Source organism: Neobacillus paridis (genome assembly GCF_016765675.1).
Lineage (GTDB): Bacteria > Bacillota > Bacilli > Bacillales > Cytobacillaceae > Neobacillus > Neobacillus paridis.
The window spans coordinates 57,672-115,342 of record NZ_JAESWB010000045.1 but is presented as its reverse complement, the minus strand read 5'-3'; the positions used below and the strand labels follow the sequence as shown (position 1 = coordinate 115,342).

50 protein-coding genes (2 of these 50 cut by a window edge) are annotated in these 57,671 nt (G+C 40.7%); 33 read left to right on the top strand and 17 right to left on the bottom strand.

What is annotated here, in order from left to right; translation table 11 throughout:
- From JK635_RS04920 to JK635_RS04885, 8 genes are all read left to right on the top strand, one after another.
- Nucleotides 1-451: the 3' portion of an efflux RND transporter periplasmic adaptor subunit gene (locus JK635_RS04920; protein WP_202652869.1), read on the top strand. 542 nt of this gene lie to the left of the window's left edge; the window shows 451 of its 993 coding nt (coding positions 543-993); its start codon lies off the left edge, out of view; it ends in the stop codon at nucleotides 449-451.
- On the top strand, nucleotides 451-1,161 hold the full coding sequence (locus JK635_RS04915) for an ABC transporter ATP-binding protein (protein WP_235887892.1): 711 nt from the start codon (nucleotides 451-453) through the stop codon (nucleotides 1,159-1,161). The genes JK635_RS04920 and JK635_RS04915 overlap by 1 nt, the downstream gene beginning before the upstream one ends.
- Nucleotides 1,139-2,305 carry an ABC transporter permease gene (locus tag JK635_RS04910; protein WP_235887891.1) on the top strand — a complete coding sequence of 389 codons (1,167 nt, stop codon included), beginning with the start codon at nucleotides 1,139-1,141 and terminating at the stop codon, nucleotides 2,303-2,305. Before JK635_RS04915 ends, JK635_RS04910 begins: the two co-directional genes overlap by 23 nt.
- Nucleotides 2,306-2,491: 186 nt before the next feature.
- Nucleotides 2,492-3,163, top strand: a complete 672-nt coding sequence (locus JK635_RS04905) for a response regulator transcription factor (protein WP_202652868.1) — start codon at nucleotides 2,492-2,494, stop codon at nucleotides 3,161-3,163.
- Nucleotides 3,164-3,172: 9 nt separating this feature from the next.
- Complete coding sequence (locus JK635_RS04900; protein WP_202652867.1) at nucleotides 3,173-4,429, top strand: sensor histidine kinase; 1,257 nt, start codon at nucleotides 3,173-3,175, stop codon at nucleotides 4,427-4,429.
- A gap of 368 nt (nucleotides 4,430-4,797) precedes the next feature.
- A complete protein-coding gene (locus tag JK635_RS04895; RefSeq protein WP_202652866.1) occupies nucleotides 4,798-5,628 on the top strand; it encodes an MIP/aquaporin family protein in 831 nt (276 codons plus the stop codon).
- Nucleotides 5,629-5,651: 23 nt separating this feature from the next.
- Nucleotides 5,652-7,142, top strand: coding sequence for a glycerol kinase GlpK (gene glpK, locus JK635_RS04890; RefSeq protein ID WP_202652865.1), 1,491 nt, complete (start codon nucleotides 5,652-5,654; stop codon nucleotides 7,140-7,142).
- Between the two features lie 340 nt (nucleotides 7,143-7,482).
- Nucleotides 7,483-8,934, top strand: a complete 1,452-nt coding sequence (locus JK635_RS04885) for a PstS family phosphate ABC transporter substrate-binding protein (RefSeq protein ID WP_235887890.1) — start codon at nucleotides 7,483-7,485, stop codon at nucleotides 8,932-8,934.
- 96 nt (nucleotides 8,935-9,030) lie between these two features.
- Here the strand turns inward: JK635_RS04885 and JK635_RS04880 are convergent, their stop codons facing one another.
- Nucleotides 9,031-10,704 (bottom strand): ribonuclease J, encoded by a 1,674-nt coding sequence (locus tag JK635_RS04880; protein WP_202652864.1) that lies wholly within the window; start codon nucleotides 10,702-10,704, stop codon nucleotides 9,031-9,033.
- Between the two features lie 211 nt (nucleotides 10,705-10,915).
- On the opposite strand from JK635_RS04880, the gene JK635_RS04875 reads away from it, so the two are divergent.
- Together JK635_RS04875 and JK635_RS04870 are read left to right on the top strand one after the other, a co-directional pair.
- On the top strand, nucleotides 10,916-11,353 hold the full coding sequence (locus JK635_RS04875) for an Hsp20/alpha crystallin family protein (protein WP_202652863.1): 438 nt from the start codon (nucleotides 10,916-10,918) through the stop codon (nucleotides 11,351-11,353).
- Between the two features lie 165 nt (nucleotides 11,354-11,518).
- Nucleotides 11,519-11,980, top strand: a complete 462-nt coding sequence (locus JK635_RS04870) for an S-ribosylhomocysteine lyase (protein WP_202652862.1) — start codon at nucleotides 11,519-11,521, stop codon at nucleotides 11,978-11,980.
- A 103-nt stretch (nucleotides 11,981-12,083) separates the two neighbouring features.
- Here the strand turns inward: JK635_RS04870 and JK635_RS04865 are convergent, their stop codons facing one another.
- On the bottom strand, nucleotides 12,084-12,215 hold the full coding sequence (locus JK635_RS04865) for an anti-repressor SinI family protein (protein ID WP_202652861.1): 132 nt from the start codon (nucleotides 12,213-12,215) through the stop codon (nucleotides 12,084-12,086).
- A gap of 163 nt (nucleotides 12,216-12,378) precedes the next feature.
- A complete protein-coding gene (locus JK635_RS04860) occupies nucleotides 12,379-13,059 on the bottom strand; it encodes a response regulator transcription factor (RefSeq protein ID WP_202652860.1) in 681 nt (226 codons plus the stop codon).
- 160 nt (nucleotides 13,060-13,219) lie between these two features.
- On the opposite strand from JK635_RS04860, the gene JK635_RS04855 reads away from it, so the two are divergent.
- The 5 genes from JK635_RS04855 to JK635_RS04835 all read left to right on the top strand — a co-directional run bounded on the left by JK635_RS04855 (nucleotide 13,220) and on the right by JK635_RS04835 (nucleotide 20,798).
- A complete protein-coding gene (locus tag JK635_RS04855; RefSeq protein WP_202652859.1) occupies nucleotides 13,220-15,298 on the top strand; it encodes a sensor histidine kinase in 2,079 nt (692 codons plus the stop codon).
- A 109-nt stretch (nucleotides 15,299-15,407) separates the two neighbouring features.
- A complete protein-coding gene (gene fabF, locus JK635_RS04850; RefSeq protein ID WP_202652858.1) occupies nucleotides 15,408-16,643 on the top strand; it encodes a beta-ketoacyl-ACP synthase II in 1,236 nt (411 codons plus the stop codon).
- A gap of 190 nt (nucleotides 16,644-16,833) precedes the next feature.
- Nucleotides 16,834-18,450 carry an anaerobic glycerol-3-phosphate dehydrogenase subunit GlpA gene (gene glpA, locus JK635_RS04845; RefSeq protein WP_202652857.1) on the top strand — a complete coding sequence of 539 codons (1,617 nt, stop codon included), beginning with the start codon at nucleotides 16,834-16,836 and terminating at the stop codon, nucleotides 18,448-18,450.
- Nucleotides 18,443-19,597 carry an FAD-binding protein gene (locus JK635_RS04840; RefSeq protein WP_202652856.1) on the top strand — a complete coding sequence of 385 codons (1,155 nt, stop codon included), beginning with the start codon at nucleotides 18,443-18,445 and terminating at the stop codon, nucleotides 19,595-19,597. The genes glpA and JK635_RS04840 overlap by 8 nt, the downstream gene beginning before the upstream one ends.
- Nucleotides 19,590-20,798 carry an anaerobic glycerol-3-phosphate dehydrogenase subunit C gene (locus JK635_RS04835; protein ID WP_202652855.1) on the top strand — a complete coding sequence of 403 codons (1,209 nt, stop codon included), beginning with the start codon at nucleotides 19,590-19,592 and terminating at the stop codon, nucleotides 20,796-20,798. The genes JK635_RS04840 and JK635_RS04835 overlap by 8 nt, the downstream gene beginning before the upstream one ends.
- A 78-nt stretch (nucleotides 20,799-20,876) precedes the next feature.
- On the opposite strand, the gene JK635_RS04830 is transcribed toward JK635_RS04835, so the two are convergent.
- Nucleotides 20,877-21,965, bottom strand: a complete 1,089-nt coding sequence (locus JK635_RS04830) for a branched-chain amino acid aminotransferase (protein ID WP_202652854.1) — start codon at nucleotides 21,963-21,965, stop codon at nucleotides 20,877-20,879.
- A 268-nt stretch (nucleotides 21,966-22,233) separates the two neighbouring features.
- On the opposite strand from JK635_RS04830, the gene JK635_RS04825 reads away from it, so the two are divergent.
- Together JK635_RS04825 and JK635_RS04820 are read left to right on the top strand one after the other, a co-directional pair.
- Nucleotides 22,234-22,953 carry an ABC transporter ATP-binding protein gene (locus JK635_RS04825; RefSeq protein WP_202652853.1) on the top strand — a complete coding sequence of 240 codons (720 nt, stop codon included), beginning with the start codon at nucleotides 22,234-22,236 and terminating at the stop codon, nucleotides 22,951-22,953.
- Nucleotides 22,940-24,061 carry an ABC transporter permease gene (locus JK635_RS04820; protein WP_202652852.1) on the top strand — a complete coding sequence of 374 codons (1,122 nt, stop codon included), beginning with the start codon at nucleotides 22,940-22,942 and terminating at the stop codon, nucleotides 24,059-24,061. The genes JK635_RS04825 and JK635_RS04820 overlap by 14 nt, the downstream gene beginning before the upstream one ends.
- Before the next feature lie 228 nt (nucleotides 24,062-24,289).
- On the opposite strand, the gene JK635_RS04815 is transcribed toward JK635_RS04820, so the two are convergent.
- Nucleotides 24,290-25,219: an SDR family oxidoreductase gene (locus tag JK635_RS04815; RefSeq protein ID WP_202652851.1), complete on the bottom strand. Its 930-nt coding sequence runs from the start codon at nucleotides 25,217-25,219 to the stop codon at nucleotides 24,290-24,292.
- 143 nt (nucleotides 25,220-25,362) lie between these two features.
- Here JK635_RS04815 and JK635_RS04810 point away from each other — a divergent pair, with 143 nt between their 5' ends.
- Entirely contained in the window at nucleotides 25,363-25,539 is a 177-nt protein-coding gene (locus JK635_RS04810) for a hypothetical protein (RefSeq protein WP_202652850.1), read from the top strand.
- A 290-nt stretch (nucleotides 25,540-25,829) separates the two neighbouring features.
- The gene (locus JK635_RS04805; protein ID WP_202652849.1) at nucleotides 25,830-28,037 is read left to right on the top strand and encodes an alpha-galactosidase; all 2,208 of its coding nucleotides are present in this window, start codon (nucleotides 25,830-25,832) and stop codon (nucleotides 28,035-28,037) included.
- A gap of 191 nt (nucleotides 28,038-28,228) precedes the next feature.
- Here JK635_RS04805 and JK635_RS04800 read toward each other — a convergent pair whose 3' ends face one another.
- From JK635_RS04800 to JK635_RS04785, 4 genes are all read right to left on the bottom strand, one after another.
- Nucleotides 28,229-28,879: an amino acid ABC transporter permease gene (locus JK635_RS04800; RefSeq protein ID WP_202652848.1), complete on the bottom strand. Its 651-nt coding sequence runs from the start codon at nucleotides 28,877-28,879 to the stop codon at nucleotides 28,229-28,231.
- Nucleotides 28,880-28,890: 11 nt separating this feature from the next.
- A complete protein-coding gene (locus tag JK635_RS04795; protein WP_202652847.1) occupies nucleotides 28,891-29,544 on the bottom strand; it encodes an amino acid ABC transporter permease in 654 nt (217 codons plus the stop codon).
- A gap of 289 nt (nucleotides 29,545-29,833) precedes the next feature.
- Complete coding sequence (locus tag JK635_RS04790) at nucleotides 29,834-30,649, bottom strand: ABC transporter substrate-binding protein (protein ID WP_202652846.1); 816 nt, start codon at nucleotides 30,647-30,649, stop codon at nucleotides 29,834-29,836.
- Between the two features lie 18 nt (nucleotides 30,650-30,667).
- A complete protein-coding gene (locus JK635_RS04785; RefSeq protein ID WP_202652845.1) occupies nucleotides 30,668-31,396 on the bottom strand; it encodes an amino acid ABC transporter ATP-binding protein in 729 nt (242 codons plus the stop codon).
- Nucleotides 31,397-31,890: 494 nt separating this feature from the next.
- On the opposite strand from JK635_RS04785, the gene JK635_RS04780 reads away from it, so the two are divergent.
- Both JK635_RS04780 and JK635_RS24625 read left to right on the top strand, forming a co-directional pair.
- The gene (locus JK635_RS04780; RefSeq protein WP_202652844.1) at nucleotides 31,891-32,676 is read left to right on the top strand and encodes a nucleotidyltransferase domain-containing protein; all 786 of its coding nucleotides are present in this window, start codon (nucleotides 31,891-31,893) and stop codon (nucleotides 32,674-32,676) included.
- Nucleotides 32,677-32,829: 153 nt separating this feature from the next.
- Entirely contained in the window at nucleotides 32,830-33,366 is a 537-nt protein-coding gene (locus tag JK635_RS24625; protein WP_202652843.1) for a CueP family metal-binding protein, read from the top strand.
- A gap of 60 nt (nucleotides 33,367-33,426) precedes the next feature.
- On the opposite strand, the gene JK635_RS04770 is transcribed toward JK635_RS24625, so the two are convergent.
- The gene (locus JK635_RS04770) at nucleotides 33,427-34,872 is read right to left on the bottom strand and encodes a L,D-transpeptidase family protein (RefSeq protein WP_438803820.1); all 1,446 of its coding nucleotides are present in this window, start codon (nucleotides 34,870-34,872) and stop codon (nucleotides 33,427-33,429) included.
- A gap of 525 nt (nucleotides 34,873-35,397) precedes the next feature.
- Nucleotides 35,398-36,399 (bottom strand): DMT family transporter, encoded by a 1,002-nt coding sequence (locus JK635_RS04765; protein WP_235887887.1) that lies wholly within the window; start codon nucleotides 36,397-36,399, stop codon nucleotides 35,398-35,400.
- Between the two features lie 280 nt (nucleotides 36,400-36,679).
- On the opposite strand from JK635_RS04765, the gene hprK reads away from it, so the two are divergent.
- A complete protein-coding gene (gene hprK, locus JK635_RS04760) occupies nucleotides 36,680-37,615 on the top strand; it encodes an HPr(Ser) kinase/phosphatase (RefSeq protein WP_202652971.1) in 936 nt (311 codons plus the stop codon).
- A gap of 147 nt (nucleotides 37,616-37,762) precedes the next feature.
- Here hprK and JK635_RS04755 read toward each other — a convergent pair whose 3' ends face one another.
- Nucleotides 37,763-38,518: a class I SAM-dependent methyltransferase gene (locus tag JK635_RS04755; RefSeq protein WP_202652841.1), complete on the bottom strand. Its 756-nt coding sequence runs from the start codon at nucleotides 38,516-38,518 to the stop codon at nucleotides 37,763-37,765.
- Nucleotides 38,519-38,669: 151 nt separating this feature from the next.
- On the opposite strand from JK635_RS04755, the gene JK635_RS04750 reads away from it, so the two are divergent.
- The 3 genes from JK635_RS04750 to JK635_RS04740 all read left to right on the top strand — a co-directional run bounded on the left by JK635_RS04750 (nucleotide 38,670) and on the right by JK635_RS04740 (nucleotide 43,158).
- A complete protein-coding gene (locus JK635_RS04750) occupies nucleotides 38,670-39,116 on the top strand; it encodes a YaiI/YqxD family protein (protein ID WP_202652840.1) in 447 nt (148 codons plus the stop codon).
- A 138-nt stretch (nucleotides 39,117-39,254) separates the two neighbouring features.
- A complete protein-coding gene (locus JK635_RS04745) occupies nucleotides 39,255-42,407 on the top strand; it encodes a DEAD/DEAH box helicase (protein ID WP_202652839.1) in 3,153 nt (1,050 codons plus the stop codon).
- Between the two features lie 199 nt (nucleotides 42,408-42,606).
- Entirely contained in the window at nucleotides 42,607-43,158 is a 552-nt protein-coding gene (locus JK635_RS04740) for a GNAT family N-acetyltransferase (protein WP_202652838.1), read from the top strand.
- 250 nt (nucleotides 43,159-43,408) lie between these two features.
- Here JK635_RS04740 and JK635_RS04735 read toward each other — a convergent pair whose 3' ends face one another.
- Nucleotides 43,409-43,639: a glutaredoxin family protein gene (locus JK635_RS04735; RefSeq protein WP_202652837.1), complete on the bottom strand. Its 231-nt coding sequence runs from the start codon at nucleotides 43,637-43,639 to the stop codon at nucleotides 43,409-43,411.
- A 181-nt stretch (nucleotides 43,640-43,820) separates the two neighbouring features.
- Nucleotides 43,821-44,387, bottom strand: a complete 567-nt coding sequence (locus JK635_RS04730; RefSeq protein WP_202652836.1) for a nucleotidyltransferase family protein — start codon at nucleotides 44,385-44,387, stop codon at nucleotides 43,821-43,823.
- 488 nt (nucleotides 44,388-44,875) lie between these two features.
- Between JK635_RS04730 and JK635_RS04725 the strand changes: the two genes are divergently transcribed.
- The 3 genes from JK635_RS04725 (at nucleotide 44,876) to JK635_RS04715 (ending at nucleotide 47,258) form a co-directional block, all read left to right on the top strand.
- A complete protein-coding gene (locus JK635_RS04725) occupies nucleotides 44,876-45,202 on the top strand; it encodes a hypothetical protein (protein WP_202652835.1) in 327 nt (108 codons plus the stop codon).
- Nucleotides 45,203-45,342: 140 nt separating this feature from the next.
- Nucleotides 45,343-46,149 carry a glycosyltransferase family 8 protein gene (locus tag JK635_RS04720; RefSeq protein ID WP_202652834.1) on the top strand — a complete coding sequence of 269 codons (807 nt, stop codon included), beginning with the start codon at nucleotides 45,343-45,345 and terminating at the stop codon, nucleotides 46,147-46,149.
- A gap of 278 nt (nucleotides 46,150-46,427) precedes the next feature.
- Complete coding sequence (locus JK635_RS04715; protein ID WP_202652833.1) at nucleotides 46,428-47,258, top strand: MBL fold metallo-hydrolase; 831 nt, start codon at nucleotides 46,428-46,430, stop codon at nucleotides 47,256-47,258.
- Between the two features lie 264 nt (nucleotides 47,259-47,522).
- On the opposite strand, the gene JK635_RS04710 is transcribed toward JK635_RS04715, so the two are convergent.
- Entirely contained in the window at nucleotides 47,523-48,911 is a 1,389-nt protein-coding gene (locus JK635_RS04710; protein WP_202652832.1) for a sigma-54 interaction domain-containing protein, read from the bottom strand.
- Between the two features lie 469 nt (nucleotides 48,912-49,380).
- On the opposite strand from JK635_RS04710, the gene JK635_RS04705 reads away from it, so the two are divergent.
- The 5 genes from JK635_RS04705 to JK635_RS04690 all read left to right on the top strand — a co-directional run bounded on the left by JK635_RS04705 (nucleotide 49,381) and on the right by JK635_RS04690 (nucleotide 56,281).
- The gene (locus tag JK635_RS04705) at nucleotides 49,381-50,817 is read left to right on the top strand and encodes an amino acid permease (RefSeq protein ID WP_235887902.1); all 1,437 of its coding nucleotides are present in this window, start codon (nucleotides 49,381-49,383) and stop codon (nucleotides 50,815-50,817) included.
- 385 nt (nucleotides 50,818-51,202) lie between these two features.
- Nucleotides 51,203-51,634: an RpnC/YadD family protein gene (locus JK635_RS24115; protein ID WP_235887885.1), complete on the top strand. Its 432-nt coding sequence runs from the start codon at nucleotides 51,203-51,205 to the stop codon at nucleotides 51,632-51,634.
- A 19-nt stretch (nucleotides 51,635-51,653) separates the two neighbouring features.
- Nucleotides 51,654-51,914, top strand: a complete 261-nt coding sequence (locus JK635_RS24110) for an Rpn/YhgA-type helix-turn-helix domain-containing protein (RefSeq protein ID WP_235887884.1) — start codon at nucleotides 51,654-51,656, stop codon at nucleotides 51,912-51,914.
- 266 nt (nucleotides 51,915-52,180) lie between these two features.
- Nucleotides 52,181-55,369 carry a DEAD/DEAH box helicase gene (locus JK635_RS04695; RefSeq protein ID WP_202652831.1) on the top strand — a complete coding sequence of 1,063 codons (3,189 nt, stop codon included), beginning with the start codon at nucleotides 52,181-52,183 and terminating at the stop codon, nucleotides 55,367-55,369.
- Between the two features lie 81 nt (nucleotides 55,370-55,450).
- Nucleotides 55,451-56,281, top strand: a complete 831-nt coding sequence (locus tag JK635_RS04690; protein ID WP_202652830.1) for a pentapeptide repeat-containing protein — start codon at nucleotides 55,451-55,453, stop codon at nucleotides 56,279-56,281.
- 351 nt (nucleotides 56,282-56,632) lie between these two features.
- On the opposite strand, the gene JK635_RS04685 is transcribed toward JK635_RS04690, so the two are convergent.
- Both JK635_RS04685 and JK635_RS04680 read right to left on the bottom strand, forming a co-directional pair.
- Nucleotides 56,633-57,223 (bottom strand): guanylate kinase, encoded by a 591-nt coding sequence (locus JK635_RS04685; RefSeq protein ID WP_202652829.1) that lies wholly within the window; start codon nucleotides 57,221-57,223, stop codon nucleotides 56,633-56,635.
- A 154-nt stretch (nucleotides 57,224-57,377) separates the two neighbouring features.
- Nucleotides 57,378-57,671, bottom strand: the final stretch of a protein-coding gene (locus JK635_RS04680; RefSeq protein ID WP_438803819.1) for a M15 family metallopeptidase. The gene runs 294 nt beyond the window's last position; 294 of the gene's 588 nt are visible here — the last part of the coding sequence; its start codon lies beyond the right edge, outside the window — the gene reads right to left on this strand; it ends in the stop codon at nucleotides 57,378-57,380.

Genomic DNA, 57,671 nt, shown 5'->3' with positions numbered 1-57,671 from the left:
CACATCAACATTTGATGTAACGATACATTTTAATAAACCGCAAAATTTAAAAGTGGGCATGAGCACGGAGGCAAGTATACTGACGGAAACGAAGAAAAACGCCCTTTATGTTCCGGTTGATGCTGTGTACACCAGTAATAATGAAAAGTATGTTCTTGTTGCTTCAGCAAATGCGGGAACTGATAACGGTTCATCTTCTGCTGCCGGCAATACACAGAAACAAACGGTCAAAACCGGTATCGCCAATGAAGATTATGTGGAAATTACTGATGGGGTGACAGAAGGAGAAACCGTTCAATTACCACAGCTGGCTTCAGACAGCTCATCGTCCAGTCAACAAAGAGGTGTGATGCAAGGCTTTGGCGGTATGGGTGGTATGACTGGCGGCATGCCTCCAAGCGGAATAAATAAAGGATCCAGCAGCAACAGCAATGGAAGGAGCGGCAATTAATGGGCACTCCTATAATACAAATCAAGAATATGATGAAAACGTACAAGCTTGGTGGTGAAACGGTGCATGCCTTAAATAATGTTTCGCTTGAGATCAAAAAAGGTGAATTCCTAGCGATCATTGGACCCTCAGGTTCAGGCAAATCAACATTGATGAACATGCTTGGTTGTCTGGACCGCCCCGATCAGGGCTCCTATTTTCTCGATGGAAAAGATATTGAGGAAATGGATGATAATCAATTAGCTTTGATCCGTAATCAAAAAATAGGTTTCATTTTTCAAAATTTTAATTTGTTAACTAAACTTTCGGCACTGGAAAATGTGGAACTGCCGCTTATCTATTCCGGGGTTTCAGCAGGGGAAAGACGTCTGCGGGCATTGGATAGTCTCATGAAGGTCGGATTGAAGGATCGGGCAGGGCATATGCCCAGCCAGCTTTCCGGCGGTCAGCAGCAAAGGGTCGCCATCGCCCGGGCGCTCGTCGGGCAGCCGTCGATTCTGCTGGCGGACGAACCGACAGGGGCCCTCGATAGTAAAACCAGTCGAGAGATCCTCGAACTGATGCAGGAATTAAATGAATTAGGTCATACGATTATTTTAATTACGCATGATTTAGCTATTGCCAAGCAGGCAAAACGAATGGTTAGTATCCAGGATGGCCGGCTGCAGGAGAATGGAGGTGATTTCCTTGAGAATCTTGCAATCCATTAAAATGGCACTCAAAAGTGTTAAATCGAATAAGCTGCGATCCATTCTCACGATGCTGGGGATTATCATCGGGGTGGCTTCGGTGATCGTGCTGGTGTCGATTGCCCAAGGTTCAACCAAAAATGTGACAAGCCGAATCAATCAATTGGGAACCAACCTATTAACGGTAAATACCTATAGCACCAACCTTGAGTTAACGGAAGATAAAATTAGTGAATTAGGGGACCTGAACGGTGTCAAAGCGATATCACCGGTCGTTTCCGGACGGGTAACGGCCAAAAAAGATAGGACCACATCACAGGTCAGTTTAACAGGGACAAACGCAGCTTATTCCGATGTTCGCGATGCAAAGGTCAAACAAGGCCGGTTTATCACGGATCTTGATGTAGAATATCGGCAAAAAGTCGTCGTGCTTGGCTCGGAAACAACCTCCACCTTGTTTGGGGCAAGTAACCCAGTGGGGGAACATATTCAGTTAGACGGTGTTTCTTATAAAGTTGTTGGCGTTTTGGCCTCAAAAGGAAGTTCGATGGGGCAAGGCGGCGATAATACCATAATCGTCCCCTTGAGTACGGGTGAGCGGTTAGTTGGAAGTACGACAATTAGTACTGTTTATCTAAAAGGGAAAAGTGAGGATCAAATGGACTTCGTCATGAATGAAGTCAAAATGAAGATGGCCAGTCTCTATCCCGGTAAAAGTGATGACTACGGGGTCACAAATCAACAGGACGTTATGGATACGATGAGTTCTGTATCGGAAACAATGACATTGATGCTTGGGGGCATTGCCAGTATCTCCTTACTTGTCGGCGGGATCGGCATCATGAATATAATGCTTGTGTCGGTGTCGGAACGGACCAAAGAAATTGGCATCCGTAAAGCAATTGGTGCAAAACGCCGGGATATTCTGCTGCAGTTTTTAATTGAAGCTGTTGTTCTAAGTGCGCTGGGCGGCATTATTGGAATACTTTCAGGGCTTGGCTTGGGAGAACTGGTCTCAACCTTAACGAGCATGAGTATTTCCTTCTCTACATCAGTCATTCTTTACTCATTCCTATTCTCACTGGTGGTCGGAGTGGTGTTTGGCGTATTTCCAGCCAACAAAGCATCCAAACTAAATCCAATTCAGGCACTTCGTTATCAATAAAATCGATGCCTGACATTCAATAAAGATATTTTGACAATTTATTAGCGAATTTAAACCTTATATTAGCGAATTATATGATTTATTAGCGAATCTTGAATATTTATTAGCGAATCAACACAAGTATCCTATACTGCAACTGCTCACTTCATATATAATAAAGCTAGTATTTTTTGAGGAGCGGTAAACATGCGTTTATTGGTTGTTGAAGATAATCTTCCTTTATTAGAATCAATTGTTCAACTTTTATCTGATGAATTTGAGGTGGACCAAGCGTCAAACGGTGAGGACGCCTTATTTTTAGCAAGGCAGAATATTCATGACGCCATCGTGTTAGACGTGATGATCCCAGAAATTGACGGTTTTGAAGTGTTACAGACGATTCGTAAGGAAGGGCTGCAAATACCGATTCTATTTTTGACCGCACGCGATTCACTCGAGGACCGTGTGAAAGGACTGGACAGCGGCGGCGATGATTACTTGGTCAAGCCATTTCAGGCCGCTGAATTAAAGGCGAGGATCCGGGCCCTATTAAGACGGAGCGGCAGCTTAACGACTAATCAAACGATTCAATATCGTGGCATTGAATTATTTGGCAAAGAAAAAGATATTCATGTGGATGGAGAATCGATTAAACTGACAGCAAAGCAATATGAATTGCTGGAATATTTAATCCAGAATAAGGGTGCTATTTTGACAAAAGAACAAATTTATGATCGTGTATGGGGCTTTGATTCTGATACAACAATTGCGATTGTTGAGGTATTTATGCATCACCTCAGAAAAAAACTTGAACCATTTGGCTATCATTCTGATATTAAAACGATTCGCGGTGTTGGCTATATGCTGGATGAAAAGTAGGGATAGTCCATGTTTCGAAAAACCCATATTAAGCTTACATTATTAAATTCACTCGTCCTGATTATCCTGATTGCTATTCTAGGAAGCATCATTTATTTTTATACTGAAAGTAGATTATACCAAGACGTAAACCGTTCATTAGTAGATTCCATTCAGCATTTTCAACAGCGTTCACCTGATGATATGGATGATCCAAGCATTGTGCCTCAGGGACCCAAGTTTATTCGTAGAGATCCGCGGATTATGACCTTAATATGGGATCAGAATCAACAGCTGATAACTGACCAAACACGTGATTCTCAATTGTTTCAAGATTATGAAAAGAAAATCCGTCCGAAAAAGCTGAATTCTTTAGAGGATGTATCCGTGGGGAACTTCTCCTATCGTTATATTGCTTTCGAAGTAGATACCGATATAGGGAAAGTAACCGTTCAATTTATCCGTAATGTGAACTCGGAAAAAGAATTATTAAATAGACTTTTTCTCATTATTATAATAGGCTGTGGGGTGGGCATCATTCTTGCAGTTGGGTCAGGATACTTTTTGGCGGGGAGAGCCTTGGTTCCGATCAAGAACGCCTGGCAAAAACAGCAGCAATTTGTGTCTGATGCTTCACATGAGCTGCGGACTCCCCTAGCCGTTATTCAGGCTAAGACAGAATTGCTTTTTCGCAGCCCGCAGGCTACCGTTCAGGATAAAATACATGATATCTCTACGATCTCAAATGAGTCCAGACGTCTTTCCAAGCTTGTGGCGAACCTGTTAACACTTGCCAGGTCCGACTCAAATCAGTTAGAGATGAACAAACAGGTATTTCGCCTAGACGGACTCTTGCAAAAGATCGTCCGGGATTACGAGGAAATTGCCTTATATCAAGAAAAATCGCTTACTTTGGACGCGCCTGAGCCTGTAACTTTTGTTGCTGATAAAGAAAGAATTCATCAGCTAATCGTCATTTTGCTGGATAATGCCTTGAAATACACGGGTGAAGGAGGAAAAATTCAGCTTTCCTGTCACCAAAGCCATTCGTCCATTTTTCTAAAGGTAGAAGATAATGGCATTGGAATTCCAGAGCAGGATATTCCCAAGATTTTTGACCGGTTTTTCCAAAGTGATAAAGCAAGAACGAAAGCGGAAGGAACCGGATTAGGGCTGTCGATCGCCAAATGGATTATTGAAAAACATCACGGCAAAACAAGGGTTCAAAGCAAGCTGGGTGAAGGAACAGCGATTGAAATGATCTTCCCAAGAGCGCAAAAAAATTAAAAAATTATTTCCAAGAGCTTCTCGTGGCGGCAATGTCAAAGATCTGCTGTCAAAATTTATTAGCAATCAAAACCTATTCCGGTAAGGGTTGCAGCAGGGTAAGCATTTGTCGCCCGATGTCTCTTGGGGCTTGTTTTTGACTTGAAAATCACCAACAATGTAATAATAGTAATATATATGTCAATATTGTGAACCTTATTGACAGCGGTTACATTAGAAAATATACTGGTACTAAGTTGATAAACAGTGAAGAGATGAGGAGATCACGCAATGCCCTGATTTTTTTGGGAAGCTTTGTGGTCTCCTCTTTCATTTCTGTATAGTCTACTTAATATTTTCATCTCAATGAAAAAAGAGGAGGAACATTTATGACAGCATTTTGGGGTGAATTAATCGGAACAGCCATTCTAATTACGTTAGGGGCAGGTGTTTGTGCTGGTGTCAATTTGAAAAAAACACTGTCTAACGGAAGCGGTTGGATTGTCATCACATTTGGCTGGGGATTTGCGGTAGCAATGGGCGCCTACGCAGTAGGACAATTTAGCGGCGCGCATTTAAATCCAGCATTGACGATTGCATTAGCATTCTCAGGGGACTTTCCTTGGAGTCAAGTACCTGCTTATATTATTGCCCAGGTTATCGGTGCTGTGATTGGAGCGGTACTCGTCTACTTCCAATACCTGCCACATTGGAAAGTGACAGATGATCCAGGTGCGAAATTAGGAACTTTTGCGACTGGTCCGGCAATTCCTCATACTTTTGCAAACCTGATTAGTGAAATGATTGGTACATTCATTCTTGTTTTAGGAATACTAGCAATTGGTGCAAATAAATTTACCGATGGCTTAAATCCATTAATCGTTGGCTTCCTCATTGTCAGCATCGGCTTGAGCCTAGGTGGAACAACAGGATATGCGATTAACCCAGCACGTGACTTTGGTCCGAGATTAGCCCATGCCTTCCTTCCAATTCCAGGAAAAGGAGATTCTAACTGGAGATATTCTTGGATTCCGATTGTTGGCCCAATTCTTGGCGGAAGCCTAGGAGGTTTATTTTACAAAGCAGCATTTCTTGGAAAAACAACGGCAAGCCTTTGGGTTGTTTTAGCGGTAACGATTGTTGTTCTTGCTGTTGCTAAAGTAAAGGGCACAAAACCTGAACCAGAGTTTACTTCAACTACTGAAAAAATTAGTGCATAAGCTATTGAAAAGGGGAAATTTCGATGGAAAAATACATTTTATCTCTTGACCAAGGTACAACAAGCTCACGGGCAATCCTGTTTAATAAAAAAGGTGAAATTGTTCATATCGCTCAAAAGGAATTTACACAATATTTTCCAAAACCAGGCTGGGTAGAACATGATGCAAGTGAAATTTGGGGTTCTATTTTATCCGTTATTGCTACCTGCTTGGCAGAAACGAACACTAAACCAGAGCAAGTAGCTGGTATCGGGATTACAAACCAACGGGAAACAGCAGTAGTTTGGGATAAAAATACAGGGGTTCCAATCTATAATGCGATTGTCTGGCAGTCCCGGCAAACCGCGGAAATCTGTGAAGATTTGAAAGCAAAAGGCTATGACCAATTATTTAGAGATAAAACGGGATTATTAATTGATGCTTACTTCTCCGGCACAAAAGTAAAATGGATTTTAGATAATGTAGAAGGTGCAAGAGAAAAGGCAGAACGCGGCGATCTTCTTTTCGGAACCATTGATACATGGCTCATTTGGAAACTTTCCGGCGGCCAAGCTCATGTCACTGACTACTCAAATGCATCGAGAACCTTAATGTTCAATATCCATGAACTTAAATGGGATCAGGAGCTGTTGGACATCCTAACCGTTCCAGCTTCAATGCTTCCGCAAGTCCGTCCATCATCAGAAGTTTATGGTAAAACAGTTGACTACCATTTCTTCGGCTGCAATGTTCCAATTGCCGGGGTCGCAGGCGACCAGCAGGCAGCACTCTTTGGCCAAGCATGCTATGAAGAAGGCATGGCGAAAAACACTTATGGAACCGGTTGCTTTATGTTAATGAATACCGGTGAAAAAGCCGTAAAATCGGAACACGGCTTGTTAACAACGATCGCATGGGGAATTAACGGAAAAGTAGAATATGCCTTAGAAGGAAGTATCTTTGTTGCCGGTTCTGCTATCCAATGGCTTCGTGACGGCTTACGGATGTTCAAAAATGCGGCTGAAAGCGAAGAATATGCTACATCGGTATCCTCCACGGATGGAGTATATATGGTTCCAGCGTTTGTTGGCCTGGGAACTCCGTATTGGGACAGCGATGTCCGCGGGGCAGTTTTCGGTTTAACTCGTGGAACAACGAAAGAACATTTTATCCGGGCAACATTAGAGTCCCTTGCATACCAAACAAAAGATGTGTTAACTTCGATGGAGGCTGATTCCGGCATTTCGCTAAAATCTTTACGCGTAGATGGCGGCGCAGTTGCCAATAACTTCTTAATGCAATTCCAAGGAGATCTCTTAAATGTACCGGTAGAGCGTCCAGTCATTAAAGAAACAACGGCATTAGGCGCAGCTTATTTAGCGGGACTTGCAGTTGGCTATTGGGATAGTCAAGAGGAAATTGCGGCTCAATGGAATATGGACCGCGCCTTTACACCAAATATGGCCGAAGAAGAAAGAGAAAATCTTTATACCGGCTGGAAAAAAGCTGTAAACGCTGCTAGAGTATTTAAATAATATTTTTGCAGCCTTAGAAAAAAGGAAGGGCCACTTTCAGATTAATTATCTGCGAAGTGGTCTTTTTTTTGCTAATTAGGAAAGTACTACGAGAAAAAGGGGAAACGCCCTTTTTGGTGACTTTAACCGGCACGAGACAAGAGCAGTTGTTTGAAATGCTTAATGGCTATTGGCGATTTCAGGTTTAACGGTAGCGAGTATGCGTTATGAGTACTTCCGCACAATTAGAAATCTCTTTTTGAGCAGCGCCAATTTTTTGAAAATTTATGTTGTAATACTATAATATATAGTGTAATATTACACTTGTATTATTAGTAATTTATCCCACTGGGGGTTGTGGATGTTGAAGAAAATGGTTCGATTATGGTCCTTATGGTTTGGCATTATCCCTTTGGTTCTTTCTATCCTTGCCTTTTTTATGATGAATGTTAGTTCTCTGATGATTGGTGCACTTGCTACACTTATCGTTGGCGGGCTGCTTGCCGGGTTTATCGCCTCGATCAAACAGGAGATATGGGAAAAATCAGGGCATAATGTTCTGTTTTTTCTTTATCCGCTGGCCTACACGGCAGTACTATGGGCTGTTTTTATGCTGATTAGCGGGGGATTTTATGGATCCGAAGTTTGGTGGTATTATGGCATTTCTCATATTGCGATGGCTCCGATCTATTTTATGGCCATGTTTATGGGGGAAGGAAGACTTTTTCTATGGGCACCGCTGGTCTATGAACTGGCCTTTGCAGCAGCAATAATGGCTTCCGTTGCTTTTGGTAAGTTACGTCCTGCGTTCCATAAGAAGCAGCTGCTTTCGATTTTGCTTGTGTTTGCCCTGGCGATTTCAACTGGGGCAGCTGTCGAGTGGCATCGCAGTAAAACGGTCCTCCCTTCCTATGGATTTAAATATGGAGGCGGATACTCCAGTACAGACTTAACACCCTACGAGGTGACGAATCCGGACAATAAACTGCCTCAGCTAAATGCAAAGTCTTCATTTATAATATCTAATCCAAATGAAATGCCCATTTTGGATGGAGCAGAGGCAGCCTATCCTGTATATTCCGGATTTGCTAACGCTACCTATGAAAATATCAAAAACGTGATGGCAGAAAAAGAAGTCGTCACTTTTACCAACACGATTTATGCCTATGAACGCTTATTGTCAGGTGAAATAGACATCTATTTCGGCGCTGAGCCGTCAAAAGAGCAGCAAGAGATGGCGAAAAAAGCAGGAAAAGAGCTGGTTATGACGCCAATCGGAAAGGAAGCATTTGTGTTTTTCGTCAATCATAAAAATCCCGTTGATGATTTATCAGTGGCTGAGATTAAAGGAATCTACTCCGGTAAAATTAAAAACTGGTCAAAGCTGGGAGGAAAACAAGCAAGGATAATCGCTTTCCAACGGCCAAAAAATTCAGGAAGCCAGACACTTTTAGAAAAGATTATGGGGGAAACACCGATTATCGAGCCATTAAAGGAAGATGTTCCTGAAGGAATGGGCGGTATCATTGAACAAGTGGCAGATTATCGAAATTATGACAATTCCATCGGCTTTTCATTTCGCTTTTTTGCCACCGGCATGAGCCCGAATCCGGATATTAAATTGCTTGCCATTAATGGCATCGAACCAACCCCCAAAAACATCGGGAGCGGGAAATATCCTTTTACGGCCAACCTCTACGCGATTACCTTAAAAGATAACAGAAAGCAGCAGGTTCAGCCGTTCCTCAAATGGATGCAGGGACCACAAGGCCAAGAAATTGTCGAAAAAATAGGCTATATACCAGTGAATTGAGCAGGTGTCAGGCACCACAACAGTATATCTAGCAGATTAATGGGAACAAACTTCTAGATATCGATGTTTTAGTGGTGTCTGACAACGATAAAAAATTTAGATTTCGATAATAACTGGCAGGATCATTGGTTTTCGTTTGGTTTGCTCAAACAGATAACGGCCGACAGCTTTTTTAATGTTTTGTTTAATGATGTTCCATTGACGAATGTTTTCTGCCTGCAGGTTATTTACTGTTTTTCTGACAATGTTATTGACTTCTTTTAAAAGATCTTCAGAATCCTTAACGTAGACAAAGCCGCGGGTAATCGTGTCAGGCCCCTGAATGATGTTACGCTCGCCCTTACTTAAAGTAATCACAATGACCATCATTCCGTCCTCAGACAATTGTTTACGATCCCGCAGGACGATTTCTCCAATGTCGCCAATTCCCATCCCATCAACGTAAGTGTCCCCTGAAGGTATTGCTCTCGTTTGTCGGGCAATACCATTTTCAATGTCGACAACATCTCCGTTTTTAATAATAAATATATTTCCTTTTTCCACTCCGACAGATTCAGCGAGCAAGCGGTGGTGGTGGAGCATCCGAAACTCGCCATGAATCGGAATAAAATAGGTAGGTTTTATTAGGGTGAGCATGAGTTTTAAGTCCTCTTGGTAGCCGTGCCCGGAAACATGCATCCCTGTAGAAGAGCCGGAGCCGTATATTACCCTGGCACCAAGTTGAAACAAATTATCAATAATTCGGGAAACATCGTGTTCATTCCCGGGGATCGGGGAGGCAGCCAAAATGACAGTATCTCCGGGGTAAATGGCTACATCCCGATAATTGCCGTTGGCCAGCCGCCCAAGGGCGGCCATGGGTTCCCCTTGACTACCGGTACAGAGGATGGCTACTTTTTCAGGAGCGAAATGTTCAACTTCGCCTGCTTCAATCAGCATTCCCTCTGGTACATCCAAAATCCCGAGTTCAATCGCAACGGAAACAACGTTCACCATACTTCGCCCCAACAGAGCCAGTTTTCGGTCTGTCTGTATACAAGCAGCCACAATTTGCTGGATTCGATTCACGTTTGAAGCGAAGGTTGAAACAAAGATTTTTCCCTGCGCGTGGATAAAGGCCTCTTCCAAATGAACGCCGACCATTTGCTCCGAAGGTGTTGAGCCCTTTCGCTCGGCATTGGTACTTTCTGAGATTAAGGCGATTACCCCATTTGTACCAATTTCCGCCATTTTATGAATATCCGAATATTGATTGTTCTCCGGGGTTAAATCAAATTTGAAGTCGCCGGTATGGACCACATTTCCTTCAGGCGTATGAAAAACAATGCCAAGGCAATCGGGGATGCTGTGGCTTACCCTGAAAAAGGAAACTCCAAACGCTCCAAATTCGAGCTTTGATTCGGAATCGATTGTGACCAGTTTGGTACCGCGATTGAGCTTATGCTCCTCCAATTTTAGTTGGATTAATCCCAGTGTAAATCGGGTTGCGTATATTGGTACATTTACTTTTTTCAAAAAATAAGGAATCCCGCCGATATGATCCTCGTGTCCGTGAGTAATGATCAGGGCGCGAATTTTTTCTTGATTCTCCTCCAAATAAGTAATATCAGGAATAATTAAATCAATTCCTAACAGACTCTCATCGGGGAACATCCCACCACAGTCAACAATGACGATATCGTCAGCATATTGAAGGACATACATATTTTTTCCTATTTCATTGATGCCGCCCAGGGCAAAAATGGAAAGGATATTTTTATTAACAGGCAATTTTGTTGAACCCCCTATCCCGAATTGGTTACTGGAAGTATTCCCCTTTTTCAAGTCAAATATTTTACTTCCTCTATCTTATTTTTCTGAATTAACAACATTAAAAATATAAAAACATGTCTAATGCTACAAATTACAATATTTGACAAATTACGTATAAGGTATAAAATATAAGTGTAAAAAAATTTAGAATGAAAAGGAGGAATCAGCCATGAATTACTTATCGCCGTTTAGGAAACGTGCAAGGGACTTAAGTGCTGAAATGTGGGATTCCTTCAGTGATTTCTTCAACGAGAATTTCTTCGAACCTGTGAGAAGTGATGCCCACTTATTACGCACAGATATCAGAGACGATGGGGATCATTATGTGATTGAGGCTGAGCTGCCAGGTTTCGACAAAAACCAGATCAAGGTGGAATACGACCGGAACTATCTAACCATTTCTGCGCACCGTGAAGCAGATATTAAGGAAGAAAAGGAAAACTATATTCGTCAAGAAAGACATATGGGTGAATTCGTCCGTCGGTTCTATGTAAAGGACATTGATGAAAATGCCATTGATGCCACCTTTAATAACGGAATTTTAACAATTCGTTGCACTAAAACGAACATCCCCAAAATTGAACAAAAACAGATTCCAATTCATTAATAATTTTGGCACCTGGCTCCAATGAGTCAGGTGCTTTTATATTTTGGGAGAGAAGCTTCTCTAAAAAATTTGAAATTTCTTCCTTAGAAAAAGTGGATATATCAGTGTAAAATAGAAACAGTGGTTTAGTGAAGATAATATATTAACAGTTAAGGAGTGACTTTAATGACAAAGAAAATGAATGTAGAAAGCTTCAACCTTGATCATACAAAGGTAAGAGCGCCTTACGTCCGCTTAGCAGGGATTAAAGAAGGAAAGAACGGGGATGTCATCCATAAATATGACGTTCGTTTCAAGCAGCCAAACAAAGAGCATATGGAAATGCCGGCGCTTCATTCACTTGAGCATCTGATGGCCGAAAATATCCGCAATCATTCTGATCATATTGTCGATGTAAGTCCAATGGGCTGCCAAACAGGTTTCTATGTAACGGTCATCAACCATGACAATTATGACGAAATCCTCGATATTCTTGAAAAAACATTGAAGGACGTTTTAGCTGCCGATGAAGTTCCCGCCTGCAACGAAGTCCAATGCGGCTGGGCAGCCAGCCACAGTTTGGAAGGCGCCCAAGAACTGGCAAAACAAATGCTGGCGAAACGCAGCGAATGGACAGAAGTATTCTAGAGAGGTGAATGGAACCATGTGAATTTTTCGCATGGTTCAACTATTTTTACAAAAGCAGCTTTTTAATGAAATAAAAAAAGGGATTATCTGCTATTCAGCAAGATCATCCCGTTTTTTGCTTATGGCTGCCTTCCGCTTCTGTTTGTAAAAAATCCTTGATTTCTTCGATTGTTAACCCTTGCTGTTTGGCTGTTGCTATTAGTTCGACCCACTCTTGATCTATAGCGGCGTTCAAAAATTCACTCCCTTTCTACAATCCCCGGAAACTATTAACAAGTATCTTTCAACCAGTAAATATATCCTATCTTTACCTTAACCTACGAAGGTTAAAAACTAGTTAAAAAACTTATAAATATACTAAAAAAAATCAGGACTTTTTTCCTGATCCTAAAAATGCTCTATTTTGTTGAAAATTTATACCCGAATCCTCTAACTGTTTGAATAAAACGTGGATTCTTAGGATCCATTTCGATTTTTTTCCTTAATGTACTTAAATGGACTTGGACCGTTTTTAGCTCAGCCTCTGAATCTATTCCCCAGATCAGATCATATAATTGTTCTGCACTGAATACTTGGTTTGGATGTTGAACAAGGTGGAAGAGGAGCATACGTTCCTTGGCAAATAATTCAATCATTTCTCCCTTTTTCTTTACTGTTTTATCGGAAAAATTGATGGTTAAATTGCCAACGGTTAATTCATTGGAACTGTTAACGCCTATTCTTCTAAGGTTAGCTTTTATTCGTGCGATTACTTCAGGAGGATCAAACGGTTTTGTAATGTAATCGTCGCAGCCAATTTCAAACCCTTGAATAATCGTATTTTTTGTTTTTTCCCCCGTAATAAAAATGAGGATTCCTTCTGATAGTGAACGATATCTGCGGGCAATCTCAAACCCGTTTTGGTCTGGAAGATTGAGGTCAAGTAAAACAATATTGGGGATGTTCTCTTCCATCAGCTGCAGGCCATCAGCGGCGGTCGCAGCCGAATAGACCAAAAATCCCTCCCGCTCAAGATAGAGTCGTAAAATTTCAATAATAGAATCGTCATCTTCGACTATTAAAATGGTAATGGGACCCATAGATTCATCTCCCTATGCAGTTTGGAGAAAATTCTGCTTACACTAAATATACCATAGTAGAAGCATCTAATGTAATACATACGCTGTACCATTACCTTATTGTGTAAAAAATGGTATGATAATAATGATTGCTGGATACTATATTAAAGGGATGTTGGCGATGAAGTGGAAATCTCGTAGTTTGATAACGATAATCGTCATCATTGGATTGTGCTCGATCACATCTGTGGTTGACGCAGCATCCAATGGGAAAGCCGTAGCAGGAGAATTTAAAATTTCTCATTTCACTAAGGATCAACTTATCAAATTGAATGGAGAATGGGAATTTTATTGGCAAAAGCTGTATACGCCAAGGGACTTCATACAAAAGGATATCGCTAAAAACCGGCAATTTGTTACGGTTCCTCAAGAATGGACGAGCTATAACTTCCAGGGAAACCATTTACCTTTAGCGGGATATGCAACCTATCGTTTACGAGTGCAGCTTCCCCAAAATGCACTAGGTACGGTGAAGGCGATTTATATGCCAAGCGAAGCATCTGCTTATCGTTTATGGATTAACGGCAAAGAAATGTCGAAAGTGGGCACCGTCGCAACCAATAGAAAGGAAATGATCCCGGATAATAACCCTAAAGTGATTATGTTCAAAGTCGACTCTAATCCAATTGAACTCATCGTTCAAATATCCAATTTTCATCAGCGCCGGGCAGGCTTGGAAGAGGGGATCCTAATCGGAGAACCGGAGCCTGTTATGGCTTACAAAGAAAAATCGATTATTTATCGCACCATCATCATTATAAGCATTGTTATCATCGGACTATACCATGCGGCTTTATTTTTATTTCGAAAAAAGGAATATTCCTTTCTCTTCTTTGCGATTGTCTGTATCGTTGTGGCTGTTAGGGCAACTATTCAAGAGGAAGGACTCGCCTCTTATTTGTTGTCCTTTTTAAGCTGGGAAATCGCCTGCAAACTGGAGTATCTTGGGGCAACGCTGGGCACCCTCTTCATTGCCTTATTTTCCTATACACAATTTCCACAAGAAATGAATCGGAAACTGAGGAATATCATCACGATTGTCTGGACGGTTAACAGTTTATTTATCATTGTGACCCCGGCAGTGATTTATACGAGGGCGATGCTTTTGATTCAAATCCTGATGATCATTACGTTTCTTTATATTATTTACGTTTATTATGTGGCTGTCCGGGCGAAGCGTGAAGGTTCCTATTTGAACACAGCAGCTATTATCGTGATGTTTGCTGCAATTCTGAATGACACCTTCTATTTTAATAGACTCATTGCTACCACCGAACTAGCTTCTGTCGCTCTGTTCTTTTTCTTGTTTACACAAGCGATTATTCTCTCGAAAAAATATGCAACCTCTTTTGCTAAGACAGAACGCTTGTCAGAAGATTTGAGTCGGATGAATGCATCATTGGAGCAGCAGGTACTGGAAAGAACGCAGGAGCTCAAACAGGCAAATGAAGAGCTGTTCATTACCAATCAAAAGTTATACGAAGTCCAGCAGTCAAAAAACAAATGGATTCGCAATATTTCCCATGAAATTGCGGCCCCTTTAACCAATATTCGTTCTTACACAAAAGGGATGCTTGATGGGGTTATTCCACCGGAACAAAAGTATATTCAACTGATTTATGATCAGAGTCTCTACTTTTCACGAATGTTGCATGACCTTAATGATATTTCAGAAATAGAAAACCACCAGATTAAATTTACCTTGGAACAAACGGATATTCGTGAGTATTTTCGTAGTTTATATGAAAAATATAAATGGGATATCGAGAAACAGGGGATAAAATTTATTATGATAGATAACCTTCCACCGCAAACGCAATACATATTTATCGATACCACCCGAATTGAACAGGTGATTGTCAACTTATTGAAGAATGCGCAGCGCTTTGTCAAAGAAGATGGGAAAATATCTCTGGAGCTCGCCCAGGAAAATACGAATGAGGTTACCATCAAAGTACGTGATAATGGGATTGGAATCAAGGGAGAAGAAGTTGGGCTGGTATTCAACCGGTTCTTTAAGAACAGTACTAAGGGAAAACCGCATAGCGGAGCGGGGCTGGGGCTGGCAATCGCAAAGGAAATTATTGAATATCACAAAGGGACAATAGCGGTTGAAAGTAAACCTGGTAAGGGCAGTTGCTTTTATTTTAACGTGCCGATCATGAAAACAGCCATAGAAACCCAATTTGAAGGTGCCTGACACCGGGCATTTCAATTGATTTATCCCCCTTTTTTTGATTAGTTTAAATGTAAACAGAAAGATTTTGAGCTGTACCCTGATTTAAAATAAGGAGCAGGAGAGAACTTATATGGGAAAAAGAGTAGTGATTACTGGTATTGGAGCGGTCACTCCTTTAGGAAATGATGCCTATACCACATGGAATAACATTAAAAACGGTGTATCCGGGATTGGACCGGCTACCAGTATCGACACGGAGAAAGTAGATATTAATATTGCAGCAGAGGTAAAGGAATTTGCACCTGAACAATTTATTGATAAAAAAGAGGCCAGAAGAATGGGACGTTACAGCCAATTTGCGGTAGCGGCAAGTAAAATGGCTGTAAAAGATTCCGGGATTGAAATTGGCAGGGACATCTCCCCTGAACGTGTCGGTGTTTGGATCGGCTCCGGGATCGGCGGTTTAGCAGAATTCGAGGAACAACACCGCAGGTTTATTGAAAAAGGCCAGAGAAGAGTTAATCCGTTTACGATTCCATTGTTTATTCCGGACATGGCGGCCGGTCAAGTTTCGATTGAACTTGGTGCAAAAGGGATCAATAATTGTTCAGTTACCGCCTGTGCCTCAGGTGCCAATTCCATCGGCGATGCCTTTCGCGTCATTCAGAAAGGCGATGCGGAACTAATGATTGCCGGGGGAACAGAAGCAACGATCACTGAAATGACCATCGCCGGATTTTCCAATATGACCGCGCTTTCGAAAAATCCCGATCCCCAAACGGCAAGTCGGCCATTTGATAAAAATCGTGATGGATTTGTTATCGGTGAGGGGGCCGGAATTATTATTTTGGAAGAAATGGAACACGCTTTAGCCAGAGGTGCAAACATCTATGCTGAGCTGATTGGCTATGGGGGCACTGGTGATGCTCATCATATTACAACCCCGGCACCGGACGGGGAAGGAGCAATACGGGCGATGAAAATGGCATTAGCGGATGCCGGAGTTGCTCCGGAACAAGTGGATTACATCAACGCCCATGGTACTTCCACTTATTATAATGATTTATACGAAACGTTGGCGATCAAGGAAGTTTTCAAAGAACATGCTTATAAGCTTTCGGTCAGTTCGACAAAATCGATGACCGGTCATTTGTTAGGAGCAACTGGTGCAATCGAAGCGATTTTTTCTATTTTAGCGATTAAAGAAGGGATCATGCCGCCAACGATTAATTATGAAACGCCTGATGAACAGCTTGATTTGGATTACGTCCCCAACGTGGCAAAGAAAAAAGATGTGCAAGTAGTATTATCGAACTCCTTTGGATTTGGCGGTCATAATGCAACATTAGTTTTTAAAAAGGTGTAAAGAAAATTTCACAAAATCGACATGCGAAGGACCTGCAAAAAGATATAAATTTGTTATGCTTAAGATAGAAAACATAATAGTTGGCTAGAGACTTGGAGAAAGCCATAAAAACCAATGGGAAGAGCTAAAGAGTGATTTCCCTAGGTTTTTATGGCTTTTTTTCAATAATAGGAAGGAAAGGTGACTAATCATGACAGAAATGATCGAAACGGACGTAGTGGTCATCGGCGGAGGAGTAACGGGGGCAGGAGTGCTCCGCGACCTGGCGCTTCGCGGCATCAAGGCAGTATTAATTGAGCAGCAGGACTTGGGCCATGGCACCTCCTCAAGAAATCACGGACTACTTCATTCGGGGGCACGTTATGCTGTTCGTGATGAAGAAGCAGCGATTGAAAGCTATCAAGAAAACTTAATTTTAAAAAAGACAATCCCGGGATCCATTGAAGAAACCGGTGGTTTATTTGCAAAAGTGCCTGAAGATGCAGATGAATACGTTCAAAAATGGCTGGCAGCTTGTAAAAAGGTGGGAATCCCTACTGAACAAGTCACCCTAGAACAGGCGCTAAAGCAGGAGCCCTATTTAAATAAAAAAGTACAAGCGGTTTATCGTGTCCCTGATGGAGCGGTGGATGTTTTTACCTTGGTGATCGATGTTGTCGCAGATGCGGTTGCCCATGGAGCTAAAGCGCTGAGATACCATGAAGTGATCGATGTACTTTTGGATCAAAACCGGGTAAAAGGTGTAAAGGTTCGCGACGTGTATAGCGGTGTGGAAAAAAACATCTATGCCAATATTGTTATAAATGCGGCAGGCCCATGGGGAACACAGATTGCCCAGATGGCAGGAATTCCGCTTCATCTCATTAATAATAAAGGCATGCTGGCCGTTTTTAGTCACCGGTTTAATCGGCAGGTCATTAATCGGCTAAGGATCCCGGGAGATGCTGACATTTTCGTCCCCGCCCATGATGTCACGATTTTTGGTACGACTGGTGTGAATGTCACCGATCCAAATGATACATCTCTTGACCGGCAGGAGCTTGAAAGGATGCTGGCAGAAGGACAAGCATTGATTCCTTCCATTCATGAGATGCGTATGATCCGTGCCTATTCCGGCAGCCGTCCGCTTTATCAAGAGTCAGCTGATCTCAATGATAAGAGTGGAAGAAATGTTTCCCGTGGAATTGCTTTATTGGATCACCAGAAACGGGATGGACTGGCAGGCCTTATTACCATTACCGGGGGAAAGCTAACGACTTTCCGGCTAATGGCCGAAATGACGGTTGACTTAGTTTGTGAAAAGCTTGGTGTTAACGTTAAATGTACAACTGCTGAGGAAATAGTTCCGCAGCGTAAAGTTGAAGGATATTTTAATCAGATAGATATGGCCCCGGCGGCAAGGAATAAACTAAAATCTTGGGCTGGAACAAAAGCAGTACAAATTGAATCCGCCTTACGGGAAGAAAATACGGTTATTTGCGAGTGCGAGCAGGTAACATGGGCAGAAGTGGAGGCAGCGATTCCCGAGGATGGGCGCTTTCACCTCGGCGATATTCGACGCAGAACCCGCTTAGGTATGGGACCTTGTCAAGGAACCTTCTGTCATCACCGGGCTGCGGCGCTAGCGGTGGAAAAAGGGAAAGCAACATCGGAAGAAGCGGATTGGGCCCTTAAGCAATCGATGATTGAGAGGGAAAAAGGAATGGGCGTAGTGGCAACGGGAGAAACAGCGAAGCAGCAACAAATGATGGCAGCCATTTACCTTGTCTCATTAGGATTAGAAAGGGAGGAACGACAAAATGTTTGATGTGGTTGTTATAGGTCAAGGCTTATCTGGATTATTATCGGCGATATCGGCTAAAGAACAAGGCTTTCGAACCGCTTTAGTATCCATTGGTTCCGGTAAAATCATCCAGTCAACCGGTGTCATGGACTTAATTCCTGGCTCACACGGAGGATTAAAAGAGTGGATGGAATTTCACCAGCTGACAGTTGGACAAAAACAAGGCGCCATCGATGCCGTGGAACAATTTAAAGAGTTAACTGAGAGACTTGGATACCCATATTCCGGTGATCCCGAAAAACCTGTCCAAATTGTAACCGGTGCCGGGCACGTAAAAACAACAACCCTCTATCCACAGACGATTAAACCGGTTCCGGAGCGAGGCCACGTTGTTGTAGTCGGCTTCCAAGGGATCAGCGATTTTCAGCCGGCTTACGTCGCTGGAAATCTTCACAAGCATCGGCCGGATCTTATCATTGATACGATGAAGATTTCATTAGGAAAACATTCACAGCGGACAATGACACAGTTAGACGCTGCCCGGCTGTTAGATCAAGAGGAAGTTCGTAACGAATGTTTAACACAAATAAAGCAGCAACTCACGGAAAAGAACATAAGGCGTCCTTCCTTATTTATTTTCCCAGCATCATTAGGGATAGAAAACTGGAGGAAAACAGTAGAGCAGTTTACCAGAGAGCTAGGCACAGCAGTGACGGAAGCACCGGGGATGCCGCCAAATGCAACAGCGATCCGTTTGAATGAACGGTTAAAGAAACAGGCGGTGCGCTTAGGAATTCGCTTTTACAGCGATACAACAGTGACAGGGTTTAAAGCGGATGGCCAAATGATCCAATCATTGATGATTAAAACGGTAAATCAGGTAACAGAATTACAGGGAAAACAATTTGTGCTGGCAACCGGTGGAATCTTAGGCGGCGGTTTGGAGGCAACACCTAGTGGGCTTAAGGAAACGGCCCTTGGACTAAAAACGGATGAGGAGGGCGCATTGCTGAATTGTCCGGTTAACCTCCATCCAGTTGGAGCAGCAAATGGATTGCAAAATACACAATATGGCATTACCGGAGGCATATTCTCCATCGTGTCTGCCTATCAAACGATTAATCAGGTTTGTCAACTTGCATCAGTAGAAGGAGGAACCCGCAGTGCTTGATTTTGACTTATTTGAACAAACCTATGAAAAATGTCTAAAATGTAATGCATGTGTGGTGAACTGCCCTGTTTCTAATACAACCCTGGATTTTGGCGGGCCTAAGCATCTGGGACCGGAATTAAAACGGCTGGTGAACCAGCAGCAAACGATTGATGATAAACGTATTGAATTATGTACCTTATGCGGAAATTGTGACATGTCCTGTCCGGAAAATGTCCATGTTTCCACATTGACTGCCTATGCCAAGGCGATTCATTCTGACCAATCAGGAACCAAATTCCGTGATTTTGTCTTAAGTAATGCGGAAACAGTAGGAAAGCTCGCCTCTTCATTTGGACCGATTACCAATTTGGCAATGGGAATGAAGCCGGTTAGAAAAGTGATGGAAATGGTCATGGACATACCCGCCGAACGGCAGTTTCCAAAATATCGCTTTAAGAACTTTAAGCGGATTTATCATAAGAAGACAGCCGGTACGAAGCGGAAAGTAGCTTATTTTGTTGGCTGTTATGCCACTTACAATGCGCCAGAGGTCGCGGAAAGCTTTATCAAAGTCATGAAATACAATGGTATTGAAGTAGCCGTTCCCGATCAAAAATGCTGCGGGGTGCCGATGTTCGCTAACGGGCAAATGACACAAGGATTGAAAAATGCCAATTATAATATTAATAGTCTTTTAGAATATACCCGCCAGGGCTACGATGTCGTCTTAACCTGTACCAGCTGTACAATGGCTCTTAAAAAAGAATATGTCTCGTTTTTAAAATCGGCAGGGGCTAAAGAATTGGCCAGTCATGTTTATGATGCCGATGAATACCTGCGGTTGTTAAAAGACAGCGGCGAGTTAAATATGGATTTATCACCAATGAAGGAAAAAGCCGGGTATTATGCTCCATGTCATATGAAAGCCCAGGGAATCGGTAATCCGGCTATGGACATTTTAGAATTAATACCTGGTTACGAGATTCAAGATGTAGGCGCCGGCTGTTGCGGGCAATGCGGTACATTTGGCTTTAAAAAGGAAAAATATGATGTGTCAATGAGAATTGGCAAGCCGATGGCCGAAGCGGTAAAAGAAGTAAATGCTGATTATACGGTTACAGAGTGCGGAATGTGTAAAAACCAGCTGGATCAGTTGACAGATAAAGTGGTCAAACATCCAATGCAGATCTTAGCGGAGGCCTATGACAGTTACCGCTGATTTTATTGTTCTTGCGGCAGGAAGAAACTCATTTAGAAGAAAACAGCAACGGAGACCTCCCCGCTGCTGTTTTCATCATTAAAGAACTGATTCCACTCGGTCTACTTTAACAGTCCAGTCAAATGGGTCTTCAACTTTGCCAAGCTGAATGCCCGTAATGGCATCGTAAATGCGCTGGGATAGTTGTCCAATTTGTTGCTCGTTAATAACGATGGATTTTCCATTCCAATTTAGCTCGCCAACCGGTGATATAACTGCAGCAGTTCCGGAGCCGAAGACTTCTTCCAATTCTCCGCGTTCATGGGCGGCGAAAATGTCTTCAATCGAAATCCTCGCTTCACGTACGGGAACTTCCCAATGTTTTAATAATTGAATAACCGAATCACGGGTAACACCAGGTAAGATGCTGCCGTTTAATTTAGGGGTCACGACTTCACCGTTGATTTTGAAGAAAATATTCATGCTGCCCACTTCTTCAACATACTTATTTTCCTTTGCATCGAGCCAGAGAATTTGCGCATACCCCTTTTCCTCTGCCTCTTCTTGGGCCTTCAAGCTGGCGGCATAATTGCCTGAGGTCTTGACATGACCGACTCCGCCAATAACGGCACGAACATAATGCTCTTCAACATGGATTTTAACCGGACTTAACTGGCTTCCATAATAGGCACCTGATGGAGACAGGATCACCAGCAATTTATATTGATGGGAAGGACGGACGCCAAGGTGAGGTTCTGTGGCGAGAATAAACGGCCGGATATAAAGCGACATTCCTTCGCCCTCAGGGATCCAATCTTTTTCAATTGAGACCAACTGTTTGATTGCATTTAATAGAAGCTGTTCATCAATTTGTGGAATACATAGCCGGGCGCATGATTCATTCAACCGGTTCATATTTTTTTCCGGGCGAAAAAGCTGAATGGTTCCATCAGCGGTTTTATAAGCCTTTAACCCTTCAAAAATGGCCTGTCCATAATGAAAAACCATCGCCGCCGGATCAAGTGTTATTGGCTCATATGGAACGATTCGTGGATCATGCCATCCGCTGTCAATATGATAATCCATGACAAACATATAGTCCGTATAATAGTTCCCGAAGCCAAGTGAAACAGGCTCAGGTTTAGCCTTTAATTCTTCTCTTTGAATAAATGCAATATCTTGTTTCATCGTTACACCCCAAATCCCCAATCATTTAGTTTATATAATTGAGAGTACGCCTAATACAGAAAAAATACAATAGTTTGGGTTTTAAAGTTTTCTAAATTCTTAAAAAACATCGTACTAGGACAATGAACCGCCTATGGGGGTTCTTATTTTTTGTCGGGCCTCCAATTTAATTCTGATTTCAACAAAAGCTGATGGATGAAACCAAATCCCCATATTTTCGTAGTAATATATATTAGCAGAACTGGACGTAGGGGGGATGAATTTTTTCATGGACAGATTAACGATTGACTTGCAAAAGGCAGGATATAGCATCGAGGATCCGGTTATTGAGAATATCTCTTTTTCCGTAAAAGCTGGTGAACTTGTTGGGTTGATCGGTGAGAACGGTGCGGGGAAAAGTACCACCATTAAGGCTATTTTGGGACAACTCCCGTGGATGGAAGGCTCTGTTTCGGTACATACGAAAGGCTCGGTTTATGGTTATGTCCCGGAAAGACCGGTTTTTTATGAAGAATTAACGGTTTGGGAGCATATCGAATATTGTGGAGTGATGCGGGAAATTCCCAACTGGGAAGGGCAGGCAAAGGAGCTAGTGAAGACTTTTCGCGTCGAGCATTATATTCACCAGCTGCCACATAGCTTGTCGAAAGGAACGCAGCAAAAAATAATGATTATTCTTGCGCTGCTCCCTTCGCCGGAATTATTAATCGTTGATGAGCCCTTCATTGGACTTGATCCCCGGGCAACGAAATTATTGCTAAGAATCATCGAACAGGAACGGGAAAAGGGAACGGGAATTCTGATGTGTACTCATGTACTGGATACGGCTGAGAAACTTTGCGATAAATTTATCCTACTTTCAAAGGGAACGATGTATACCTCAGGTTCACTACTTGACCTGCAAAAAAAATGTCAGCTGCCGGATGGCAGTTTGCTGGACTGTTTTGATTATCTTATCGATGAGGATCCGAATTATGGGTTGGATTGAATACATAAAAAGGTGGAGAAAGGCAGGAAAATTCCAGCGGAAAGTTATTGGGATGGTTATTGACTGGACAGTTTTCCTTTATCTTGTCATTCCCGTTATCATTGCCTTGGCTGTCATCGATTATCAGCTGTGGCAGTCGCCGCCCGCTTGGACATCATTTATACCGGTTCATTTGTTTGGACTTGTTTTCTTCTATATTGCTCAATTTTTTTCAATCAGAACATATGTAGAACAGGCAGACGAATTATTTGTTATTCAAAAAGGTGACTATTATCAATCTTTATTACAGTTGGGGAAATACTTTTCTGTATTGAAAGCCATGTTGGCAGCAAGTATCCTCATTTTTTACTTTTATCCGGTATTTAAAACAGGTTATCAACTTTCAATTTTTACTGTGCTGCTCATCCTATTCTATGTTGTCGTTTGGAGTCTCTTCCGAAAACTGGCGGCCAGATGGTTTTCCTTACGGGGGATCATCTGGAGAAGGAGGGTTTTTTCCGTTTTTGAATTTATGCTGTATGGGATTGGAATGTATGGTCTATTCCATCATCAGCTTGTTTTTCTCAGCATGATGCTGCCTATTTTTGGAGCTGTTGTATTTTTTCTCAAAAAAGAAAGACAGCCATTACGGTACTTTCATGCGGAGGCTGAGCGGGAAAGAAGTGAAAAGTGGAAATGGGCAGTCTTTTTAATGGTTCAGTCCGGTGAATACGAAGGAATCAAGAAAACAAGAAAATATCCGTTATTTAATAAACAATCACAGGGAATTTTTTCCAAAAGAACACCCGAACATGTACTGGCTGAAATGTATTGGAAATGGCATTTTCGCAAGGGAAGACATTTAAAGTTTTATCTATATTTTGTCCTGTTTTCTTTCTATGCTTTAGCGGTATTGCCGGAAAAAGTACAGTTTTTTGTGTTGGCATTCATTCTTTTTGCAGGCTTCAAAATACAAGATGGTATTTGGAAGTCCTTTATTACCCATCCATTTACAAGAAATATCGGGCCCATAAACGAAACAAGCCTAGTAAAAGGAAAACGACTGGCATTTTTGGTATTATGGCTGATACCTTGTGGAATGCTGATGATCTGGGCGTTGTTCGTTTAACTTTTTTGACGAGTGTCAGGCACTATCCCGACTGGTAGGTGCCTGGCATTTTTGTTATGATTCAAAAAAATATCCGGCTATATGCCGGATAAAAAATTATATATAAAGGGGGATGAAAGGCAATGAAAAGATCATGTCCGTTTCATGTATGATCTTACTCCCAATAAATGACCAAATTATGAATAAACCATTAACAGTGTTTAAAAAGTGGTGGCAGGTACCACTTGTTTAGGAAGACATGATTTGCCCGCCGTTTACATGGAGTGTTTGTCCGGTGACGAAGCGAGAGTCATCAGAGGCAAGGTAGACAAAGGTTGGAGCGACCTCAAAGGGCTGACCTTGTCGTTTCATCGGGTTGTCTGCAAGGGCCACCTGGTCGGCTGAAAAGCTTGCTGGAATCAGTGGTGTCCAAATCCGTCCAGGGGCAATGGCGTTGACTCTGATGCCTTTATCAATCAGATTGCGTGCCAAGGCCCGGGTGAATCCAACAATTGCTCCTTTTGTGGCAGTATAATCGATCAATTGGTCATTCCCATAATAGGTCACAACAGAAGCAGTATTAATAATGGAACTGCCTGGTTTTAAGTACGGCAGGGCGGCACGGGTCGTGTAAAAATGAGAGTAAATGTTTACCTTGAATGTTTCATCGAATTGCTCATCGGTAATATCAAGCAGACTATTTTGCATAAACTGGATTCCCACATGGTTACAAAGGACATCCAGCCGGCCGAAGGTTTGAATGGTGCTTTCCACAATGTTAAGGCATTGCTGCTTTTCTCTGAGGTCACCAGGCAATAATAAACAGCGCTGCCCGAGTTCCTCAATCCTTGCCTTTGTCCGGTTGGCATCCTCATGTTCATCTAAATAAGCAATTGCGACATCGGCTTCTTCTTTCGCAAAAGCAATCGCAGCGGCTGCTCCCATGCCGCTGTCACCACCGGTAATAAGCGCAACTTTCCCTTTTAATTTTCCGCTTCCTTTATAATTTGGATTTTCAATGATTGGCCGGGGAACCATTAATTTTTCAACACCGGGCTGACGAAGCTGGCGCTGTTCGGGAACAGATAGTGGAATATCTTCATAGCGGGTTATTTTTCCATAATGGGGATACATCGGATAATCTTGGTTTGGCGGCGTCTGGTGATGATCGTGTGTCATAGCAATCCTCCTCGAAATAAATCTTCGAGTTACTGTATGTTATCTGGGCTGATAGAGTGCCTGTCAAGTTCCATTGTGACGGGCTCAAGATGGAGGGATGCGGAATAGTGTAAAGAAAGAAGTCAACAAGGAGGTTTTAAGCTGTGCAGTATTATTATCAATTCAGCCGTGAAGCAAAGCTGTTGTTAGTGGATTTTTCGGAGGAAAAAGAAGAACTGCTATATAATTCAAATCCTCATCCTTTTATGATACCGCAAATCGGCAAGCGCCCGCCATTCTATACGAATCCAAGATATGAACAGTATTATCCGGTTATTTAGACTTATCGTATTATAGGGGAGGAACTTTTCGGCTTATTCGGTAAAGTAAAGTCTGTCTAGTTGCCCGAGTTGGAGAAATTTCGGTAGTTTGGGTCAAGTAGAGTCTGTCTAGTTACCCGAGTTGGAGAAATTTCAGCAGTTTGGGTAAAGTAAAGCCTATCTAGTTGGCCCGAACTAGCTGTATAGCCTGCTAAAACCATTTCTCCAATACCATCCAAATTCAAATAGTGCTGAAAATCCCCCTTTAAAAATAAAATAGAACAAAATGGTAAATACCAAGGGGGATGGTCATGCCGATCGAATGGAACGAAGAAGACAAAGTTTTCCACCTTTACAATCAAAAAATCAGTTATTTAATTCAAATTGTCCATGGCAAGTATCCTGCTCATTTGTATTGGGGCAAGCGGATTCAAACACTTCAGCCAACATTAATCCTTCCGTATAAGGGCAGACCTTTTTCACCAATGACAGAACCAACAGATTCAAAATTCTCACTTGATACTTTAGCGCAGGAATATCCGGCTTTTGGAAACGGAGATTTCCGCTCACCGGCATATCAGCTTCGGACAAAAGATGGTTCCACGATTACGGAATTTGTTTATGATTCGCATGAAATAACACAAGGAAAGCCCAGGTTGGAGGGGTTACCGTCTGCCTATGTCGAAAACAATCAGGAGGCAGATACCTTAGTTATCACCCTAGTAGATCCGATACTGGCGATTGGGCTGAATCTCATTTATACCATTTACCACGACCTCGATGTGATCACCAGGTCAGTTTCCTTTGAGCATCGAGGTTCCCAGAAAGTAGAAATACATAAATGCATGAGTATGTCCGTTGACTTTCATTCCTCCAAATGGGATTGGTTACAGCTTCATGGAACATGGGCGAGGGAATGCCATATTGAGCGGCAGCCATTAAACCATGGAACCCAAATGATTTCTTCAGCTAGGGGAGCAAGTAGCCACCAGCATAATCCGTTTATTGCGCTACTTTCAAAGGAAGCAACGGAGGAGCATGGCGATGTTTATGGAGTAAGTCTTGTGTACAGCGGGAATTTCCAAGCCTCGATTGAAGTAGATCCTTTTGAAACTGCAAGGCTGACAATTGGGATTAATCCGTTCGATTTTATTTGGCTGTTAATGCCAGGGGAAACATTTCAAACTCCAGAGGCATTAATGGTTTATTCACCGGATGGGCTCGGCGGGATGTCAAGAATGTTTCATAAATTACTGCGTACCAGAGTTTGCCGCGGCATTTACCGTGATCGAACACGTCCGATTCTTTTTAATAATTGGGAAGCAACAAGATTTAATTTTTCCGAGAAAAAATTAAAGCAACTGGCGGATGCAGCCGCTAACCTTGGAATTGAACTATTTGTCCTTGATGATGGCTGGTTCGGGCACCGTGACAATGATAAAACTTCACTCGGGGATTGGGACGTTAATCGGAAAAAACTGCCACATGGATTGAAGGGGATTGCGGAATATGTTCAAGCAAAGGGAATGCAATTTGGCCTGTGGGTCGAGCCGGAAATGGTTTCACCTGACAGCGAACTGTATCGTCTGCATCCAGATTGGTGTCTCCATGTACCGGGACGAAAGCGGACACTGTCGAGAAATCAGCTTGTTCTTGATTTAAGCCGGGAAGATGTTTGTGATTGGCTGATTGACACGTTTACAAACGTCTTCACAAAAGCCCCTATTTCTTACGTTAAATGGGACATGAACCGGAATATGACGGAGGTCGGATCGGCCGTACTACCGCCGGAAAGGCAGAAAGAAACCGCCCACCGCTATATGCTGGGGTTGTACCGAATTTTAGATACGTTAACTAAACGATTTCCCGAGATCTTATTCGAAAGTTGTTCAGGCGGCGGTGGACGTTTTGACCCTGGGATGTTGTATTATATGCCGCAAACCTGGACCAGCGATGACACCGATGCGGTAGAACGATTAAAAATTCAATATGGAACGAGCCTTGTTTATCCGGCGTTAACAATGGGGGCTCATGTGTCTGATGTACCGAACCAGCAAACAGGAAGGAACACGCCGTTACAAATGAGATTGTACGTTGCCATGGCGGCAAATTTAGGCTTTGAAATGAAGGTTGATCAGCTGACGAAAGAAGAAGGGATGGAAATAAAGAAGGGAATTCAATTTTACAAGCACATTCAGGATTCGGTCTGCTTTGGAGATCTATTCAGGCTGCTTAGTCCGTTTGAAGGAATGGACACAGCATTTATGTACGTAGCCCCAGACAAATCGAAAGCGGTCGTCTTTTATTATAAAGTTCTGGCAACGCCTAATCCGCCTTTTTATCGTTTAAAATTACGAGGGTTAGATCGGCAAGTGAAATATCAAATAAATAATGGCGGGCAGGCTTTTTATGGAGATGAGTTGATGAAAATAGGGATTACAATGCCGCTCGTAAAATCCGATTATTTCTCAATAATATTTTTGATTCAAAGGCTGGAAGAGGAAAGTCTTCGCTTTTGAAAGACTTCCGCAAAATAGAGCGTAGCAACCGCCAATTGAAGCATGCAAATCGCCAATGGGCTGCTAAAGATATAAACAAAAAAGACAATCCAAACGAATTGTCTTTTTTAGGTTCCCATTATGTTTTTAAAGAGTGTTCCCCGCGATTTTTTTATAACAAGAATGAAGAAGGGAACATCTAACCCCATGTTTTATGCCTGCTTACTTTCAAGGCGACGTGCAATTAATGATAAACAATAGTTTACGATAAAATACATGAGGGCGACGACGAAAAAGATTGGGAAAATGTAATTGACATTTTGGGCATAAATGATTTGCGCATTATGCATGAATTCTGGTAAAGCGATAATCACGCATAAAGAAGTATCCTTCAATAAGGAGATAAATTGGCTGACAATTGGCGGAATCATTCTCCTCAATGCCTGAGGCATGACAATATGCCATAATGTTTGGATATAGGTTAACCCGGATGAACGGGCTGCTTCAATTTGCCCTTTATCAATCGAATTCAAACCACCTCTGACAATTTCAGCCAGCATCGCCGATTCAAATACAGTTAATGCTAAAATCGCCGCCACTGTGACGCTTAGCTTTATTCCTACTTCCGGTAAGGCAAAAAAAGTGAAGAAAATGATTAGCAACAGCGGTGTATTCCTTATCGTTTCAATAATCACAGCCACGATTTTGGATACGACGGGAATTTTTGCATACCGTAAAGTACCTAATAGAATTCCTACAATAAAGCTGAGAACAATCGAAATAAACGCAATGTATAACGTCACCATAAAACCATCGGCGAGGAATTTTAAATGATCGGCTGAAAGTGCTCCTGCAATATCCATAATTCCCCTCCTTAATGACTTCTAGCCAGGCGTTTTTCCAGATAACCAACGCCAAGACTTAATGGTATTGTTAAAACAAGATAGAACAAAGCAACAAAAATGTAGACATCAAAGGTAACGAATGTATGCGAGGAAACGATATCTCCGAAATACATTAAATCTAAGCCCGCGATCATCCCTAAAATTGACGAATTTTTTACCAGATTAATAAACTGGTTGCCAATTGGCGGAATGACGATTTTGATCGCTTGCGGTAAAATAATTAATCTCATTGCCTGTAAATAGGTGAGACCTGATGACCTTGCTGCCTCCATTTGCCCTTTGGGAACAGATTGTATTCCGGCCCGGATCGCTTCGGCGATAAAGGAAGCCGTATAAATGGAAAGGGCAATCGTCCCTGCCACAAACCCTGGTAACGTTACACCGATCGCAGGAAGACCGACATAAAAGAAAAAGGCTATGATAAGAAGAGGAATATTTCTAATGAATTCAACATAGACGGTGCCAATCCAATTTAACGGTTTAATTGGTGCTATTCTCATCACGGCAACAATTACACCAATTACAAAGCTCCCTACCAAACCAATTAAACTAGCAAAGATCGTGTTCTTAAATCCTTCCAAATATGTATCCCAGTTATCGATCAGTATTGAAAAATCAATCATGATGATCTCCCCCCTTTTTTATCCATTGTCTAGCTCCAGCTCCCTAGCGGCTAGTGTCCTTCACGCTCCGCCCTACGATAAGTCAACATCGGTTCGCTTGCGCTCACCGTGTTTCCTTTATCTCAGTTGGAGCGCTTCACAAGGAAGGCTTCGACAGCATCAGCATCGCACGAAGGAAAAGCGATAGCTTTTTCGAGGAGGCCATACGCCGCTGAGCAGGGCCGCTTGCGCTTTTCTTATAAGAAGTATCAGGATGAGCAAATTTTGCTCATCCTGATCTTAGTGGATGTTAGTTGGTTTTGATCCATTTATTTTTAATTTCGTCATATTTTCCGCTTTCTTTCATTTTCTTTAAAGCATCATTAATTGCGTCAACTAATTCTTTATTTCCTTTTTTAACAGCAATGCCGTATGGCTCTTCGGTGAAGGTACCGCCGACTAACTGATATTTCGGATCTTGGTCAACCATTCCATAAAGGATCGCGTCATCCGTTGTTAATGCATCCCCTTGACCGGATTTCAAGGCAGTGAACGCTTCTGTATAGTTTTCATATTCTAAAACAGTTGCTTCAGGAGCTTTTTCACGAATATTAATGGCAGAAGTTGAGCCTTTAACTGCCAGAACTTTGGTACCTTTTTTCAAATCTTTCAGTCCTTTGATCGGGCTTCCTTTTTTGACAAGAAGTGATTGTCCTGCCATAAAGTAAACATCAGAGAAATCAACTTCTTTTTTACGTTCTTCCGAGATGGTCATGGTAGCGACAATGGCATCAATATCACCATTGTTTAACATGGGAATCCGAGTTTTTGAGGTAACCTCTTTAAACTCAACCTTTTTTTCATCACCAAGAATGGCTTTTGCCAGCTCTTTGGAAATATCAATATCGAAACCTTCTACTTCACCGGAAGTTGGATTCTTAAGTCCAAATAACCTTGTGTCGTATTTTACGCCGATTACAATTTTGCCCTTATCTTTAATTTGCTCGAGAGCGTTTTTGGATGAACCGCCGGTACTTGCTTTTTCACCTTTGCCGCAGGCTGCAAGCAGCATTGACATAGCTAAAAAAAGAATTAATGCTAATTTACTAGATTTACTTTTAAACATATAAATCCCCCTTGTTTTTTAATGATTTAATATACGGCTAAGGAATAGTCGCGCTCTTTCTTCTTTTGGATTCGCGAAAAACTCAGCCGGTGTTCCCTCTTCAAGAATTTGTCCATGATCCATAAAGATAACACGATCGGCAACTTCCTTGGCAAAGCCCATTTCATGGGTTACAACAACCATTGTCATTCCTTCTTTTGCCAGAGTTTTCATGACATCCAGCACTTCGCCGATCATCTCCGGATCCAAGGCCGATGTTGGCTCATCAAACAGCATAATTTCCGGCTTCATTGCAAGACCTCTTGCAATCGCCACCCTCTGCTGCTGTCCACCTGATAACTGTGATGGATAGGAGTTTGCCTTATCAGGTATACCAACCTTTTCGAGATAGTATTTTGCCACCTTTTCTGCTTCCTCTTTTGATTGTTTTAAAACCATCATCGGGGCAATCGTTATATTTTCCAAGACGGTTTTGTGCGGGTATAGGTGGAAATGCTGAAAAACCATCCCAATATTTCGCCTTAACTCATTAATGTTTGTTTTTTTGTCATTTACCTTCACGCCATTAACAATTAATTCCCCATCTGAAATCGTTTCCAGACGATTAATACAACGAAGCATAGTACTTTTCCCTGATCCAGAAGGACCAATGACAACGACAACTTCGCCTTTATTAATCTCTACATTAATATTTTTCAGGACGTGAAAGTCACCATAGTACTTGTTAACAGAATTAAACCGAATCATGCCAATCCTCCTCCCTGTTGATTTCTGTTCTTATGAAGGGCACCTGTAGAATTGTCGATTTTTGTCGACTCTTTACTCTTTTTAGAATATACAAATAATTAACAGGCATAGAAACATTCTACAATTTTTTTTTAATATAGTAAACCTTAATTGTGAAATTTTTGATTATTCATATTAAGTTTGAAGTTTAACAGGATATTATCCATAAAAAAAGCCAATTCACTTCATTGCCAATTGTCGGCTGAACAAATTATTGTTATTGTCCCATTACAGTTTTCTTCTTTCTTGCCCCTAAAAGTGAGGAAGAAGCAGCCGAGTAAGATAACCGCTCCAAATGTAAAAGGAATGCATAAATACCTGTAAGGATAACCATGACTAAAAATTGACATTGAGCTCAAGCCATGCTGAAAATAGGATAAATAGGTTCTGCAATTAATGAAGAAAACAAGCCTTTTTTGAAAAAGAAATATTTAATATAGAGTTGGTGATTTCACTTGAAGGAAACCATTTTAAAAGCCTTGAAAAAAATCGAGTCGGATTATAATGTGAAAATCCTATATGCCTGTGAAGCTGGTAGCAGAGCCTGGGGGGTCTCATCAAAAGATAGTGATTATGATGTCCGCTTTATATATGTCCATAAGAAAGACGATTATTTAACGATTGACCCAATAGGAATAGGGAAAAAGCGGGATGTCATTGAACTGCCAATCGATGACCTGCTGGATATTACCGGATGGGAATTAACGAAAGCCTTAAGGTTATTAAGGAAGTCCAATCCGCCATTATTGGAATGGCTTCATTCAGGAATAGTATATTACCAAGAATTTCCTACTATTGCACAAATGAAGAAGCTCACAAGAGAGATCTTTGCTCCGCAGGCATGTCTGCATCATTATCTCAACATGGCAAATAAAAATTTTCAAGGGATACTACAAGATGGTGAAGTGAACAGCAAAAGATATTTAAATGTTCTCAGACCCATACTGGTAGCAAACTGGATTGAAAAATTGAATGAATTTCCACCATTGGATTACCAACTATTATTGGAAAAATGCATTGCGGAAGGGGAGGTAAAAGGAGAAATCAAAGCCTTGCTAAAAAGAAAACGGCTCGGGGAAAAACAAGCTGAAAAACTGCAAATCGATGTAATCAACGAATTTTTTATCGAAGAAATTTCCCGACTTCGAGAATGGATCAAAACCCTAAATGTTTACTTACAAGATTTTTCTCCACAGCTTGATTTACTGTTTAGAAATACCCTTGACGAAGTGTGGGCTTAAAGTTGAGTCACTGAAATATTTTCTTTACGAATCGAAAGTAAATAATTGTAAATAATGTGAAAGAATTGTGAAGAATACAATGAGAATAGCGCCCGACAAGTAGAAAAAAGGTAAAATGGTTTGAAGAAAGGGAAAAGGAGTTGAGGCAACTGCATGAAATTAAAGCTCATGATGGCTGCTTTATTGACAGCATCCGTATTAACTGCCTGTAGCGGAACAGGTACAGATGAAGGAAAGTCCGTAAAGCAAAAGGAAACGACTAACATTAAGCAATTGGTAAGTGAATATAGCGGTGGTAACGAAAAGGTGGAAAACGCCTCGATCACGCCGCAGCAACTAGTTGTGACAGACAAAAAAGGAAACGAGACGGCTTATAACTTGCCTAAGGATGAATTCTTTGTTTCGATTGCTCCTTATGTTAAAAATACCCATCCTTGAACGACTCATAGCTTGACAGGTTGTCAAGGTGAACTAACCAATAAACAGTTTAAAGTATACATTAAAGATGCGGAAGGCCAAGTTATATTGGACAAGATGGTTAAGTCCCAAAAGAATGGATTTATCGATTTATGGCTGCCGCGGGATAAAAAGTATCAAATAAAGATTGAGCAGGACGGAAAAAAAGCGGGCGCAGAAATCTCTACGTTCAAAGATGCCCCTACTTGTATAACAACGATGAAGCTGATGTAAATCATAATAAAGGAGCAGGAAATCACTTGCGATTTCCTGCTCCTTTTAAGTTTTATATTTTTAATAAATAACAACCGGTTCGTAGGTGCTGAGATAGTTATACACTGTCCCCATAACGCTTGGTGGCGTGTTGACGCAGCCGCCGGAACCTGCCGTAAGATAAGCATTACTTGACCAATTCGTGCGCCAGCTGGCGTCGTGGAATCCTTGACCGCTGTTTGTGAACGGTGCCCAGTAATTTACTTTAATCGCATATTCAGATTTACCAACTGCACTGCCTCTTAGTGTGTACTGTGTTCGCTTATAAAGGATATACCATATCCCCTTTTCTGTATCTTCACCGGTGATGTGTTTTCCCGTTACCACATGGGTGGACAGAACCATTTTTCCATTTTTATAAAGCCAAATGCGCTGTTGCGAAATAGACACTTCTGCATAGGTGTCGCCAATCCCGTTATTGGTGGTGTTTTCATATCCGATGCCTTCATTACTCCAGCCATTGCCATAAATATTTGTTGCCGATACCGATTTATCTCCTTTTACAAAAGCCTTTTGAAGCAGAGCCGCTTCTTTATCAACATCTATGGCCCAGCCGTAGCCTTGAGCTTTTACGGTAACGATTCTACCTGAACTGGTCTTAAACGGAATATCTTTATTTAAAGTTGCCTGTTTTTCATTTATTTCCGTAATTTTGTTTTTGATTTCGCTTGGGTCGATAGTGATCTTCATATCTTTGGAGACAGTGGCGTTTTTGATTAGTTCACTGGCCTTTAATGAATAGACTTTTTTCTGTACTTTATAGTCAATCGTCTGCTTTAGGAGTTCTCGCAGTTTCTTTTCTTCGTTTTTGACAATCTGACTGTCTTCCTTAATCGGCTGCAGGAATACCGGTTTCAGACGAATATCGCTTTTAAATTCCTGTTTTTCGTAATCCTTCATTAGTTTGGCTATATCATACTGCTCTCCATTCTCGCTTTTGCTGATAACAATTTGCCCCTGCTCTAACTTAGCCTGGGCATTTACAGGCGCTTTTAAAGATTTATTCATGGTGACAAGCTTTTCTTCAACAAGCTTTTTCAGCGTGACGCTGCGATATTGATCAGCTTCTTTGGGAATAAGCAGATAATTTTTTTTCTTAAAGGAAGGAAAGAAAGACCATTGGCTTTTTAGTATTTTTTTTACTTCAGGCAAATCATCATCGGTAAACCCCATCTTTGTGTCTTCTGCATCTAAAATTTGCTGTTTTCCAACATAAACTCTGTTTGCCAAAATAGCGGTTTTCAACTTTTTAACTGCTTTTTCAGCAGTCAGCCCGCCCACTTTAGTATCATTTATGGTAATTTGCGAATTGAACCGGGTCGCTTGATAATAGCTCATTCCTCCAATTAAGAGTGCTAACACGATAATGGTGCTTGTTATCATAAATTTCCAATTCTTATACCATTTAATGGAGTTTTTCTTCATTCTACTCATTTCTTCCGTTAATTCATATTGCGCGTTATTCATAACGTTCCCCCCCATCTATGTAAAAAAACATGGTATCGGCATCCACTGGCTTTAAGCGAGTATCTTTTTTCTAACCCCTCGACTAGTTTACCCTATTATTCTACTATTATCACCATTATTTTACTAGTTTTATGATGTATATATTTACCATATTTTAAAAATATATGTAATGTGCTTTGAGTAATAATTTGGAAGAATTTGAGCTGCCAAAAAGAATATTAGGTGAGCAATGAGGAGGTTTGATTCGGGCCAAATGATATAATGTCTAAGCATTATAATATGATAATTACAGAAAAACTGCCAACTTTTTGCTAAGGCAGTTTAGAAAGAAAAAAAGCAGGTGAAAGAGGGATAATTAACGGTGTTGCCTGTTCCCTTTCACATTAAAGTATTAATGCAGCGGGAACAGGCACCATGATTTTAAGTTTTATTTACTTGTTGATCCGCATGTTGCCATTTTTTTAGCTAATAAGGAAGTATAAAATTTTTCCGAATTTTATACTTCCTTATGTCGCATAAATTCAACTACGCCTCTGTCTTCGTCTTTAAGGACTCGTCAGTCGGCGAGTTTCCATTTAACATCATAATTGGTTTTCTTCCTTTTTGATTGACTGCGGTAATTCCCGCAGATACTAGAAGGAGTGCTGCCATCGTATTGACTGATAAATGTTCGCCGGGCAGGAACATCGCCGAGAGGATCGTTCCGGAAACGGGAACAACAAATTTAAAAAGTGTCACTTCTCCGGCCTTGTTGTACTTTAGCAGAGAGGTCCACAGGGCAAAGGCAGCTGCCGATAAAAAGACTGCATAAAAAAGTAACAGCCAGCCCTTTGCTGTGAACGTCATGGCGCCTGGACTAAGGCTGGGTGTTCCAATTATCAGCATCAGTGCCGAGCCAATCAACATTTGCCAGCCGGTTAAGGCAAAGGGATGAATGTCAGCCGATAGGCGTTTGGATAGGAAGGTTCCAAACGCCGCAGCCAATCCGGAGAGCAGCATGAAGCCTTCTCCAAAGAAAGTAAAATGGAGAGAGGTATCCTGTCCCCAGTTAGCAACAACAATTCCCCCAAACCCGGTAATTAAGCCAAGAATTTTCCGCCAATCCAAGCGGTCATCGGCATAAATAAAGTGGGCAAGAAAAACAACGAAAAATACTCCGCTCGAATTTAAAATCGCTGCTTTCATTCCGGAAGTATGGGCTAATCCATTATAGAAAAAGAAATATTGCAAACTCGTGGACAAGAGCCCCAAACCAATAACAGCCGGCCATTGCCGCCAGCTTATTTTCAACGCCTGTCTATCAAATAAGAATACAATGATCAGCAGCAACAAAGCCGCCAGCATAAAACGGATGCCGGCGAAGACAATTTTCGCAGCTAAATCATCTCCTGCCATTCCAAGTTCGTCATAGCTTAGTTTTAATACCGGAAAAGCACTTCCCCATAAAATTGAACAAAAAACGGCAATCGTGATGACCCAAAATCTGTTAGTCAAGAAACGAGTATAGCCTTCTTGTTGTTTCATCATCGTCAACTCCAAATGTCTTCTATTATTCCAACTGTTCATTATACACATGCAACATGTTTCTTACCATGAACAGGTTATGAAATTTAGATTTACAGAAACTTCTTCGAAGAATAACACAGCCAAATAGAAAAGGCCGCCAATGCGAATAGGCGCTGTGCCAGTGAATGGTGTCGATGATTTTTTTGCTAAAACAAGAAGTTCATCACGACCTTAAATGATGACGATTTCAAGATTATTCAGTATAATCCAAATTAAATAGGCTGCAAGGGTGGTGAAAATGGTGAAAAGCATAACAGTCGAAGACTTGGTTCGAAAGTTTTCATTTAAGGTAGCGGCTGGTGAAAATCAACTCCAAAAAATGATAACGCATTCACAGGTCCATCGCCCGGGTCTGGAGTTTATTGGGCAGTTTGATTTTTTTCAATCCGGACGAATTCTTATATTAGGTAAAAAAGAAATAACCTATTTACATACATTAAGCGAAGAGGAACGGAAATCACAAATAGAAAATATTGTTTACTATCATCCGCCATGTTTTATTGTCACGGCAGGGGAAGGCGGACTCTCCTACCTTTGCCGTCATTGCAATGAACAGGGGATACCTTTGCTGGTAACAAGCGGGACTGAGATCACTTCCGAGTTTATCAAAAAATTAGATGCCTATTTGGTGAAGGAACTCGCACCGGAAATAGCAGTGCATGGTGTATGTATGAATGTATCCGGCATTGGAATCTTACTTCGAGGCGATTCAGGCGTTGGAAAAAGCGAGACAGCCCATACATTAATTCGTCGCGGACACCGCTTGGTCGCAGACGATATCGTGGTTCTAAAGAAACTGAGTCCGCAAACGATTCTTGGGACGCATGATGAAAAAAACAAGGAATTCCTGGCTCTTCGCAGTATTGGACTGTTGAATGTAGTTCGGATATACGGCCGCAAAGCGTTTCAAGATGAAACACGGATTGCTCTTGATATTCTTCTGACAAAATGGCAGAAGGATGATCTAAATAACGAATTGGAACAAGAACCTCACTATATTGATTATATGGGTGTGAAGGTTCCGTCCTTCGAAATTCAACTCCAGCCCGGCCGAGATGTAGCTGGATTAATCGAAGCTGCAGCGAATAACTGGTATTTAAGGCAGCAGGGATACAGTGCAGTCGAAGACTTTATGAGCAGAATCGAAGCCGATATTGCAAATTCTGCTAAATCATAACTCTAATCATCTTACTTAAATGAAAGCGAACAATGGCTGGTATTGTTCGCTTTTTCACTGAATCGGCCATTTTAACACAAAAACGCTCAGTTCCCTGAGCATTTTCTTTATGTGCGTCTTGTGAAAGGCGGATTAATTTTTACTATTTTATTTTTTAATTGCCCTGGTGGCGATAAAGGTGGGAACATTATACTCATGCAATCTGCCGCTTCCGTTTGTATCCTCATATAAGTCAGTCAACATAAAACCTGCCTTTAACTGGCCACCAATCTGTTCTTCAATCGAATGTGAAAATTGAATTCCGAGATCCTTATTTAAACACTCTTGGTACAGTTCGGGATCTTTCAAGGGATTAAAGGGAAGCCGATAGGTTAAGACCGTCTCATTTTCATCGAATAGATAGTTTACGCCATTATCCAAACCAGCTATCAGTAATCCCCCTTTTTTCAGTACCCTGAAACATTCTTCCCAAACGTGGAAAACATCCTCTATATAACAGTTCGAAACAGGATGGAAAATTAAATCAAATGACTCCTTTTCAAAAGGAAAAGGTTGTGTCATATCAGCTTTAACAATGTTAATTGAATAGCCTTCACGGCTAGCCACCAATAATTCGCTATCTAACTGTTTTTGTGAATAGTCCATAATGGTACATTCTGCCCCTAAGGCTGAAAATATAGGCATTTGTTGTCCGCCGCCCGAAGCCAATCCCAAAATCTTCCGTCCTTTAAAATCTGGAAACCACGATTTAGGAACTGGTTTTGTCGGTGTAAGCAAGACATTCCACTCACCCTGTAACGCTTTTTCATATGTTTCATGTGAAATAGGTACTCCCCATTTCCAATTGTTTTCCACCCAGCTATCAATTATCGATGAATTTATGTCTGTATAATGATTATTCATCTTTTCGCTCCTTTAAATGTAATGAATGTTCTAATTATACCATTATTTTCTCATTGGTCTTGCATGGCTATTGATAAATGAAAAATTGGATTAAGTTGGTTTCTTGAGTATATTAATATTAGGAGTGCTTTTTTTTAAAAAGGAGAGAAAAATGAAAATTTATGTTGATGCAGATGCTTGTCCAGTTAAAGACATTATCATTTCTGAAGCCGTGAGGGAGGATATTCCTGTCATTTTGGTGACGAGTTTTTCGCATTTTTCGAATGCGGAACAGCCTCCTGGGGTGGAAACTATTTATGTCGACAGCGGGGCAGATGCTGCCGATTATCGGATCATGAAGCTAGCAGAATCAGGAGATATTATTGTAACCCAGGATTACGGACTGGCATCGCTCGGTTTGGCAAAAGGCTGCCTAGTGCTTCACCATAAAGGGTTTACCTATACAAATGAGAACATTGACCAATTATTAACCACGCGATATTTAAGTGCAATGGCCCGAAAAGGCGGCAAGCGTACCAAGGGACCAAAGCCTTTTACTCAGGAAGACAGGGAGCAGTTTAGGAAGGTTTTTAAAATAGCAATTGCACAAGCAATTTAATGAAGGAATTCACAAACTTAGGAATTTTACTGCTGTTTTTTTCACTGCATTTTATAGGATTCCTTCGTTGTAAAATGTTGTAAAATGGTAATGAGATACTCATACCATTTATTTCATGAAAAATTGAGGTATTTGCTGATGCTAAAACAAGGAATCTATGAGGAAATTATCAACCAAAGGCTGAAAGAGGATCTTACAGGATTAGATGTTAACACCTACAATATTGAGAAAGAACGCATCGATGTAGAGGAAGCACGAAAATTATTGTCATCATACATATCTCAAGTAACCAGAAAGGCTCTTAAATTTGTCCGTGAAAATGAAGCCGATGACGAGCAGGCGTTAATCAATCAGATTCGTACCTGTAATGAAATTATTTCGACTTTAAGCGTTCAACTGGATGAAGAGGAGTTCCGGCAGCTGAGGATTGAAGAAGAAGGAGAGATTCTGACTTCCATCTATTCAAGAATTAATTCTGTTCGAAGTATTGGAAAAGGTGATGTGATCCGCCCCATTACCCCACTATCACAAAGCTCACTTTTTACTGGATCTAATTATGAACCAAACATGCTGGGAGAGTTAAAAAAAGAAATCTTAACGGCTGATTCCATAGATATGCTTGTATCCTTTATTAAGTGGAGTGGGCTAAGATGCATAATTGAGGAACTTAGAACTTTTACCGATCAACCGAATCATAAGCTTAGGGTGATTACTACTTCCTATATGGAAGCGACAGATTATAAAGCAATTCAGGAATTAAGTCAGCTTCCCAATACAGAAATCAAGATATCCTATGATGTGGATCGAACGAGACTGCATGCAAAGGCCTATCTTTTTAAAAGGGAAACAGGCTTTAGCACAGCCTATATTGGATCCTCCAATTTATCGAATCCAGCTTTAACTTCTGGTTTGGAATGGAATATTAAAGTCACGGAAAAAGACTCGTTTGATATTCTAAGAAAGTTTGAGGCTACGTTTGAAAGCTACTGGAATGACAATGAATTTAAAGTGTATAGCCATGGTAATAAGCAGGATCAGGAGACCTTAAAATACGCTTTATCAAAAAGTAAGATTAAAGAAGAGAATGAGCATTACTTCATTTTCGATATCCAGCCGTATTACTACCAAAAAGAAATACTTGAAAAGCTTCAGGTAGATCGAGAAGTATTTGGACGCATGCGGAATTTGCTTGTTGCAGCAACAGGTGTGGGAAAGACTGTCATTTCAGCGTTTGACTATAAGCGATTTTGGAATAAAAATAAGTCTGCAAGGCTCTTGTTTGTAGCTCACCGTGAAGAAATCCTAAAGCAGAGTCTCGATACCTTTCGGGCTATTTTGAAAGATCCAAACTTTGGTGAAATGTTAGTTGGAACCTACCAACCCCAATCACTTGATCACTTATTTGTCAGCATTCAAAGTTTTAATAGCAAAAGGCTCTATGAAATGACTTCGAGTGATTACTATGATTTTATTATCATAGATGAATTTCATCATGCTGCGGCAGAGTCTTATCAGAGGCTGCTTCATCATTATCAGCCAAAAATTCTCCTTGGTCTAACCGCAACACCTGAGCGGATGGACGGAAAAAATATTTTAACTTATTTTGATGATACAATATCCGCCGAGATGCGTTTAACAGAGGCCATTAATCGCAAACTGCTTAGTCCATTTCAATATTTTTGTGTAACTGACACGGTTGATTTATCCAAATTAAAATGGAGTCGAAGGGGTTACGGGATAAAAGATTTAGAGAATGTTTATACCTCCAATGACCTTAGGAGCAGTCAAGTTGTTAAAAGTGTTTATAAATATGTAACGGATGTTGAACAAGTAAAAGGACTTGGCTTCTGCGTTTCTATTGAACACGCAAAGTATATGGCTGACTTCTTTAATAAGGTGGATATTCCTTCGATAGCATTATATGGAAATGTTGACACAAAAATACGAAGGGAAGCACAGCGCCACCTTTTACAAGGGGATATTAAGTTTATTTTTGTCGTTGACCTCTATAATGAAGGAGTCGATATTCCTGACGTTAATACAATTTTATTTTTACGGCCAACAGAGAGCTTGACTGTTTTTTTACAACAGCTAGGGCGTGGATTGCGGTTAGCAGAGGGAAAAGAGTGCCTAACGGTCCTTGATTTTGTTGGACAAGCCCATCGAAATTATAATTTTGAGGAAAAGTTTCGGGCATTAATTGGTAAAACGAAGCATTCCGTGCAGCACTATATAGAAAACGGTTTTGTGCACCTGCCAAAAGGTTGTTTCCTTCAGTTGGAAAAACGGGCAAAGGAATATATTTTAAGAAATATTAAAGCCAGTACCAACACAAAGGGGAATCTTCTTGCAAAAATGAAGTATTTTGAGGAGGATACGGGGCGTTCATTAACGTTATCCAACTTTTTAAATCATTATCACCTTTCCATCTACGATTTTTATGGTAAAAATGGTGACCGCAGCTTCAGCAGGATGAAGGTAGAGGCAGGTGTTGCGCCTACCTTTGAGTTTGCAGACGAGAAATGGTTAACGAAGCGTTTGCCTAATTTGTTTCATATTAATTCGAAAAAGCTACTTCAGTTTATGATTAGGTATATGAAAGAATGTTCCATTCGCAATAAAGAAGATCAATTAATGCTTGGGATATTTTATTATTCCTTTTATAATAGCCACCCAACAAAGGAGGGGTTCGTCTCTCTTGAAAAAGGAATTATTAGAATATTAACTCGGCCTGAATTTAGAGAAGAGATTTTAGAAATTTTACATTATCTTTATGAATCTTTAGAAACAATGGAGCTCGAAAATGACTTTGACTTTCCTTGTCCATTGGGGGTCCATTGTAATTACAATACATCTCAAGTGCTGGCTGCTTTGGATTATTATAATGAAACGAAAAGCCCGGCTTTCCGGGAAGGGGTTAAACACTTTGAAGACAAAAATCTCGATATCTTTTTTATAACCTTAAATAAATCGGAAAAGGACTTTTCACCGTCAACCCTATATGATGATTATGCGATTAATGATCGGCTGTTCCATTGGCAAACGCAAAGCCGGGTGGCGGAGGGAAGTAAGACTGCAGAGCGATATATCCATCATAAAGAGCGTAACCATAAAATTGCCTTGTTTGTAAGGGAGTATAAAAAAGAAAATGGCTACACTTCTCCGTTTGTGTTCCTTGGTACAGCCGATTATATCAGCCATTCCGGCAGCAAGCCAATGAGCTTTGTCTGGAGGCTGAGAGAGGAAATGCCTTCCTATCTTGTTCCGAAGGCCAATAAGAATATTCTTTAGTGATCAGCGGGGGCAGTAAAATAAGCCCCCATATTCATTGATTAATTGTTAAGCCGCTGTGATATCTGCATGCGTCCACTTTAGAGATTCCAAATTTCCATACATGTAATTATTCTTTCTTTTAAAAGTTGAACCTTGTTAAAACAAATCTTAAAGTTTTGTGGTAAAATTATAAAAATTTCAAATAAGGGGCGAGGTTATGTTTTTATATCAAATAGACGAAGATGTTTCCTTAAAATTAATTGAATTAAAAGATGCTGAACGAGTTTTTGAGTTAACAGACAAATCAAGAAAGCATTTAAGAGAATGGCTGCCCTGGCTCGACTTCACCAAGAATGCAGAAGATACAAAAGAGTATATCCATGGCTGTTTAAAAGGTTATGCCGAAACTAAAAGTATGACAACCGTTATTTTATACAAAGGAGAGATCGTTGGAGTCGCAAGCTTCAACAGTATAAATTGGTCAAATGAGACCGCATACATTGGTTATTGGTTGGGGGAAGAATACCAAGGAAAGGGAATTATGACCAAAGCGGCGAAAGCATTGACCAACTATGCTTTCAATCATCTGAATTTAAATAAGGTAGAGATTAGAGCCGCTGTGGAGAATAAAAAAAGCAGGAGTGTTCCTGAAAGATTAGGTTTTGTAAATGAAGGAATGATCAGGCAAGCAGAATGGCTCTATGATCATTATGTTGACCATGTCGTTTATGGGATGTTAGCAAGCGAATGGAAAGAATATATTTCATAACAACAAATCTTTCCTGTACTGATGGCACTCAACTTTTATGCTATTTTTTCTAAATTATATAAAAAGCTTGCAGACTCGTCTAGAAAGTCAAGACGTTGACTGCAAGCTAAAAAAGGTCAATCCTTTTTTGGCTAATAAGAAGGCATAAAATTTTTCCGAATTTTATGCTTTCTTATGTCGCATAAATTCAACTACGCCTCTGTCTTCGTCCTTAAGGACTCGCCAATCAGCGAGTTTTCATTTACCTAACTTATTTTACATATTTCATCAGTTCTTCGGGGTCAAAGCCGAGGACCCAGTGGCCATTTATCTTTGTCTGCGGTACGCCCATTTGTCCAGTTTCCCGGACCAGCTTTTGAGCGGCAATTGGGTCTGACTGCACATTTACTTCTTTGTAGGTTAATCCTTGAGCCTCAAGGAATTGTTTCATCATAGTGCAGTAAGGTCAAGTATTGGTTGAATAAACTGTAATATCGTTCATTGCGTCTGCCTCCTTTTATTAATAATACCTATATGGGTATTATATGAATATTTCCGGTAAAATTTCAAATAATCAACCCTTCTTTTGCAAAAAGAATTCCCGGGTCGCATTTTAGTTTTTCCCTATAAGTCAAGGCAAAATGTATCATTTATAAAGACATTAAAACTACTTAATATGAAGCTTAGATATGGTGAATATTTAAATTGCTCCAGATTGATCTCCAATTCTTTTTTGAAATTCGGTCTTTGTAAATGTCGATCCGTTCCTTAGTTTCTGTGAAAAATGGGGTTGGTTTTACCTCCATATTGACAACATCATGAATTTCACATGGGGCCGTGAGAATAACATGATCCTTTTCATCTAGTTTAACACCTAAAGCTGTAGCGGTTTCCGGAAATTTTGATATCGCGTCAACAGAAGATAAATAAGGGGGGATCATATTTTTAATATGCATCCGGGCCTCGTTTTTTACCGACCAAGGAATATGAGGGTTTAAGGTTCTGAGTTTTTCCTCAAGGATCTTTTCCGTCGCTTCCTCCATGTTTGCTGGGTCAAAATAAATGACATCGATATCTGGATTAGGGGTTCTCTCGCTGAAATGATGTAATGTATCCCATATTTTTGAACGAACAAAACCGGCGCAAACCCACCAATCAGGCAAGTTAAGTGTTTTTACTGATTTCAAGATATCCATCATCCAAATATCTTCCTTAATAAGTGAGATAATATTTTCCTCATTCATTTCCATTTGAAAATTGCTCCTCGTAGAATGTAATAAGCTTAGTGATACTATGTCAGATGAACTTGATTAAATATCTCCCCGTATAACAGCACCCATAGCTTGCTGAAAGCTTTTATTAAAAGGCCTGTTATGAGGAGTTTTCATTTTTTGATGGTCGATTTCCTTCAAATAACCCCACGACAATGGTTATTTCAAACCCCATATTGACCACTTTGGACGCATAATAAAACCCCCTTTATCAAATATTTTAGAATACAATTCGCTAAGTATAGAATCTGACTTCTCTGAATTGCGCATTTCCCCATAATTTCTATCATAATATTAACATAAATATCCAAATTGTTTTGGTGGTATTTTCAATTATTTCGAAAATTTATTTGGAATTCTTCGCGAATACCACCAGCTTCAGACGCCTTTGAGTAATTATCTTGTTGATAACCTACTAGGAAATCATATCCTTATGTTTTATCATAGTTTTATAGCAGAAAAAGGGGATGAATATCATAAAGTCGAAGGATTACTTTCCGTTTATTTATTTCTTAATTGAGCCGAACATTGTGTTTGTTTATAAAGTGGAAACGCTTAGATATTTAACTTTAAAAGAAATGTCCCATATTGGAGAATGGCAAACATTTGAACTCAACCACAAGGAAGAATTCGATACCTTTAACCATGAAGATAGCACTCCGCTCACCGATCGATTTTACGTTGTCAGTCAGGATACGAACAACATTATGTTGAAAAAAATAAATCAATTGATCCATAGACAGCGCATGGCTAATCAACAGGAAAATAGCAAAACAGCGGTTCATATCGTGTGAGGCTGCGATAAAAAAATAATGAGACTAGGGCCAGTCACTGTTGGCGTTGCTGGAAAAGTGTATAATAGGGTTGTGATCGTATTGATTTTCTTTGTTTGGAAAACAAGGTGAGTTTTATCGGCTTAGGAGTTGTTGGTGAAATGAATATACTTGTCACATTGAATTCTAACTATCTGAAACCTTTAAAGGTCATGCTCACATCCCTTTTTTTAAATAACGATGATGAAAGCTTTACAATCTATTTAATGCACTCGAGCATAAAACAAGAAGAGATTCAGAGAATAGACCAATTTATTAATGAGCACGGTAGCCAATTAGTAGAGGTGCATGTAGATGACACTCATTTCAACGAGGCCCCGGTGCTCCTTCACTATACGAAAGAAATGTATTACCGTTTATTGGCATGTAAGTTTTTGCCACCTCGGCTTGACCGTATTTTGTATTTGGACCCGGATATTTTAGTCATTAATTCAGTGAGACAACTTTATCAACTGGACATGGAGGAATACTTGTTTGCCGCCGCCTACCACGACAAGATTTCTGTAAAAGAAATTAACAAGTTGCGATTAACGCCGTACGAAATAGATGTTTACTACAATTCCGGCGTTCTCTTAATGAACCTTGAGCTCCAGAGACAAACGATAGATGAAAAGATAATTTATGAGTTTGTGGAAAAAAACCGGGCAAGATTAATTATGCCGGACCAAGACATCTTGAATGCTCTCTATGCTAAAAAAATCAAGGCCTTGGACGAAACGATTTACAACTATGATGCAAGGTTTTACAACTATTACAAACTCAAAAGCAGCGGCAAGTGTGATATGGATTTTATCATACATAATACCGTATTTCTTCACTTCTGCGGCAAGAAAAAACCATGGCAAAAAAACTATAGCGGTAAGTTTCATTCTTTATACAAGCATTATGAAAAATTGGCTTTAGGATAAATTTGGGCGAAACCGAAAGGAAATGATGATGACTATTTATCTAATTGGTAAGGTGAACAATCTAACTGTTTGCCTTACTTTTTTATCCGCTCAATGCTCTTAAGGCCAAGCGAGCTTTTTGGCTGGGAAAATGTTCTTTAATTGAAAGGTCCCCTAATCAAACATGCAATGTATGTTCAATTAAATTGTTTTTTAATAGGATTTAACCTAAAAAAATGAATGAATAATCATTCACTGTATGTTAGAATTTAACAAATGAAATCAGTGGGGGGCTTTTCATGCTATTAAAGAAAAATTTTTCGCAAACGACAGTTAATGGGGTGCAAATGGGAAACGGAACCGTTCAGTTTAAAAGTGTTAAATTAAATGTTCATTGCTTCTTCTTGGATGGTGTCTTAATCGATACGGCTGCAAAGTCTTTAGAAAAGGAATTTACCCCTTTTTTTGAAAATCTGGATATCCAACAAATCGTTATCACCCACTATCATGAAGATCATACCGGTTGCGCAGAAATGCTGCAGCGAAAGCGTCAAATTCCTCTTTTTATGAATCATCGTATGATTGAATGTTGCGGAAGGAAGGCTGATTACCCACTATATCGAAAAATATTTTGGGGCAGGAGGAAGCCATTCCGGGCAATAGCTATTGGAAAAACCTTTAACTCCCTCAATGCAGTCTGGGATGTTATCGAGACTCCGGGGCATGCCATCGATCATGCAGCTTTTTTAAATCGTGAAACAGGGCAACTGTTTACTGGTGATTTATACTGCCAAGAGCGGACAAAAGTGATTTTACGCGAAGAAAGTGTTCCAACCATTATTGAATCATTGAAAAAGGTCTTGACCTATGATTTTGGCGATGTATTTTGCAGTCATGCCGGTTACTTGAAGAGAGGGCGTACAGCTTTAGAAAGAAAGCTGGACTATTTGCTGGAGTTACAGGGAAAAATCATTGATCTTCACGGAAGGGGAATGCCGTCAAAGGAAATCGCAGTTACTTTATTTCCGAAAAAATACCCGATTTCCTATTTCTCGTCGGGAGAGTGGAGCTCTATCCATATTGTTACTTCGGTTCTTCAGGAACAAGATAAAAGGTCTTTCACTTTTTGATCCTTCCTTGCTGAAAAAAAGCTTATGAGAACGGGGAACGGTAAAATTAGTATGCCCTGTTCTCATAAGTATGCCCGTTTGCCACAAGGAAGTGGCAGCTAAAAATGTGTTGGAAATTTTAACGATTACATGGATGGGCTGCTTTTGAAAAGGAGCTAAACTTATACCGTGAACTAATGCGACAGCGTTTACGGCATTCTTGGGTTTTTATTTTCGGTGCTTATTACTCAAAAATGGACTTTCTAGACAGCCCCATTTGTTGTTTTATACCTTTTCTAAAGATAATATTTCCTTATATTTTTTTAGTTTACGGATAACGGAAGGCTGGCTGATGCCAAGATATTTGGCCATTTCATACGTTGATTTACATTCTTTGTATGCTCTTTCGATCATCCATTTTTCCACACGCTCCATGACGGTTTTTAAATCATGTTCCCCAATCAGAAATTGTTTCATCAGGGCGGTACTATTATCTGCGGCTGCTTCTGAGTTAAGAATGTAGGAAGGTAATGAATTCGGACGGATGATGGTGTCCTCGGTAGTTAGGATGAGCCGCTCCATCAAATTTTCCAACTCACGTACATTTCCGGGCCATTTATAGGTAAGGAGGATTTCATATACGGAAGGGTGTAATTTTTTTTTGGTTTCATATTTCCTGTTTAATAGTTTCATATGGTGGTCAATCAATAAAGAAATATCTTCCTTTCGTTCCCGTAAAGGAGGAATATGCAGCGGGATGACATGTAATCGGTAATATAAATCAAGGCGGAATTCCCCTTTTTCGACCATTTCTTCTAAATTTTTATTGGTTGCTGTGACCAGCCTGAAATCGACATAACGTTCTTTATAGCCGCCAATTCTGATAAACTTTTTTTCTTGTAAAACTTTTAATAGCTTTGCCTGGATGGATAAAGGAAGTTCTCCGATTTCATCTAAAAATAAAGTACCGTTCCGGGCTTGTTCGATTAACCCTTGTTTTTGAGCGCCTGTAAAGGAGCCGGATTCATAACCGAACATTTCCGATTCAAATAAACTGGGCGGAATGGTGCTGCAATTCACTTCGATAAACGGTTCATTTTTACGGTGGCTAAGGTTGTGGAGTTTTCGGGCGAACATACTTTTTCCCACGCCGGATTCGCCTAGCATTAATACTGTGGCATCTGTGTTTGCCAACCTTCGAATAGTCTTTGCAATTTGTTCCATTTTCTTGCTTCGGTATAGGGTTTCTTCTTTTCCTCTCAATTCCTCTACTTCCGCCTGATAGCCTTTTAATTTTCTTTCTAATTGTTCATATTGTTCCTGCAGGTTGCTAATTTCCGTTTGATCAATGGCATAGCTGATGACGCGGACAATTTCCCCCTTCTCATTGAAAAGGGGATAGGCAGTTGACATGATAATTTTGCCTTTTTTTGTATGCTGCATAATTTGGATTGGCGATTTTTCTTTTAGCACAAGAGCAGTTATGGAAGGTGAAAGAATTCCTTGCTTTTGCAGTTCATAAATAGACGCTCCAATAAATGGCTCGGGGTCATCTGTATAAACCGACCAATGTTCAGGGTTGGTATACAAAATAATGCCATCTCCATCTGTAATGGTGATGTTGTTATTGGAAGTTTCGATAATTTTTTCTAATATCTTTTCTGTAATGGACATTGGAATCTCCTTTGTTGACATTCTTCCTAAAATTAATTTTCTATTCCCAATTATAACATAATTCGGAAATTAGATAATTGGTAAGCGAACCAGTCATTTTTTTCATCCGAAAGTGAAAAGCGATGATTCCGAAGTTTCTTCATAATCATGGGGAAATATTTTTGGCCATAATTATAATTTGATTTAGAAATGAATCAATAATCAACAAATGAATTGATAAATACTGTATTTAATTCGAAATTGAATCGTTACTCTACCTGCTTGGTGTACAAATTCTGAAATAACAACTAATTTTTTTGGCACGAATCTTGCTAATAAAACAATATATTCATGTTGTTAATTTAATTGAAAAGGAGAGAGATTGAAAAAAACGAAAGGGCTTACAAAATAGCAGCGAAGTTTTAATGGGCTGGTGACTGAAGTAAAGGAGATGGAAAAAAATCAAACCTTCAAAGTGGGGGATGAAGTAATGGAATATCAAAATAGTGAACTGAAACATGGTCTAAAAAACAGGCATGTCACAATGATCTCGATTGGAGGAGTGATTGGGGCGGGGCTGTTTATAGGAAGCGGCACCATGATTATGTCTGCAGGACCAGGAGCGCTGTTGTCTTATATCGTAGCAGGGGTGATCATCGTTCTGATTATGCGGATGCTTGGTGAGATGGCAGCCGTACATCCTGACAGCGGCTCGTTTTCAACTTATGCACATCAAGCTATCGGCCCATGGGCCGGCTATACAATCGGCTGGTTGTATTGGTTCAATTGGGTTATTATTGTGACAATTGAGGCCACTTTACTCGGAGAGATGGTGAATACTTGGCTACCTTCGATACCTGCATGGTTGGCAACACTATTATTTCCTATATTAATGACAATTACCAATATTTATTCTGTGAAAACCTATGGGGAATTTGAATACTGGCTCGCTTTTATGAAAGTAGCTGCGATTGTTATTTTTCTTGGACTTGGTACTGCAATCATTATTGGTTTCGTTCCCGGGGTTGAAACACAAAGTTTATCCAGTTTAACGTCCGGAAGCACCTTCTTGCCGCACGGCTGGATTCCAGTGATTCTTGGTGTGATTTTTATTACCTTCTCGCTTTCAGGGAGTGAAGTAGCGGCCATTGCTGCTGGTGAATCTGAAAATCCAGAAAAAAATATTATTAGAGCGATAAACGCGGTTGTGTGGCGGCTGCTGCTTTTCTTCGTTGGTTCTGTAGCAGTCCTGGTTATGGTGATTCCGTCGGGGGCAAAAGACCTACTGAAGAGCCCGTTTGCAAGCGTCTTTGATATGGCAGGCCTTCCCGCTGCAGCCCAAATTATGAGTGCGGTGATTTTTATCTCATTGCTCTCTGTTTTAAATTCAGGACTGTATACAAGCTCCCGGATGCTGTACTCGCTGGCCAAAAAAGGATCCGCTCCGAAGTTTCTTGCAAATGTCAATAAAAGAGGGGTGCCGATTTGGGCTTTAGCGGCTAGTGTATTTTTTGCTTATGTATTCACCTTGTTTAAATTTATTTCGCCTGATACATTATTCACCTTTTTGGCTAATAGTTCAGGTGGAGTGACCATTGTGATGTATATATTCATCGCTATCTCCCATCTTCTTTTGCGAAGAAAAAGGGAAAAAGAAAATCCAGGTATGCTGAAAGTGAAAATGTGGCTGTTCCCCTACTTAACTCATGCCACGATTCTCATCATATTTGCAATCTTTATTGCCCAAGCCTTTATCGATTCAATGCGATTACAATTCTATCTAACTTCCATCCTTACCGTCTTAGTGATCGGCTCTTACTTTGTTTTTTATCATAAACGAGGATTGGCTCATAATCCAGCTGAAATTCATTTGGAGACAATCGAATCAAAAAAAGGTACGACAGACAGTCAATTGAATATCAACTAATTATTGAAAATTATGACTTTTAATTGGTCGTTGGCGAACAGTGTGTCTGCTGTTCGCTTCTGTCATGTATTTTGGATGGCTGGAATAAAGTATCGTTGCTGCTCCCTTTTGTGCAAATTGTAGATATCTTCATTTTATGTAGATATCCGCTATTACGTGTAGGTATCGACACAATTTGTGTAGAGATAATCAAAAAAAATATAGATATTGTCACAATTAGTGTAGATATTTTTTAAGGTAAGGAAATACAAATACATGGGGCACATTGGAGGGAAATGATATTAAACAATAAGAACATTTGTTCGTTAAATGTTTTTGTGATATACTAACATCAGTTAGACATCTATGAACAGTCCTCTTAATCAATTAAGAAGGATGTGTTAAAATGTCTTTAGAAATGTTAGTACGAGATGCTCCCAGTCAGTATATTCACCACGATCAATTATTCAAGCAGTTAATCCACACGTTTTTCGCTGAATTTTTAGAAGCCTTTTTCCCGGAAGTTCATCATTATATTGATTTTTCGTTCATTAAACCGCTGTCAGAAGAGGTTTTCACAGATCTTTTTGAAGGTGAAAGCAAGGGAGCGGATATCGTCATTGAAGCCAAAGTTAAAGGGACGGATTCGCTCATTATCATTCATGTAGAACCACAAAGTTACGGTCAGTCAGATTTCAATGAGAGAATGTATCATTATTTTGGCTTACTCTATAATAGGTATAGAAAGCCAATCATTCCCATTGCGATTTTCAGCTATGATGAGAAGCGGGTCGAACGAAATGATTTTTCTATTAGCTTTCCTTTTAGCCTTAAATGAAAGTGAGGAGAAAAAACTGATGGAAGAGATTAAACAATTAGAACGGGACGAATCGGAGCAAATTTTAAAATTACCAAATTCATGGAGAGAACGGGGAATATTGGAGGGAATGAAAGAGGGAATGAAGAAGGGAATACAGGAAGGACAGCAAAAAGGCGAACACGATGCACAACGGAAAATAGCCCTCAATCTTTTAAAAGAAGGATTCTCAATTGAATTTATCGCCAAAGTTACAAATCTAGATTATGCCGAAATTGAAGAATTAGGAAAACAAACATAGGAGTTAGTGCCTGCTGCCCGTTTACCTTTTAGGGGACGCCCGCAAAGTGTCTAATATTATGTATGGCATTTGGGACGCCTACGAAATTGCTAATCATATTTAAAATAAGCTTTGAATCAGGTGCCTGATATGAGTATCAGGCGCCTTTTTTAGCACCTGACAGCCAGTATTAGAAGTGGGGGACAGACGCCTAATAAAAGTTTTAAAAAGCTGGTGGAAACATGTACAATATACAATAAGATCTTGCTTAAGAAGGAGATTGTCAAGTGAATATAAGCTTAACTCATAAACGCATTAAAGAAATGTGCGGTACTGTCTCTTTCAAAAGAGGGGATTATTTTTATTATTCGAATAAGGTTTCATTTGAAGAATATCTTCCAGAACGGTACAGGGCAACGGTTATCGGAGAGGAAAAGTTTCATGTGACAGTTGAAGCGGGTGCAACTGGGGAGATTCATACTGAATGTACCTGTCCTAAGCTTGCTTCTTTTGATAAGGCTTGTCAGCACGTTGCCGCTGTTTTGATCGCCATTCATGACTACAGGCAGCAAGGCATCACACCGGATCTATCCAAGTCGGAACTGACAGAGGGGCTATTGTCACTTTTTGATGATCAGCCAGTGCGCTCCAGCGGTCATCAGCTTCATTTTGAAAAAAGAACTGTCCTTGATGTTGAATTGATATGTAGACCAGTTTCTGCCGGCAAGGATAGCTATCTATTTGGAATTGAGTTGAACCTTGGCGGGAAAGAGAAAGTGGGCCATTTAAGGTTTTTTCTTGAACAGATCACAGAAGGAAAGACGATCAAACTATCCGAGACAATGACATACGACCCCAGTCTGCAATGCTTTCAACCTGAAACCGACGCTGTGATTCGTCTGCTGAGTCAGGTGGTTCAGGATGAAAAAGTGTATGGTGTGACAGCGCAAAACAATGTAAATAATCAAATCCTCCTCATTCCAGCGACCTCTTGGCACCGGCTTCTGCCTTTGTTGCAAAAGACACCGCACGTGAAGCTGAAATATGCTGGACAAGTCTTTAATGGCTTACAGGTTACAGAGGAATCACTGCCATTACAATTTCATTTTTTTGAAAAAGAAGGGGCCGGTTATCGACTGCGAGTCGACGGCTTTGACAGGCTATTGGTTCTCGCCTCCTATAGTTCCGTTTTATTTGCAGGAAAACTAAAAAAATTAGAAGCTCAAGACTGTGGGAGGCTTATCGAGCTAAAACAGATGCTCGCAGATTCCGGTACAAACGAAGTGCCGATTTCCCAAGAGAAAATACCATTTTTTCTGGAAAAAGTGATACCAGGCCTAAAGAGGCTCGGTCAGGTCTATTTTTCGGAATCGGTCAGGAAGCAGCTGATGAGCACGCCTCTGAAAGCTAAGCTTTACTTGGACCGTGTCAGAAACCGTCTTTTTGCCGGCCTTGAGTTTCACTATGAAAATTGGGTCATCAATCCCTTGGAAGGCAGGGAACTTCCTGATGGCTCATTCATCATCCGAGATATTGAAAAGGAAGACGATATTCTAAGAATGATGGAGGACAGCTCATTTACCAAAACGGATAGTGGCTTTTTCCTTCATAATGAAGAACTGGAATATGAGTTCCTGCATCATGTCCTACCCAAACTGGAAAAAAAGGTTCAAATTTATGCGACGACCGCCGTTAGAAATCGAATATTCAGAGGCAATCTGTTCCCAAAGATAAGGGTGAAGCTTAAAAAGGAACGGACCAATTGGTTGGAATTCAAGTTTACCATGGATGGTATTAATGAACAGCAAATTCGTGACGTGCTGGCAGCGTTGGAGGAGAAACGGAAATATTACCGATTACCGAATGGTTCACTGTTTTCCCTCGAGACAAGAGAGTTTGAGGAAATTCAGCGTTTCCTGCAATCACCATATGTTGTCCATAAGGATTTAATAAATGGCCTGGATTTACCCATGGAACAATGTCTGCAGCTGCTTGATACCGTGGAGGTAAGCGACTCCTTTGCATTAGAGGAATTATTCCGGCAATTTCTCGAGAATCTTCATCATCCCGGGAGCTTGGTATTTGAGATACCTAATAGGTTAGACCCGATCCTTAAGGATTATCAAAAAGTTGGGTTTAATTGGCTGAAAACGCTGGCTCATTATCGTTTTGGCGGAATTTTAGCGGATGAGATGGGACTAGGAAAAACACTTCAGAGTCTTACTTTTATCGTCTCTGTTCTGCCGGAGATACGAAAAGAAAAGCTGCCAGCCTTGATTGTTTGCCCTTCATCATTAACCTATAACTGGCTCAGCGAATTCAGGAAATTTGTCGGTTATGAGCTGGGTGCGGTGGTCATTGATGGGACAAAAGAGGAACGGACCAAGCGACTGCAAAAATTAACGGGTGTCGATGTAGTCATCATCTCTTATCCATTACTACGGCGGGAAATCAATTGGTTTGAAGAACAAACATTCCATACCGTATTTTTTGATGAGGCGCAAGCCTTCAAGAATCCGTTAACGCAAACAGCACGGGCCGTAAAAAAAGTAAACGCCCGCCATCGTTTTGCTCTTACCGGTACACCGCTGGAAAATTCCTCAGAGGAGCTCTGGTCGATATTTCACGTTGTTTTTCCGGAGATTTTCCGGGGCTTGAAGGATTACAGTAAGCTATCGAGAAAACAAATTGCCCGCAGAATCCGCCCGTTTTTGCTGCGGCGAATGAAGAAGGATGTTCTGTCTGAGCTGCCGGAAAAAATAGATTCACTGGAAACAGTGGAACTGCTTCCTGAGCAGAAAAGGCTTTATGCAGCGTATTTGGCAAAACTACGGCATGATACCTTAAAGCATCTTGACAAGGATACCATCCGGAAAAACCGGATTAGAATTTTGGCAGGTTTAACCCGTTTGCGGCAAATCTGCTGCCATCCTGGCTTGTTTGTCGATGGCTATAAAGGGAGGTCGGCAAAATTTGAACAGCTGCTGCGGATTGTGAAAGAAGCAAGGCTGTCCGATAGACGGGTATTAATTTTTTCACAGTTTACGAAAATGCTTGATTTAATTGGCAGGGCGTTCATGAGACAAGGGATGTCTTACTTTTACCTAGATGGGCAGACACCAGCAGAAGAGCGAGTGAAAATTTGTGATCGGTTTAACCGGGGGGAGCGAAATTTATTCCTGATTTCCTTGAAAGCGGGTGGGGCTGGATTAAACCTAATGGGGGCCGATACTGTCATTTTATATGACACATGGTGGAATCCTGCTGTCGAGGAACAAGCTGCTGACCGCGCCCATCGAATCGGCCAGAAAAATCCCGTCCAGGTGATCAAGCTGGTGGCCCATGGGACCATTGAAGAAAAAATGAATAAACTGCAGGACAAGAAAAGGCATCTTATCAAAGAAATCATTGATTCGGATGAGAAAATGATGTCTACTCTGACAGAAGAAGATCTTCGCGAGATCCTGATGGTATGATTACTAATAAAGAGATTGAGGTGTCGGACGGAGCCCGTTCACCTGGACATGCTAACCAACAATAAAAAGGATGTGAAAGAAATGCCTGCATCAGTCAATAATAGAGTTCCAAAAGAATATCGTTCTGATTGTGAAAATTGTTTTGCTTTATGCTGTGTTGCACTGCCTTACGCAAAATCTGCTGACTTTGCCTTTGATAAAGAGGGCGGGACTTCCTGCCCTCATCTGCAATCCAACTTTCGCTGCGGCATCCATCAACATCTTAGAAAAAAAGGGTTTCAAGGCTGTGTCGCCTACGAATGTTTTGGTGCCGGACAAAAAGTATCACAAGTCACTTTTCATGGCAATGATTGGCGGAAACATCCCGGACTAGCGGAGGAGATGTTTGCGGTCTTTCCGATTATGCAGCAGCTTCACGAAATGCTTTATTATTTAAATGAAGCCCTGAGCAGGGAAGAAACCGAACCAATTTATCCAAAATTACAGGAGGCGCTAGAAGAAACGGAGAGCCTTACGAATCTATCTGCTGAATCGATCAAAGAGATTAATGTGTCGTCTCATCGGACGAAAGTAAATGAGTTGCTAATAAAGACAAGTGAACTTGTTCGTGCGAAGGTCCCACCGAAAAATATTAAACGGGGAAGAGATTTAATCGGCGCCAAATTAACAGGAGCCGACTTGCGCGGCGCCAATTTACGCGGTACGTTGCTGATTGCGGCCGATCTTAGAAAAACTGATATGAGAATGACCGATCTGATTGGTGTTGATTTTAGAGGAGCTGATGTTAGCGGGGCAGACCTAAGGGGGAGTATCTTTCTTACACAAGCACAAATGAACGCGGCTAAGGGCGACCATCATACGAAATTACCTCCTTCCATCACAATGCCGGCACATTGGTTGGAGACTTCCTAAATAATGCCGGCACAAATAGTGTAGGCGCCCACCTAAAAATTGTTGATATCGTCCCAAATAGTGTAGATATCGATCCCAAAAACTGTAGGTATTGTCACAATTAGTGTTGATCAGCAAAAAAAGTGTAGCAATTTTTTATAACAAATATTTCGTAACATGCAGTATTGGCTCCGCCTACGCCAAATACCATGATAGCCACCCGTGCTATCCCCACTACCCTGAAGTATAGTGGTCGATTATTAATAAAATATGAACTAGTTGTTAATCATCAGTTAAATAATAGAGACAAATTTTTAAAAATTTTTCAGTAAAAAGGCGACTGGTGTCATGCACCCGTCGCCTTAATTGTATTTAATAATCTGTAACAGTAAGATTACGATCCAAATAGGATTCAATTAGCTCACTAACCTGATAAGCAACCTGTGGGGAGTCAAAATTTTCGAAGGCATGCTCACAGCTGTTTTTATAATCCATGGTTTCGTCATAATGGCTCATATGACGCTTAATGACTTCCTCGGAATCTTGCCGTTCACGCTGTCTTTGAATAACGGTATCCCGATCTGCGTAGACAAAAATGCGGATGATACTCTCGCCATACATTGTTTTTAATTTTTCCGCACCTTCCGGATTCAAGGTTAAATAAATTAGTTCATGGTTTTGGAATGCATCAGCAATATCCTGCTCGCGAATACCGTAGTGAATGCCATCAATCTCAACGCTTTCAAGAAATTCCTGGTTTGCTTCCATCTGTTTGAAGGTTTCTTCGGAAACGAAGTGATAATCTTCGCCATCCTTTTCATAATGGCGGGGAGAACGGGTGGTATAAGAGAGAACGGTTTCCATATCAAATGCGGTTGCAGCCATTTTGGCAATTGTCTTTCTTCCTGAGCCATCGGGACCAGTGTAAACGAAAATTTTCTGTTTTCCTTTGATTTTGTACATAGATTTTCCTCCTTTTTAGTGTAATGAGAATAATAAGATGACCCTATTCCTTGTGGGATGAATATGGAAATAAAGGGGATAACTACTATTATATCAGAATTTCGTTATAATAGGAATATATGGTTTTACATGATAAATTTACTAAATTTCTAAACTAATTAGTTTGATCCGAATCCGCTGTTAATGCAGCCCCCTCTTTAGGAGGTCTTTTTCCCTTTTGTAAATCAGCAATTGTCAAGCCAAAATCCATCTGTAAATGGGGATAATCTTTAAACTGCGCCCAGTCACCGCCCCATTCAAACCCTAAAGTTTTGGCTATTTGGACAACCTCGTTCCAATCCGGTTTTCCATTTTTATTTCCATCATATTGCCGATCCCAAATGATACTGCCAGAGGATGTCTTCAAGGCAAAATCAACCGCCAATCCAAAATTGTGATATGATTCTCC

Excerpts from the sequence above, each read along its gene's own strand:
- JK635_RS04915 (WP_235887892.1), top strand. The coding sequence starts at position 451 with ATGGGCACTCCTATAATACAAATCAAGAATATGATGAAAACGTACAAG.
- JK635_RS04905 (WP_202652868.1), top strand. The coding sequence starts at position 2,492 with ATGCGTTTATTGGTTGTTGAAGATAATCTTCCTTTATTAGAATCAATT.
- JK635_RS04900 (WP_202652867.1), top strand. The coding sequence starts at position 3,173 with ATGTTTCGAAAAACCCATATTAAGCTTACATTATTAAATTCACTCGTC.
- JK635_RS04895 (WP_202652866.1), top strand. The coding sequence starts at position 4,798 with ATGACAGCATTTTGGGGTGAATTAATCGGAACAGCCATTCTAATTACG.
- glpK (WP_202652865.1), top strand. The coding sequence starts at position 5,652 with ATGGAAAAATACATTTTATCTCTTGACCAAGGTACAACAAGCTCACGG.
- JK635_RS04885 (WP_235887890.1), top strand. The coding sequence starts at position 7,483 with ATGTTGAAGAAAATGGTTCGATTATGGTCCTTATGGTTTGGCATTATC.
- JK635_RS04875 (WP_202652863.1), top strand. The coding sequence starts at position 10,916 with ATGAATTACTTATCGCCGTTTAGGAAACGTGCAAGGGACTTAAGTGCT.
- JK635_RS04870 (WP_202652862.1), top strand. The coding sequence starts at position 11,519 with ATGACAAAGAAAATGAATGTAGAAAGCTTCAACCTTGATCATACAAAG.
- JK635_RS04860 (WP_202652860.1), bottom strand. The coding sequence starts at position 13,059 with ATGGGTCCCATTACCATTTTAATAGTCGAAGATGACGATTCTATTATT.
- JK635_RS04855 (WP_202652859.1), top strand. The coding sequence starts at position 13,220 with ATGAAGTGGAAATCTCGTAGTTTGATAACGATAATCGTCATCATTGGA.
- fabF (WP_202652858.1), top strand. The coding sequence starts at position 15,408 with ATGGGAAAAAGAGTAGTGATTACTGGTATTGGAGCGGTCACTCCTTTA.
- glpA (WP_202652857.1), top strand. The coding sequence starts at position 16,834 with ATGACAGAAATGATCGAAACGGACGTAGTGGTCATCGGCGGAGGAGTA.
- JK635_RS04840 (WP_202652856.1), top strand. The coding sequence starts at position 18,443 with ATGTTTGATGTGGTTGTTATAGGTCAAGGCTTATCTGGATTATTATCG.
- JK635_RS04830 (WP_202652854.1), bottom strand. The coding sequence starts at position 21,965 with ATGAAACAAGATATTGCATTTATTCAAAGAGAAGAATTAAAGGCTAAA.
- JK635_RS04825 (WP_202652853.1), top strand. The coding sequence starts at position 22,234 with ATGGACAGATTAACGATTGACTTGCAAAAGGCAGGATATAGCATCGAG.
- JK635_RS04820 (WP_202652852.1), top strand. The coding sequence starts at position 22,940 with ATGGGTTGGATTGAATACATAAAAAGGTGGAGAAAGGCAGGAAAATTC.
- JK635_RS04815 (WP_202652851.1), bottom strand. The coding sequence starts at position 25,219 with ATGACACACGATCATCACCAGACGCCGCCAAACCAAGATTATCCGATG.
- JK635_RS04805 (WP_202652849.1), top strand. The coding sequence starts at position 25,830 with ATGCCGATCGAATGGAACGAAGAAGACAAAGTTTTCCACCTTTACAAT.
- JK635_RS04800 (WP_202652848.1), bottom strand. The coding sequence starts at position 28,879 with ATGGATATTGCAGGAGCACTTTCAGCCGATCATTTAAAATTCCTCGCC.
- JK635_RS04795 (WP_202652847.1), bottom strand. The coding sequence starts at position 29,544 with ATGATTGATTTTTCAATACTGATCGATAACTGGGATACATATTTGGAA.
- JK635_RS04790 (WP_202652846.1), bottom strand. The coding sequence starts at position 30,649 with ATGTTTAAAAGTAAATCTAGTAAATTAGCATTAATTCTTTTTTTAGCT.
- JK635_RS04785 (WP_202652845.1), bottom strand. The coding sequence starts at position 31,396 with ATGATTCGGTTTAATTCTGTTAACAAGTACTATGGTGACTTTCACGTC.
- JK635_RS04770 (WP_438803820.1), bottom strand. The coding sequence starts at position 34,872 with ATGAATAACGCGCAATATGAATTAACGGAAGAAATGAGTAGAATGAAG.
- JK635_RS04765 (WP_235887887.1), bottom strand. The coding sequence starts at position 36,399 with ATGATGAAACAACAAGAAGGCTATACTCGTTTCTTGACTAACAGATTT.
- JK635_RS04755 (WP_202652841.1), bottom strand. The coding sequence starts at position 38,518 with ATGAATAATCATTATACAGACATAAATTCATCGATAATTGATAGCTGG.
- JK635_RS04750 (WP_202652840.1), top strand. The coding sequence starts at position 38,670 with ATGAAAATTTATGTTGATGCAGATGCTTGTCCAGTTAAAGACATTATC.
- JK635_RS04745 (WP_202652839.1), top strand. The coding sequence starts at position 39,255 with ATGCTAAAACAAGGAATCTATGAGGAAATTATCAACCAAAGGCTGAAA.
- JK635_RS04740 (WP_202652838.1), top strand. The coding sequence starts at position 42,607 with ATGTTTTTATATCAAATAGACGAAGATGTTTCCTTAAAATTAATTGAA.
- JK635_RS04730 (WP_202652836.1), bottom strand. The coding sequence starts at position 44,387 with ATGGAAATGAATGAGGAAAATATTATCTCACTTATTAAGGAAGATATT.
- JK635_RS04725 (WP_202652835.1), top strand. The coding sequence starts at position 44,876 with ATGAATATCATAAAGTCGAAGGATTACTTTCCGTTTATTTATTTCTTA.
- JK635_RS04720 (WP_202652834.1), top strand. The coding sequence starts at position 45,343 with ATGAATATACTTGTCACATTGAATTCTAACTATCTGAAACCTTTAAAG.
- JK635_RS04715 (WP_202652833.1), top strand. The coding sequence starts at position 46,428 with ATGCTATTAAAGAAAAATTTTTCGCAAACGACAGTTAATGGGGTGCAA.
- JK635_RS04710 (WP_202652832.1), bottom strand. The coding sequence starts at position 48,911 with ATGTCCATTACAGAAAAGATATTAGAAAAAATTATCGAAACTTCCAAT.
- JK635_RS04705 (WP_235887902.1), top strand. The coding sequence starts at position 49,381 with ATGGAATATCAAAATAGTGAACTGAAACATGGTCTAAAAAACAGGCAT.
- JK635_RS24115 (WP_235887885.1), top strand. The coding sequence starts at position 51,203 with ATGTCTTTAGAAATGTTAGTACGAGATGCTCCCAGTCAGTATATTCAC.
- JK635_RS24110 (WP_235887884.1), top strand. The coding sequence starts at position 51,654 with ATGGAAGAGATTAAACAATTAGAACGGGACGAATCGGAGCAAATTTTA.
- JK635_RS04690 (WP_202652830.1), top strand. The coding sequence starts at position 55,451 with ATGCCTGCATCAGTCAATAATAGAGTTCCAAAAGAATATCGTTCTGAT.
- JK635_RS04685 (WP_202652829.1), bottom strand. The coding sequence starts at position 57,223 with ATGTACAAAATCAAAGGAAAACAGAAAATTTTCGTTTACACTGGTCCC.